Source organism: Streptomyces sp. WG5 (assembly GCF_049974565.1).
Classification (GTDB): domain Bacteria; phylum Actinomycetota; class Actinomycetes; order Streptomycetales; family Streptomycetaceae; genus Streptomyces.
Window position 1 is genome coordinate 281,978 of sequence record NZ_JBNGGC010000003.1, and the last position, 40,873, is coordinate 322,850.

At 73.2% G+C, this 40,873-nt stretch carries 37 protein-coding genes, 1 rRNA gene and 2 pseudogenes (1 of these 40 only partly in view); 8 read left to right on the forward strand and 32 right to left on the reverse strand.

From position 1 onward, the window contains the following. From ACP4IX_RS05090 to ACP4IX_RS05100, 3 genes and pseudogenes are all read right to left on the reverse strand, one after another. Positions 1-295, reverse strand: a pseudogene (locus tag ACP4IX_RS05090) (helix-turn-helix transcriptional regulator) (its annotated part extends 662 nt beyond the left edge of the window); the annotation flags it as partial. 46 nt (positions 296-341) lie between these two features. Continuing rightward, positions 342-1,154 (reverse strand): hypothetical protein, encoded by an 813-nt coding sequence (locus tag ACP4IX_RS05095; protein ID WP_426518418.1) that lies wholly within the window; start codon positions 1,152-1,154, stop codon positions 342-344. Between the two features lie 163 nt (positions 1,155-1,317). Beyond that, a complete protein-coding gene (locus tag ACP4IX_RS05100; protein ID WP_426518416.1) occupies positions 1,318-1,968 on the reverse strand; it encodes a transglycosylase family protein in 651 nt (216 codons plus the stop codon). 536 nt (positions 1,969-2,504) lie between these two features. Here ACP4IX_RS05100 and ACP4IX_RS05105 point away from each other — a divergent pair. After that, positions 2,505-3,287: a hypothetical protein gene (locus ACP4IX_RS05105; protein ID WP_426518414.1), complete on the forward strand. Its 783-nt coding sequence runs from the start codon at positions 2,505-2,507 to the stop codon at positions 3,285-3,287. Between the two features lie 74 nt (positions 3,288-3,361). Beyond that, positions 3,362-3,655, forward strand: coding sequence for a hypothetical protein (locus ACP4IX_RS05110; RefSeq protein WP_398135195.1), 294 nt, complete (start codon positions 3,362-3,364; stop codon positions 3,653-3,655). Positions 3,656-3,731: 76 nt separating this feature from the next. Here ACP4IX_RS05110 and der read toward each other — a convergent pair whose 3' ends face one another. From der to aroH, 5 genes are all read right to left on the reverse strand, one after another. Further along, positions 3,732-5,210, reverse strand: a complete 1,479-nt coding sequence (gene der / locus ACP4IX_RS05115; protein WP_426518411.1) for a ribosome biogenesis GTPase Der — start codon at positions 5,208-5,210, stop codon at positions 3,732-3,734. Between the two features lie 64 nt (positions 5,211-5,274). Further along, positions 5,275-5,934 (reverse strand): lysophospholipid acyltransferase family protein, encoded by a 660-nt coding sequence (locus ACP4IX_RS05120; protein ID WP_426518409.1) that lies wholly within the window; start codon positions 5,932-5,934, stop codon positions 5,275-5,277. Next, entirely contained in the window at positions 5,931-6,626 is a 696-nt protein-coding gene (cmk, locus tag ACP4IX_RS05125; RefSeq protein WP_426518407.1) for a (d)CMP kinase, read from the reverse strand. Before cmk ends, ACP4IX_RS05120 begins: the two co-directional genes overlap by 4 nt. A 133-nt stretch (positions 6,627-6,759) precedes the next feature. Further along, the gene (locus ACP4IX_RS05130) at positions 6,760-7,845 is read right to left on the reverse strand and encodes a prephenate dehydrogenase (RefSeq protein ID WP_426518405.1); all 1,086 of its coding nucleotides are present in this window, start codon (positions 7,843-7,845) and stop codon (positions 6,760-6,762) included. Beyond that, entirely contained in the window at positions 7,842-8,204 is a 363-nt protein-coding gene (gene aroH, locus ACP4IX_RS05135) for a chorismate mutase (protein WP_426554850.1), read from the reverse strand. The genes ACP4IX_RS05130 and aroH overlap by 4 nt, the downstream gene beginning before the upstream one ends. Positions 8,205-8,476: 272 nt before the next feature. Here aroH and ACP4IX_RS05140 point away from each other — a divergent pair, with 272 nt between their 5' ends. Continuing rightward, entirely contained in the window at positions 8,477-9,247 is a 771-nt protein-coding gene (locus ACP4IX_RS05140) for a nucleotidyltransferase domain-containing protein (RefSeq protein ID WP_426554851.1), read from the forward strand. On the opposite strand, the pseudogene ACP4IX_RS05145 reads toward ACP4IX_RS05140, so the two are convergent. From ACP4IX_RS05145 to ACP4IX_RS05200, 12 genes and pseudogenes are all read right to left on the reverse strand, one after another. Beyond that, a pseudogene (locus tag ACP4IX_RS05145) lies at positions 9,164-9,482 on the reverse strand (DNA polymerase beta superfamily protein). The gene ACP4IX_RS05140 and the pseudogene ACP4IX_RS05145 sit on opposite strands and share 84 nt — an antisense overlap. 24 nt (positions 9,483-9,506) lie before the next feature. Continuing rightward, positions 9,507-10,529 (reverse strand): ADP-ribosylglycohydrolase family protein, encoded by a 1,023-nt coding sequence (locus tag ACP4IX_RS05150; protein ID WP_426518399.1) that lies wholly within the window; start codon positions 10,527-10,529, stop codon positions 9,507-9,509. Then, entirely contained in the window at positions 10,526-11,245 is a 720-nt protein-coding gene (locus tag ACP4IX_RS05155) for an NUDIX hydrolase (RefSeq protein WP_426554863.1), read from the reverse strand. The genes ACP4IX_RS05150 and ACP4IX_RS05155 overlap by 4 nt, the downstream gene beginning before the upstream one ends. A 69-nt stretch (positions 11,246-11,314) precedes the next feature. Next, complete coding sequence (locus ACP4IX_RS05160; RefSeq protein ID WP_426518397.1) at positions 11,315-12,463, reverse strand: pseudouridine synthase; 1,149 nt, start codon at positions 12,461-12,463, stop codon at positions 11,315-11,317. Next, positions 12,463-13,032, reverse strand: a complete 570-nt coding sequence (gene scpB / locus ACP4IX_RS05165; RefSeq protein ID WP_426554864.1) for an SMC-Scp complex subunit ScpB — start codon at positions 13,030-13,032, stop codon at positions 12,463-12,465. Before scpB ends, ACP4IX_RS05160 begins: the two co-directional genes overlap by 1 nt. An 80-nt stretch (positions 13,033-13,112) precedes the next feature. Further along, a complete protein-coding gene (locus ACP4IX_RS05170; RefSeq protein ID WP_426554865.1) occupies positions 13,113-14,429 on the reverse strand; it encodes a segregation/condensation protein A in 1,317 nt (438 codons plus the stop codon). Positions 14,430-14,594: 165 nt separating this feature from the next. Next, positions 14,595-15,158, reverse strand: coding sequence for a hypothetical protein (locus tag ACP4IX_RS05175; RefSeq protein ID WP_426518395.1), 564 nt, complete (start codon positions 15,156-15,158; stop codon positions 14,595-14,597). Further along, complete coding sequence (locus ACP4IX_RS05180) at positions 15,143-16,270, reverse strand: ParA family protein (protein WP_426518393.1); 1,128 nt, start codon at positions 16,268-16,270, stop codon at positions 15,143-15,145. The genes ACP4IX_RS05175 and ACP4IX_RS05180 overlap by 16 nt, the downstream gene beginning before the upstream one ends. Before the next feature lie 435 nt (positions 16,271-16,705). Further along, a complete protein-coding gene (gene ald / locus ACP4IX_RS05185) occupies positions 16,706-17,830 on the reverse strand; it encodes an alanine dehydrogenase (RefSeq protein WP_426518391.1) in 1,125 nt (374 codons plus the stop codon). 132 nt (positions 17,831-17,962) lie between these two features. Further along, positions 17,963-19,990, reverse strand: coding sequence for a tetratricopeptide repeat protein (locus ACP4IX_RS05190; RefSeq protein ID WP_426554852.1), 2,028 nt, complete (start codon positions 19,988-19,990; stop codon positions 17,963-17,965). Positions 19,991-20,153: 163 nt separating this feature from the next. Then, complete coding sequence (locus ACP4IX_RS05195) at positions 20,154-20,789, reverse strand: NUDIX domain-containing protein (RefSeq protein WP_426518387.1); 636 nt, start codon at positions 20,787-20,789, stop codon at positions 20,154-20,156. Positions 20,790-20,875: 86 nt separating this feature from the next. Further along, complete coding sequence (locus tag ACP4IX_RS05200; protein WP_426518385.1) at positions 20,876-22,531, reverse strand: CTP synthase; 1,656 nt, start codon at positions 22,529-22,531, stop codon at positions 20,876-20,878. A 561-nt stretch (positions 22,532-23,092) separates the two neighbouring features. Between ACP4IX_RS05200 and ACP4IX_RS05205 the strand changes: the two genes are divergently transcribed. Further along, a complete protein-coding gene (locus ACP4IX_RS05205; protein ID WP_426518880.1) occupies positions 23,093-24,895 on the forward strand; it encodes a glycoside hydrolase family 15 protein in 1,803 nt (600 codons plus the stop codon). A 165-nt stretch (positions 24,896-25,060) separates the two neighbouring features. Further along, complete coding sequence (locus ACP4IX_RS05210; protein WP_426518383.1) at positions 25,061-26,695, forward strand: PucR family transcriptional regulator; 1,635 nt, start codon at positions 25,061-25,063, stop codon at positions 26,693-26,695. A gap of 10 nt (positions 26,696-26,705) precedes the next feature. Here ACP4IX_RS05210 and ACP4IX_RS05215 read toward each other — a convergent pair whose 3' ends face one another. From ACP4IX_RS05215 to ACP4IX_RS05240, 6 genes are all read right to left on the reverse strand, one after another. Continuing rightward, complete coding sequence (locus tag ACP4IX_RS05215; RefSeq protein ID WP_426554854.1) at positions 26,706-27,851, reverse strand: glycosyltransferase family 4 protein; 1,146 nt, start codon at positions 27,849-27,851, stop codon at positions 26,706-26,708. Between the two features lie 186 nt (positions 27,852-28,037). Then, positions 28,038-28,793: a hypothetical protein gene (locus ACP4IX_RS05220; protein ID WP_426554855.1), complete on the reverse strand. Its 756-nt coding sequence runs from the start codon at positions 28,791-28,793 to the stop codon at positions 28,038-28,040. A gap of 30 nt (positions 28,794-28,823) precedes the next feature. Next, positions 28,824-30,566, reverse strand: a complete 1,743-nt coding sequence (recN, locus tag ACP4IX_RS05225) for a DNA repair protein RecN (protein ID WP_426518377.1) — start codon at positions 30,564-30,566, stop codon at positions 28,824-28,826. 162 nt (positions 30,567-30,728) lie between these two features. Then, a complete protein-coding gene (locus tag ACP4IX_RS05230) occupies positions 30,729-31,634 on the reverse strand; it encodes an NAD kinase (RefSeq protein WP_426518375.1) in 906 nt (301 codons plus the stop codon). Further along, positions 31,631-32,446: a hemolysin gene (locus ACP4IX_RS05235; RefSeq protein ID WP_426518373.1), complete on the reverse strand. Its 816-nt coding sequence runs from the start codon at positions 32,444-32,446 to the stop codon at positions 31,631-31,633. The genes ACP4IX_RS05230 and ACP4IX_RS05235 overlap by 4 nt, the downstream gene beginning before the upstream one ends. A gap of 7 nt (positions 32,447-32,453) precedes the next feature. Beyond that, positions 32,454-32,780, reverse strand: a complete 327-nt coding sequence (locus tag ACP4IX_RS05240; RefSeq protein ID WP_426518372.1) for a hypothetical protein — start codon at positions 32,778-32,780, stop codon at positions 32,454-32,456. A 42-nt stretch (positions 32,781-32,822) separates the two neighbouring features. Between ACP4IX_RS05240 and ACP4IX_RS05245 the strand changes: the two genes are divergently transcribed. Further along, positions 32,823-33,170, forward strand: coding sequence for a sterol-binding protein (locus tag ACP4IX_RS05245; protein WP_426518371.1), 348 nt, complete (start codon positions 32,823-32,825; stop codon positions 33,168-33,170). Here ACP4IX_RS05245 and ACP4IX_RS05250 read toward each other — a convergent pair. The 4 genes from ACP4IX_RS05250 to ACP4IX_RS05265 all read right to left on the reverse strand — a co-directional run bounded on the left by ACP4IX_RS05250 (position 33,154) and on the right by ACP4IX_RS05265 (position 37,271). Further along, positions 33,154-34,041: an ABC transporter ATP-binding protein gene (locus ACP4IX_RS05250; RefSeq protein ID WP_426518369.1), complete on the reverse strand. Its 888-nt coding sequence runs from the start codon at positions 34,039-34,041 to the stop codon at positions 33,154-33,156. The two genes, ACP4IX_RS05245 and ACP4IX_RS05250, sit on opposite strands and share 17 nt — an antisense overlap. Next, a complete protein-coding gene (locus tag ACP4IX_RS05255; protein WP_426518367.1) occupies positions 34,038-35,093 on the reverse strand; it encodes a FecCD family ABC transporter permease in 1,056 nt (351 codons plus the stop codon). The genes ACP4IX_RS05250 and ACP4IX_RS05255 overlap by 4 nt, the downstream gene beginning before the upstream one ends. Beyond that, entirely contained in the window at positions 35,090-36,136 is a 1,047-nt protein-coding gene (locus tag ACP4IX_RS05260) for a FecCD family ABC transporter permease (protein WP_426518365.1), read from the reverse strand. Before ACP4IX_RS05260 ends, ACP4IX_RS05255 begins: the two co-directional genes overlap by 4 nt. A 97-nt stretch (positions 36,137-36,233) precedes the next feature. Then, the gene (locus tag ACP4IX_RS05265) at positions 36,234-37,271 is read right to left on the reverse strand and encodes an HAD hydrolase-like protein (RefSeq protein WP_426554856.1); all 1,038 of its coding nucleotides are present in this window, start codon (positions 37,269-37,271) and stop codon (positions 36,234-36,236) included. A gap of 72 nt (positions 37,272-37,343) precedes the next feature. Between ACP4IX_RS05265 and ACP4IX_RS05270 the strand changes: the two genes are divergently transcribed. Beyond that, positions 37,344-38,636, forward strand: a complete 1,293-nt coding sequence (locus tag ACP4IX_RS05270) for a DUF1015 domain-containing protein (RefSeq protein ID WP_426554857.1) — start codon at positions 37,344-37,346, stop codon at positions 38,634-38,636. A 66-nt stretch (positions 38,637-38,702) separates the two neighbouring features. Here the strand turns inward: ACP4IX_RS05270 and ACP4IX_RS05275 are convergent, their stop codons facing one another. Then, positions 38,703-39,446 (reverse strand): hypothetical protein, encoded by a 744-nt coding sequence (locus ACP4IX_RS05275; RefSeq protein WP_426554867.1) that lies wholly within the window; start codon positions 39,444-39,446, stop codon positions 38,703-38,705. 57 nt (positions 39,447-39,503) lie between these two features. Between ACP4IX_RS05275 and ACP4IX_RS05280 the strand changes: the two genes are divergently transcribed. Beyond that, positions 39,504-40,679, forward strand: a complete 1,176-nt coding sequence (locus tag ACP4IX_RS05280) for a hypothetical protein (RefSeq protein ID WP_426554868.1) — start codon at positions 39,504-39,506, stop codon at positions 40,677-40,679. Between the two features lie 121 nt (positions 40,680-40,800). On the opposite strand, the gene rrf is transcribed toward ACP4IX_RS05280, so the two are convergent. Continuing rightward, positions 40,801-40,873: ribosomal RNA gene (gene rrf / locus ACP4IX_RS05285) — 5S ribosomal RNA — on the reverse strand; the annotation flags it as partial.

Below are 40,873 nucleotides of genomic sequence, written 5' to 3' on the forward strand. Positions count from 1 at the left end.
CGCCGATCCCCTCGACGCCCTGCCCCGCGGCCGTGCGCAGCCCCACGGCCACGGCGACCGCCTCGTCGTCGTCCAGCAGCAGCGGCGGCAGCTCGGCGCCCGCGCCCAGCTGGTATCCGCCGCCGGTGCCGGGGCTGGCGTTGACCGGGTAGCCCAGCTCGCGCAGCCGGTCCACGTCCCGGCGCACGGTGCGCGGGGAGACGCCGAGACGGTCGGCGAGGTCGGTGCCGGTCCAGTCCCGGTGGGCCTGGAGGAGGGAGAGCAGGCGCAGGAGTCGTGCCGAGGTCTCGAGCATGGCGCCGAGTCTGCCAGCGGTCGCGGACAGGTACTGTCCGCGACCGTCAGGTCTCCAGCGGGGTGACCGACAGTGACAGGTCGTTGTCCCGCGTGTAGTACGGCCCGGCCTGCACGGGGCCCTGCGGCGTCCGCACGCGCGCGCGTGGATACGTGAGGACGGGGTGCTTGTCGGCGATGTCGTCCAGCAGCCGCGCGAGGCGCACGGCGGGGCCGGGTTCGCCGGCGGGCCGCAGCCACAGGTCCCACTCGCCCGGCGCCAGGGTGTCGTAGGGCACGGTGAAGCCGAACTCCGCCCGGTCGGCCGTGACGTCCAGCCGGCGCACACCGCCCTCGCCGGTGCCGGGCCGGGCCCGCAGCTCGGCGTGGGCTCCGGGGGCCAGCCGCGTGCCGTACACCCGTCCGCGCACCGTCAGCCCGCCCTCCGCGAGGCGCAGCTCCCCCGTCTCCGCGTGCGGGGCGCGCAGCCAGCTGCGGACGGTGAGGTTGCCCTGCCGGGTGGCGTACGGGATGCGGACGGCGACGTGGCCGAGCAGTCCCCCGGGGGTGCGGTCGGCGAGGGAGCGCAGGTCGGTGACGCCGGGCACCAGGCGCCGCGGCTCGCCGTCGCTCACGCGCGCGTAGGCGTCCCAGCGGCCCTCGGGGAGGGCCACGCTGCTGGGCAGCGCGGCGCGCAGCCGGCCCTCGGCCGCGGGGGCCAGCGGCAGGCTGACGGTGTCGTCGGCTCCGTCGCGGCGGCGCAGGACGAGGAGGGCCGCCCCGGTGCCCTCGTGCGCGGCGACGTCGAAGGTCAGACCGCCCGCCGAGTCGCCGATGCAGTCGGCGCGCAGCGGAGCGGCCGGTGGGGTCGGCGGCGTCATGCGGTGCGGATCCTCCCTGGGCTTCTCGTCGTCCGGTTAGACCCAGAACCCCGCCTTCTGGTTGTCCGTGTCCGATTGCGATGTGATCACGGCCGGAGGCGGGTCCGAGGCCCCGCCGCGGGTTCGCCCAGGGAGGCTGTGCCGCGCGGCGGGGCGGGCGGGCTCAGAGTTCGAGGCGCTGTCCGGGCACGATGACGTCGGGGTCGGCGCCGATGACGGCCTGGTTGGCGGCGTGCAGGCGCTGCCAGGTGGTGCCGTACCGGCCGGCGATGGCGCTCAGGGTGTCGCCCTGGCGGACGGTGTAGTCGCCGCGGGACGCGCTGCGGCCGGTGTGGCCGCTCTGCCGGGTCGGCGCCTTCGACGGCCCGGCGGCGGGCTTCACGGGTTCGGCGGGGGCGGCCGGAGCCGCCTCGGGCGGGGTGGCGGCGGCCGGTGCGCCGCCCCGGGCCCCGGCCCGGGAGGAGCAGGTCGGCCACGCGCCCCAGCCCTGGGCGCGCTGGACCTTGGTCGCCACGGCGATCTGCTGGGACTTGGTCGCCCTGTCGGCGGTCGGCGCGTAGGCGGTGCCGCCGTACGCGCGCCAGGTGGAGGCGGAGAACTGCAGTCCGCCGTAGTAGCCGTTGCCGGTGTTGATGTGCCAGTTGCCGCCGCTCTCGCACTGGGCGATGCGGTCCCACACTCCGCGGTCCGCCGCCGCGGCGCTGCCGGTCGCGGCCAGCAGTCCGAGGGGCGCGAGCAGTGCCGCCCCGGCGAGGGCCGCCGTCGTACGGTTCCTGCGAACGTTGCCGCGAGTGGTGTCGGCACTTCCGGACATGTATTTCCCTTTCCACGCAACCCGGGCTCCCCCAGGACGGGGCACGCTCGCCGCGCACGGCACGCGGCACGCGCGCTCCGCCCCGTCCGCCGATGGCCGTGGTGCGAGCCGGTGGTGCGGTCGGCGGACGTTCCCGGGCGGTGCTCGTTGCACACGGCGGAGCAATCTAGGGAGCCCGTCCGGCCGGGATCAACCCATGGCCCGTCATTCCAGGCCAGTCCGCCATTACCTCGGGTATCAGCCATTTCCGGACACCCACTTCATTCGCTGATTTCCTGATTTGTCGACCAACCGCCATGGTGATCTGTGACCCACCTCACCGCATCAACGCCCTTGCGGTTCAAACCAGTTGACGGTGAGTGAGCGGTTCCGCCCAACAGATGACCGTGTGCGCCGGATGGTTCGATTCCGTTGGGCATGGGGCGTGACTCCCGCCACAGATCCCCCGTTGTCTTCTGCATGAGCCGGGGACCGCCCGGACCACGGCCCGGGAGCCACCCGGTCCGGCCACGTACCGCATCCCGAGGGAGCCACCCGTGCCGCGCATGCTCGACGTCAGCGACGACGTACGCGCCGAGATCGGCGACGAAGAAGCCGACCGCCTGCTCGCCGGGGAATCCGCCCCGGGCAGCTACGACTGCACGTCCTGCCGCACCCCGGGTGACTGCGCGCAGGAGCGCACCAGCACCGTGCTCTTCATCGGGGACGAGACCGCCGTACTCGCCTTCGCCCACGCCGGGTGCCTGCCCTCGCAGGTGGTCAAGGTCACCGAGGAGCAGCTCCAGGGGGCCGTGAAGTCCATCAACTCCGACCAGGCCCGCCCCGGGCCGGAACAGGCCGCACCCGAGCAGGCCGTGCTCGGTGTCACCAGCGGACTGATCCTGATCGCCGACGAACTCCACCCGGCCCTCGTGGTGGAGCCGACCGCCCCCATCGCCCGGCCCGGCACGGCCGGTGCCGGCGACGACTTCCTTCCGCTGCTCATCGAACAGGGCTTCATGCCGGTCACCGAGCTGTCCACCGCGCCGGCGGTGCTGCACGGCTGGTCGGTACTGCTCGCGATGGGCCAGCTGCACGCGGTGCTCCAGCCGGGGACGAACGGCGGCCGGCCGGTGGCCTGGTGGCAGGCGCACCAGCCCCTCCAGGTCACCGAGGGCTGGCGCACGGCGGCCAACAAGCACCAGCAGGTGCTGATGTTCGCGGCGCCCGTGGGGTCGATCGGACGGCAGCCGCGCGAGGACCTGCTGCGGGAAGCGCTGGACAGGGCGGCGGCGAACGGGCAGCTGGTCGCGGCGGCCCTGCCGCTGGCCGGGACCTGAGCCCAGTCCGCGCGACCGGCGGACGGCCATCGCCTGGGCCGCATCTCTTCCAGCGCGGTGTCGTTTGGACATACGTGTACGCATACGACGCCTTTCACCGCCAGGGCGGCCCCTCGGCCACGCCGATCTACGACGCGCTCTACGCCGAGTACGTCAGGTCCTTCCGATCACTGCCGGGCGATCGCAGCGGTGAGGAGGAGCTGGGATTCACGGCCTTCCGGAGCATCCCGCGCAGCAGAGGCGCGTACAGCGCCTACAGCGCGGGGGCCCACAGTGCCCGCGTCGGCCACCAGCAGCCGATGTGGCAGCGCGTCGGCACCCATCACGTCCCGGCGGCGCTGCCACCGGGCCCGCGCAGAGGCGCCTGACAGCCACGTGAGTGACGAGAGAGGGCGACCCCTTGCCGGGGGTCGCCCTCTCCCGTCACTCACGTCGCCGTGGCCGCTACTTCTTCTTCGCCCCACGCTTCTCGCGCACCCGCACCGAGATGTGGATCGGCGTCCCGTCGAAGCTGAACTCCTCGCGCAGCCGGCGCTCGATGAAGCGCCGGTACCCCGCCTCGATGAAGCCGGAGGCGAAGAGCACGAACCGCGGGGGCTTGGTGCCCGCCTGCGTACCGAACAGGATGCGCGGCTGCTTGCCGCCGCGCACCGGGTGCGGGTGGGCGGCGACCAGCTCACCGAGGAACGCGTTCAGCCGGCCCGTCGGGACGCGGGTCTCCCAGCCGGCCAGGGCCGTCTCGATCGCGGGGACCAGCTTCTCCATGTGCCGGCCGGTCTGCGCCGAGACGTTGACCCGCGGCGCCCACGCCACCTGGCCGAGCTCCGTCTCGATCTCCCGCTCCAGGTAGTAGCGGCGCTCCTCGTCGAGGGTGTCCCACTTGTTGTAGGCGACGACGATCGCGCGTCCGGCCTCCACGGCCATGGTGACGATCCGCTGGTCCTGGACCGAGATCGACTCGGAGGCGTCGATGAGGATGACGGCGACCTCCGCCTTCTCGACGGCGGCGGCGGTGCGCAGGGAGGCGTAGTAGTCGGCGCCCTGCTGGAGGTGGACGCGCTTGCGGATGCCCGCCGTGTCCACGAACTTCCAGGTCACGCCGCCCAGTTCGATCAGCTCGTCGACCGGGTCGCGGGTGGTGCCGGCCAGCTCGTTGACGACGACGCGCTCCTCGCCCGCCACCTTGTTCAGCAGCGAGGACTTGCCGACGTTGGGCCGGCCGATCAGGGCGATGCGGCGCGGGCCGCCGACGGCGGTGCCGAAGGTCTGGGCCGGGGCCTCGGGCAGGGCCTCCAGGACCCGGTCCAGCATGTCGCCGGTGCCTCGGCCGTGCAGCGCGGAGACCGGGTGCGGCTCCCCCAGTCCCAGCGACCACAGGTAGGAGGCGTCGGCCTCGCCGCTCTGGCCGTCCACCTTGTTGGCGCACAGCACGACGGGCTTGCCGGCCTTGCGCAGCAGCCGTACGACGGCCTCGTCGGTGTCGGTCGCGCCGACCTTGGCGTCCACGACGAAGACGACCGCGTCGGCGGCCTCGATCGCGTACTCGGCCTGCGCGGCCACGGAGGCGTCGATGCCGAGGACGTCCTGCTCCCAGCCGCCGGTGTCGACGACCTTGAAGCGGCGGCCGGCCCATTCGGCCTCGTAGGTGACGCGGTCACGGGTGACGCCGGGCTTGTCCTCGACGACGGCCTCGCGGCGGCCGATGATCCGGTTCACCAGGGTCGACTTGCCGACGTTGGGGCGGCCGACGACGGCGAGGACGGGCAGCGGGCCGTGCCCGGCCTCCTCGATCGCGCCCTCGACCTCCTCGACGTCGAAGCCCTCTTCGGCGGCGAGCTCCATGAACTGCGCGTACTCGACGTCACCGAGCGCCCCGTGGTCGTGCTCCTCGCCCGAGCCCTCGGAGTGGATGTGGTCGTTCATGAAGTCCGTACCTCGTTCATCGTGGTGATCGGTGGTGCACCCCCTGTACCGGGTGATCCACTACTCAAAGTGTGGCCCGGCGGCCGGTGAGCCGCCTGGCGTTCTCCAGGTGCGCGGTGAGCTGCTTCTGGATGCGTTCGGTCGCCTCGTCCAGCGCCTTGCGGGTCCGCCGCCCGCTGCCGTCCCCCGCGTCGAAGGGGTCGCCGAAGACGACGTCGACGCGCGAGCGCAGCGGAGGCAGCGCCTTTATCAACCGTCCGGGCCGGTCGGAACTTCCCAGCACCGCGACCGGGACGATCGGTGCGCCGCTGCGGACCGCGAAGTAGGCAAGGCCGGCCCGCAGCGCGGCGAAGTCGCCCTCGCCCCGGGTGCCCTCCGGGAAGATGCCCAGCACGCCGCCGTTGTCCAGGACGCCCAGCGCCTGGGTGATGGCGGTGCGGTCGGCGGTCGAGCGGTCCACCTTCAGCTGGCCGATGCCGAGCAGGAAGGGGTCCAGCGGACCGATGAACGCTTCCTTCTTGATCAGGAAGTGCGTCGGCCGGGGCGCCACGCCCATGACCATCGGGCCGTCGACGTTGTGCGAGTGGTTGACGGCGAAGATCACCGGGCCGGTCGCGGGCACCCGCCAGGCGCCCAGCACACGCGGCCGGAACAGCCCGTACATCAGGCCGACGCCGATGCGCCGCCCGACCTCAGCGCTCCGCGCCGATGGGACCTCGGTCACTTCCCCGCCCGCTTCTCCTCGACGAGGGTGACGACGCACTCGATGACCTGCGGAAGGGTGAGGTCGGTGGTGTCCACCTCGACGGCGTCGTCGGCCTTGGCCAGCGGCGAGGTCTTGCGGCTGGAGTCCGCCGCGTCCCGCTTGATCAGGGCCTCGCGGGTGACGTTGACGTCGGCGCCCTTGAGCTCGCCGCTGCGGCGGGCGGCACGGGCCTCCGCCGAGGCGGTGAGGAAGATCTTCAGGTCCGCGTCCGGCAGCACCGTCGTACCGATGTCCCGGCCCTCGACGACGATGCCGAGCGGGGCGGCGGCGGCGATGGTGCGCTGCAGCTCGGTGATCCGGGTCCGCACCTCGGGGACGGCGCTGACCGCGCTGACCTTGGAGGTGACCTCCTGGGTGCGGATCGGGCCGGCCACGTCCACACCGTCGACCGTGATGGTCGGGCCCGCCGGGTCGGTGCCGGAAACGATCTCGGGCTTGCCGGCCGCGGCGGCGATCGCGTGCGGGTCGTCGGTGTCGATGCCGTTGGTGACCATCCACCACGTGATCGCCCGGTACTGGGCGCCGGTGTCCAGGTAGCTGAGGCCGAGCTGCTCGGCGACGGCCTTCGACGTGCTCGACTTGCCCGTGCCGGAGGGGCCGTCGATGGCGACAATCACGGCCGGGACGGTCGGGGCGGCGCCGTTTTCCACGAGGGGACACCTTCCTGGTGCGGTGCGGTGAGTGGTGTGCGGGACGCGAACGCGTCCCGCACAAGGTTACTGGCTCTCCGGGACCCCTCCGACAGTCGCCCGGCACCCGGGACCACCGCCGGGATCCGAAAGATCACTGCCGGATCGCCCAGCCCCGCTCCTTGAGGGCCGCCGTCAGTACGGACGCGGCCTTCGGCTCGACCATCAGCTGCACCAGCCCGGCCTGCTGCCCGGTCGCGTGCTCGATCCGTACGTCCTCGACGTTGACCCCGGCCCGTCCCGCGTCCGCGAAGATCCGGGCCAGCTGGCCGGGCTGGTCGTCGATGAGGACGGCCACGGTCTCGTAGACCCGCGGCGCGCTGCCGTGCTTGCCCGGGACCCGCACCTGTCCGGCGTTGCCGCGCCGCAGGACCTCCGCGATGCCGGTGCCGCCCTCGCGGCGCTTGTCCTCGTCGGAGGACTGCAGGGCGCGCAGGGCCCGTACCGTCTCCTCCAGGTCGCCGGCGACGTCGGTGAGCAGGTCGGCGACCGGCCCCGGGTTGGCGGAGAGGATGTCGATCCACATCCGGGGGTCGGAGGCGGCGATCCGGGTCACGTCGCGGATGCCCTGTCCGCACAGCCGTACGGCGGCCTCCTCGGCGTGTTCCAGGCGGGCGGCGACCATGCTGGAGACCAGGTGGGGCATGTGGGAGACGAGGGCCACGGCGCGGTCGTGGGCGTCCGCGTCCATCACCACGGGCACCGCCCGGCAGTGCGAGACCAGTTCCAGGGCGAGGTTCAGCACCTCGGTGTCGGTGTCCCGGGTCGGGGTCAGCACCCAGGGGCGGCCCTCGAAGAGGTCGCCGGTGGCGGCGAGCGGGCCGGACTTCTCGCGGCCGGACATGGGGTGCGTGCCGATGTAGGCGGAGAGGTCGAGCCCCCGTGCCTCCAGCTCGCGCCGGGGGCCGCCCTTGACGCTGGCCACGTCGATGTAGCCGCGGGCGGCGCCGCGCGCCATGGCGTCGGCGAGCACGTCGGCCACCAGGGCCGGCGGGGCGGCGACGATCGCGAGGTCGACCGGCCCGTCCGGGGCCCGGTCGGTGCCGGCGCCCAGCGCGGCGGCCGTACGGGCCTGCTCGGGGTGGTGGTCGACGAGGTGGACGGTGACGCCGCGCCGGGTCAGGGCGAGGGCGGCGGAGGTGCCGATGAGGCCGGTGCCGATGACGAGTGCGGTTCTCACTGGGCGATGTCCTTGCGCAGGGCCGCGGCGGCGCCGAGGTAGACGTGGGCGATCTCGGCGCGGGGCCGGTCGGACTCGATGTGGGCGAGGATCCGGACGACGCGGGGCATGGCGCCGTCGATGTCCAGTTCCTGGGCGCAGATCAGCGGGACGTCGGTGATGCCGAGCCCCCGGGCCGCCGCCGCGGGGAAGTCGCTGTGCAGGTCGGGCGTGGCCGTGAACCAGATGCTGATGAGGTCGTCGCCGCTCAGGCCGTTGCGCTCCAGGACGGCGGTCAGCAGTGCCGCGACCTGCTCGTTCATGTGCCCGGCCTCGTCCCGCTCCAGTTGGACGGCGCCCCGGACCGCTCGTACCGCCACGGCGATGCTCCTTGCTGACGTGCGTATCGGCTCTTGGTCCGTCCAGCGTAGTCAGCCCGCCGTGTACCGGTCCGGGGCGCCCGTCCCCTGAGACGCCGGCCCCGCCGGGGTCCTCCCTCCCCCGGAGGGCCGCGTGACCCGCGCCCCGACCCGCCGTACGGTCCTCAGCGCCACGGGTGCGGCGGCGCTCGTGGCAGCGGATCGCGGTGCGGGGAAAGGTGCGGGGAAATTCGGTCCGCCCGGCGTGAGGCGCCCGCGTACGCTCCCGGAACATGCACCCCGAGACCGCGACGCTGCCCGAGACCCTGGTACGCGACCACACGATCTACGCCTGTGTCATGGGTTCGCGCGCCTTCGGTCTGGCGACGGAGGACAGCGACACCGACCGCCGGGGCGTGTTCCTCGCCCCCGCCTCCCTGTTCTGGCGCTTCGAGAAGCCGCCGACGCACGTGGAGGGTCCGGCCGAGGAGCAGTTCAGCTGGGAACTGGAGCGCTTCTGCGAGCTGGCCCTGCGGGCCAATCCGAACATCCTGGAGTGCCTGCACTCCCCGCTCGTGGAGTACGCGGACGACACGGGCCGCGAGCTGCTCGCCCTGCGCGAGGCGTTCCTCTCCCGCCGGGCCCACGGGGCGTTCACCCGGTACGCGCACGGCCGGCGCCGCAAGCTGGACGCCGACGTGCGCACGCACGGCGCCCCGCGCTGGAAGCACGCGATGCACCTGCTGCGGCTGCTGACGTCCGCCCGCGACCTGCTGCGCACGGGCACGCTCACCATCGATGTCGGCGACCGGCGGGAGTCGCTGCTCGCCGTGAAGCGCGGCGAGGTGCCCTGGCCGGAGGTCGAGTCCCGGATGAGCCTCCTGGTGGAGGAGGGCGAGGAGGCGGCCCGCCGCAGCCCACTGCCCGCCGAACCGGACCGGCGCCGCGTCGAGGACTTCCTCGTCCGCACCCGCCGCGCCTCAGCCCTCCGTGCGGACCCGCCGGGTCCGTACGACGAGGTCGTGCAGGGCGTCGTGCGCGGTGGGGGCGTCGGGCGGGACTGACGTCGCCTGCGCCTCGTCGGGTACGCCGTGCGGCCGCTCCGCGTCGTGGCGCACGCGCGCGTGGTCGACGCCGGCGTCCCCGTGCTCGTGCTCCGCCTCGGCGGCGGCGGGCAGCAGGTGGACGCCGCGCAGGCCGACGTCCGAGTCGCGGGAGGGGAAGCCGAAGAGGCGGGCCCGGAGACGGTGGCGAACAGCACCGGGAAGGCTGCTCGGCCACCACCGGAGCCAGGCCGATGTCTCCAGGGCGCCGGTCATGCGGTCAGGCGTCCCAGAGCGCTCCGAGGGCCAGCAGGTCGGTCCGGTACTCGATGCGGTCGGCCCACTCGGCGGGCCAGGCGTCGGCGCCCAGGTGCGCGCCGGCGAAGGCGCCCGCGAGGCAGGCGATGGAGTCGGAGTCGCCGGCGGTGCAGGCACCGCGGCGCAGGGCGGTCAGCGGCTCGTCGACGAAGAGCAGGAAGCAGAGCAGCCCGGCCGCCATGGCCTCCTCCGCGATCCAGCCCTCACCCACCGCGAGGCAGGGGTCGGTCTCCGGCGAGACGGTGCGCACCGCGTGCTGGAGCCGGTCGAGTATCGCCAGGCACTCGTCCCAGCCGCGGGCGATGAAGTGCTCGGGCGTGGGGTCCTGGGCGCGGGTCCACAGGTCGCCGAGCCAGCGCTCGTGGTAGCGGGTGCGGTTGTCGTAGGCGTACGACCGCAGCAGCCCGACGAGTCCGGTCGGCTCGGCGCCCTCGGCGAGCAGCCGTACGGCGTGGGCGGTGAGGTCGGAGGCGGCGAGCGCGGTCGGGTGGCCGTGGGTGAGCGCCGACTGCAACTGGGCGGCGCCCGCCCGCTGTTCGTCACTGAGGCCGGGGACGAGGCCGATGGGCGCGACGCGCATGTTGGCGCCGCAGCCCTTGGAGTGGACCTGGCTGGCGTCCTGCCAGGGGCGGCCGGACTGCTCCAGGAGGCCGCAGGCCGTGAGGCAGGTGTTGCCCGGCGCCCGGTTGTTCTCCGGCGACCGGTTCCAGGCGATGAACTCCTGCCGCACGGGCTCCGCCATGCCCTCGGGCGTCAGGACCGCGAGGCCCATGGCCGTCCGCAGCCCCTTCCCGAGCGCCAGCGTCATCTGGGTGTCGTCGGTGACGATCGCGGGCCGGGGCAGCTCCCTCTCCCGCCACGGTCCGAACGTGGCGAGGATCGACGGGACGTCGTGGAACTCGGTGGGGAAGCCCAGCGCGTCGCCGAGGGCGAGTCCGGTGAGCGCCCCGGTGGCGGCGCGCTTGGTGACGGTGGTCGTGGTCATGCGGGGCGTCCTTCCCGAGGGGTGCGGAGCAGGGGCGGGTACAGGGTGGTGGCGGGGCCCGAGCGGTAGAGCGCGGCCGGTTTGCCGCGGCCGCCGGTGAGGCGGGCGGCGCCGGGGACCGCCTCGACGAATCCCGGTGTGGCGAGCACCTTGCGGCGGAAGTTCGGCCGGTCCAGAGCCGTCCCCCACACGGTCTCGTAGACCTGCTGCAGCTCGCCGAGCGTGAACTCGGCCGGGCAGAAGGCGGTGGCCAGGCAGGTGTACTCCAGCTTGGCGCCGACGCGTTCCCGGGCGTCGGCCAGGATCCGGTCGTGGTCGAAGGCGAGGTCCGGGGCCGCGTCGTACGGCACCCAGCGGGCCTCGGCCGCGTCGGTGTCCGCGTGCGGTTCGGGAGGGTCGGGCAGCAGTGCGGCGAACGCGACCGACACGACCCGCATCCGGGGGTCGCGGCCGGGCTCGCTGTAGGTGCGCAGCTGCTCCAGGTGCAGTCCGCTCACGTCGGACAGGCCGGTCTCCTCGGCCAGCTCGCGCCGGGCCGCCGTCTCCGCCGACTCGTCCGGCAGCAGAAAGCCGCCGGGCAGTGCCCAGCGGCCGGCGTACGGCTCCTGCCCCCGCTCGACGAGCAGCACGTGCAGCGCGCCCGCGCGGAGGGTGAGGACGGCGAGATCGACGGTGACGGCGAAGGGCTCGAAGGCGTACTTGTCGTAGCCGTGCACAGGCACCCACCCCTTAATAGTCACTGAGACTATAAAGGGGTGGGTGGTCCGTCACAACCTTCGCGGTGCCTAGAGTTCGACCTCCTGCATCAGCATCCCGACCTCCGTGTTGGACAGCCGGCGCAGCCAGCCCGACTTCTGGTCGCCCAGGGTGATCGGGCCGAAGGCGGTGCGCACCAGCTTGTCGACGGGGAAGCCCGCCTCGGCCAGCATCCGGCGGACGATGTGCTTGCGGCCCTCGTGGAGGGTGACCTCGACCAGGTAGTTCTTGCCGGTCTGCTCGACGACCCGGAAGTGGTCCGCGCGCGCGTACCCGTCCTCCAGCTGGATGCCGTCCTTGAGGCGCTTGCCGAGGTCGCGCGGGATCGGGCCCACGATGTGCGCGAGGTAGGTCTTCTTCACGCCGTACCGGGGGTGGGTCAGGCGGTGCGCCAGCTCACCGTGGTTGGTCAGCAGGATGACGCCCTCGGTCTCGGTGTCGAGCCGGCCGACGTGGAAGAGGCGGGTCTCGCGGTTGGTGACGTAGTCACCGAGGCACTGCCGGCCGTCCGGGTCCTCCATGGTGGAGACGACGCCGGCGGGCTTGTTGAGCGAGAAGAACTGGTACGACTGCGTGGCGACGGTCAGTCCGTCGACCTTGACCTCGTCCTTCTCCGGGTCGACCCGCCTGCCCTGCTCCAGCACGATCTCGCCGTTGACCTCGACGCGCGCCTGCTCGATCAGCTCCTCGCAGGCACGCCGGGAGCCGTAGCCCGCGCGCGCGAGGACCTTCTGCAGCCGCTCGCCCTCCTGCTCGGCGCCCGGGAACGTCTTGGGCAGCTTGACGTCCTTCTTGCCGGCGTACCGCTCCCGGTTGCGCTCCTCGGCCCGCGCCTCGTACTCGCGGGACGTGGCCGGGACCGAGCGGCCCCGCTGCAGGGGCTTCCTCGGCCCGCCCTTGGCGCCGCCGCGGGCCGCCGGGCCGCGGCCCGACTTCGGGCCCTCGTGGGTGGCGCCGGGGCCCACGTCGTAGCGCCGCTCCTCCGGGCGCGGGTTCTTGGGACGGCCGCCCTGCCTGTCGTCGCGGTTGCCACCGGCGCCGCGGGGGTTGCCGCGCCCACCACTGCTCCCGCCGCGGGGGTTACCGCGGCCACCACTGCTCCCGCCGCGGCCGCCGCTGTTGCCACCACGGCTCCCGCCGTTGTTTCCGCTGCTGTTCCTGCCGCTGCTGCTTCGCATCAAAGTTCCGTCTTGTCGTCTGCGTCCTCGGAATCCGGGGCGTCCGGATCGAACGACGGGACCCCTTCCAGTGTCTCGGCCTCGATCGCCGCCGCCTCGGGGAGGAAGGGCGCGAGCTCCGGGAGCTCGTCCAGGCCGCGCAGGCCCATCCGCTCCAGGAAGTAGTTCGTCGTCACGTACAGGATCGCACCTGTTTCGGGTTCCGTGCCCGCCTCCTCGACCAGACCCCGTTGCAGGAGGGTGCGCATCACTCCGTCGCAGTTCACACCGCGTACCGCGGAGACGCGGCCGCGGCTGACCGGCTGGCGGTAGGCGACCACGGCGAGCGTCTCCAGCGCGGCTTGGGTGAGGCGGGCGTGCTGGCCGTCCAGGACGAAGCCCTCGACGGCCGCCGCGTACGCGGGGCGGCTGTAGAAGCGCCAGCCGCCCGCGATCAGGCGCAGCTCGAAGCCGCGGCCCTGGACGGTGTACTCGTCGGCGAGCTCGCGCAACGCGTCCGCGATCTGCCGCCGCGGCCGCTGGAGAATCCGGGCGAGGTGCTCCTCGGTCGCGGGCTCGTCCACGACCATGAGGACGGCTTCGAGGGCGGGCTTGAGTTCCAGGCCGGCGACGGCCCCCGGCCCGCCCACGGCCTCCGCGGTCTCGTCACTCACGCCTTCCGCTCCTCCTCGGTCTTCTCGGGCGGCCGGTCGAACTCGTCCGTCACCACCGGCCCGGTGCCGCCGTCCCCTCCCGCCCAGCGCACCAGCAGGTCACCGAGCGCGGTCTCCTGGTCCAGCTCGACGGCCTTCTCCCGGTACAGCTCCAGCAGGGCGAGGAAGCGTGCGACGACGGTCAGTGTGTCCTCGGTGTCCTCGACCAAGGTCCGGAAGCTGGCCTCGCCCAGCTCCCTCAGCCGGGCGACGACGATCCCGGCCTGCTCCTGCACGCTGACCAGGGGTGCGTGGATGTGCTCGACGTAGACCTGCGGTTTGGGCCTGGGCTGCATCGCCTTCACGGCCAGCCTGGCGAAGCCCTCCGGGCCGATGCTGATCACGACCTCGGGCAGCAGCTCGGCGTGGTGGGGTTCCAGGCCGACGGTGCGGGGGTGGCGGCGGCCCTCGGCCTCCAGCCGTTCGTTGAAGATCTCCGCGATCTGTTTGTACGCGCGGTACTGCAGCAGCCGCGCGAAGAGCAGGTCGCGGGCCTCCAGCAGCGCCAGGTCGGCCTCGTCCTCCACCTCGGCGGCGGGCAGCAGCCGGGCCGCCTTCAGATCGAGCAGTGTGGCCGCGACCACCAGGAACTCGGTCGTCTCGTCGAGATCCCAGTCCGGCCCCCTCGCCCGGATGTGCGCCATGAACTCGTCGGTCACCCTGGAGAGCGCGACCTCGGTGACGTCCATCTTGTGCTTGGAGATCAACTGGAGGAGCAGATCGAACGGCCCCTCGAAGTTGGCGAGCCGCACCTTGAAGACCCCGTCGCCACCGTCGCCGGGCGCGCCCTCCGGATCGTCGGACCCGTCCCGCGGCGGGGCCTGCGACGGGGCGGCGTCCGCCGCCGCCCCGTCGGGCTGCGGAGCGCCCTGCGGCCCGCTCTCGCGGCCTCCGGGGCCGTGGGCCGCCCAGGAGCCCTCCGGAGCGCCGGCGGACGCCTGCGGCGCGGTTTCCGGCGCGAGGGACGGCTGCGGCGCGGACGCCGAAGCCGCGGCGGAAGCCCGCTCCCCGGTCCGCGGCCCCGCGGCGGAAGCCCGCGCCGCCGTGTCCGGCCCGGCGGCGGGCGGCTGCGGCGCGGAGTCCGGCCGAGGGGTCGCCGGGGCCTTTGACGCGCCCCGTGTCCCGGGCTCCCGGCGGGGGCGCTCCGCCTCCGGCTCGCTCACCGCGAGCGAAGCCTGCGGAGAGGTCGCGTCGCTCCGCGACGAGGCCTCCGAAGCCGTGCTCGCCGGTGGCGCCTCGGATGCCGGCCGCGCGACCGCGGGCTCGCGGGGCACGGTGCCGGACGGCGCCTCCACGGGCACCTCGGGCCTCTCGGTGACCGGTGGGGCCGACGGGGCCACCCGCGGCTCTCCCGGTCCTCTCCCCAGCGCGCGCCGACGGCCGGCGCGGGCGCCGGGGAGGGGGGCGTCGTTCGAGGTCATGGCCCCCGCAGGCTACCGCTACCGCCCGCGCAGCCGTCGTACGAGGATGCTGGCGTCCCCGCGGGTCTCCAGGTCGGCGAGGACCACGGCGACCGCCTCGCGGACGATGCGGCCGCGGTCGACGGCCAGCCCGTGCTCGCCGCGGAGCACCAGCCGGGCGTGCTCCAGGTCCATGAGCTCCTCGGCGGAGACGTACACGGTGATCTTCTCGTCGTGGCGCTCACGACCGCTGGGACGGCGCGAGGGTGACCGCCCGCGCTTGCGCGGCTGGGCGGTGGCAGAACCTTCCTGCGCGCCCGGGCCCGAGCCCCTCGCCGAGCGCTCCGCGCCGCGGCTGCGGGGCTCGCCCGCCGAGCCGGGTTCCGCGTCCGCCGCGGCGTGCTCCGCGCCCTCGCCGTCACCGGCCTGCGCGGGCACCGACTGGGGCGCGTCCTCGGCGGCGGCCTGGTCGCTCTCCCCCGCCGGCGCCGGCACCCGGGCGTCGCCACCGGCCGGCCGCCGCGGGGAGGACGCCTGCAGCGCCGTTCCCCCTGTCGTACGGAAGAGTTCGTCGGCCCCCGGCAGACTCACTCGGCGTGACACCGGGCGAGCACCTCCCTGGCGAGCTGGCGGTAGGCGGCGGCACCGACGGAGTTGGAGGCGTACGTGGTGATCGGCTCACCGGCGACCGTGGTCTCCGGGAAGCGGACCGTGCGCCCGATGACCGTGTGGTAGACGTGGTCGTCGAACGCCTCGACCACCCGCGCGAGCACCTCACGGCTGTGCACCGTGCGCGAGTCGTACATGGTGGCGAGGATGCCGTCGAGCTCCAGGTCGGGGTTGAGGCGCTCCTGGACCTTCTCGATCGTCTCGGTCAGCAGCGCCACACCGCGCAGTGCGAAGAACTCGCACTCCAGCGGCACGATCACCTTGTGCGCGGCGGTCAGCGCGTTGACCGTGAGCAGGCCGAGCGAGGGCTGGCAGTCGATGACGATGTAGTCGTAGTCGTCCATCAGCGGCTTCAGCGCCCGCTGCAGCGTGGACTCGCGCGCGACCTCGCTCACCAGCTGCACCTCGGCCGCAGACAGGTCGATGTTGCTGGGCAGCAGGTCCATGTTGGGGACCGCGGTCTTCAGCAGCACCTCGTCGGCCGCCATGCCCCGCTCCATGAGCAGGTTGTAGACGGTGAGGTCGAGCTCCATCGGGTTGACGCCGAGACCGACCGACAGCGCGCCCTGCGGGTCGAAGTCGACGAGCAGCACCCTGCGCCCGTACTCGGCGAGCGCGGCGCCCAGGTTGATGGTCGACGTGGTCTTGCCCACGCCGCCCTTCTGGTTGCACATCGCGATGATCTTCGCGGGGCCGTGATCGGCCAGCGGCCCCGGGATCGGGAAGTAGGGCAGCGGGCGTCCGGTCGGACCGATGCGCTCACGGCGCTGGCGGGCCGCGTCGGGCGCGAGCGTGGCGGCGTACTCGGGATCGGGCTCGTACTCCGCGTCCGGGTCGTAGAAGTGCCCCTCGGGCAGTTCGTCGTAGTCGGCGAAGTGGTTGCGGGACGCGCCACTTCCGTTGCCGGCCATGGCGTTCACGTGTTGGCCATCCATACTCATGTGTGCTGTCTGAGTTGCCTGCGGACTCTGGTGGGCTGCGAAGGTGTGTACAGCGACGGAGCCGACAGCCTCGAGACGCCTGGGGCTGTGGGCCCGTGCAGGCATTCCTGGTTGACCACCCCCGGGAGTAAATGTCGACTCATTCACAAGTCGTCTTACCTCCTTGGTGACCAGGAAACTTCTAGACAGGTCAGCGTGGCACCATGCCGACGTTCGGCGACTCTATGGCGTGTCGGCCGTCCGCAGCAACACAATCCGCCGGACCCGGCCGGATGTGTCGGCAATGAAACAACCCTCTGTCAAGGGCGTACGGCCGTCGCACAGCAGGTTTCACCGGTGCGCGAATCGGTTGAAGCGTTACGTTCGAGGCGAGTTGGCCGAGAATCGCAAAGTGACCATACACACACCCGGCCGGACCTTGTCGGGCAAGGTCCGGCCGGGTGTGCGGGGTTGACGGCGACTGTTGACGTATCGCCTTTCCCGGATGATGACTTAGCCGATTTACCGGCTGACGACAGCCGCCGACGGCTCGTGCGGGCGTCAGGCGAGCAGGGCGGCCGGCTCCACGTGCTCCAGGCCGTGTGCCTCGGCGACCTCCTTGTAAACGACCTTGCCGTCATGCGTGTTGAGGCCCTTGGCCAGCGCGGGGTCACGGCGCAGCGCCTCGGCCCAGCCGCGGTTCGCCAGCTCCACGATGTACGGCAGCGTGGCGTTGGTCAGCGCGTAGGTGGAGGTGTTCGGCACCGCGCCGGGCATGTTGGCGACACAGTAGAAGACCGAGTTGTGGACCGGGAAGGTCGGCTCGGCGTGCGTGGTCGGGCGGGAGTCCTCGAAGCAGCCGCCCTGGTCGATCGCGATGTCGACAAGGACACTTCCGGGCTTCATCCGGGAGACCAGCTCGTTGCTGACCAGCTTCGGGGCCTTGGCGCCCGGGATCAGGACGGCGCCGATCACGAGGTCGGCCTCCAGGCAGGCCTTCTCCAGCTCGAAGGCGTTGGAGACGACGGTCTGGATCTTCGTACCGAAGATCTTGTCGGCTTCCTTGAGCTTGGTGATGTCCTTGTCGAGCAGGGTCACGTGGAAGCCCATGCCGATGGCGATCTGCGCCGCGTTCCAGCCGGAGACACCGCCGCCGATGACGACGGCCCGGCCGGCCAGCACGCCGGGGACGCCGCCCGGCAGCACACCGCGGCCGCCGTTCGCGGCCATCAGGTGGTACGCGCCGACCTGGGGGGCCAGCCGGCCCGCGACCTCGGACATGGGGGCCAGCAGCGGCAGCGCCCGGTTCGGCAGCTCGACCGTCTCGTAGGCGATGGCGGTGGTGCCGGCCTCGACGAGCGCGTCCGTGCACTCCTTGGAGGCGGCCAGGTGCAGGTAGGTGAAGAGCGTCTGGTCCTTGCGGAGGCGGTGGTACTCCTCCGCGACGGGCTCCTTGACCTTCAGCACCAGGTCGGCGGCGGCCCAGACCTCGTCGGCGGTGTCGAGTATCCGCGCGCCGGCCGCGACGTACTCGGCGTCCGGGATCGAGGATCCGACGCCGGCCTCGCGCTCGACGACGACCTGGTGACCGTGGCGCACCAGCTCGTGCACGCCGGCGGGGGTGATGGCCACCCGGAACTCGTTGTTCTTGACCTCGCGGGGGATACCGACCTTCACGTCGATCACGGTCCTTGGCTCAGAGGGTTGGGCTATTGCTACACATACCCGCGCACACGTACGCACAACGGGAAATACCGCAAGAACGTGCGGCAGAGCCAGTCTAATGAAGGTGTTCCGTCTGTCCAGCCTTTCAAAGCATCAATCTTCAGAGCCTGAGCTGCGGATTTCGCAGGCTTCGATGCTGTCTTCCCTCAGCATGCGCTCGGCCGCACTCCGCTGCAGGCCGGCCGCCGTGGGATCGCCGAGACGGTCGAGCGTGTCGGCCAGCCGCAAGTGCAGCGCCGCCTGGAGCCGGACGTCCTCGGCCCTGCGCGCCCAGTCGACGGCCTCCTGGCAGGTGCGCAGCGACTCCTCGGGGCGTCCGGCGTACTCCTGGACCCTGGCCAGTTCGCTCAACGCGCGCGCGTGCGCGGCCACGTCGCCCGCCTTGCGGTACCCGGCGACCGCGGCGCGCCAGCACCGCAGCGCCTCGCCGTACCGGCCCGCGTAGGTGTGGGCGGTGGCGGTGCGCCCGTAGAGCCGGGCGGCGTCGGCGCGCTCGTGCCGGGCGAGCCGCTGGGCGAGGGCCCGGCCGAACCAGTCGGCGGCCCGGTCGTAGTCGCCGAGCTCCAGGTGGGCGCCGCCTACGGATTCCATCGCGCGGCCGGTCGCGTACGGGTCGTTCGCCTCGCGTCCGGCGTCCAGCGCGGCGCGGTAGCGCACCAGGGCCTCGGCGGTGCGGCCGGTGCGGGCGTCCAGGTCGGCCAGGTTCAGCAGGGCCGCGGCCTTCTCCCGGGGCAGCTCGCGGCGCTCGGCCACGTCGAGGACGAGGCGGTGGACGCCGTACAGGTCGGGCGCCGCCGCCCGGGTGCCGAAGTGGGCGACCATGGCCCGCACCAGCTGGGACAGCAGTCTCCGGGCGAGGGTGTCCAGTTCCCCGTCGGCGACCGCGAGCCGGGCCGCGGCGAGCAGGGCGGGCCGGCGGACGCGCAGCCAGTCGGCGGCGGCCCTCGGGGTGGGGAAACGAAGGTCGCGTGGTGTGGCGAGGAGCTTCTCACGGGCCTGCGGGCTGTCGGTCTCGGTGACCGCCCGGCAGGACTGGAGCAGCCGTACCGTCCGCTCCAGCATGCGGGCGCGGGCGAGCTGGATCTCGGCGGGGCGGTCGTGGGTCTCGGTGAGGGCCCTCAGCCGGCCGTGCAGGCACCCGGGAACCTCGTACTCGGGCAGCGGGGAGTCGACCGCGCGCAGCACGCCGAGGGCGACGAAGTCGTCCAGGGTGGTGCGGGCGCCGTTCACCGAGCAGCCGGCGAGCGCGGAGGCGGTGTGCGGGTCGACCAGACCGGCCGGAGCGAGGGAGAGCAACCGCAGTATCCGGGCGGCGGGACCGGGCAGCGACGCGTAGGCGAGGCGGAAGACGCGGCTGAGCGGGGTGCCTTCGTCACCCTCCGTGTGCATGTGTCTGGCGAGGTCGGCGACGGCCGCCTGGGGACGGGCGGCGAGCCAGCCGCCGGCCAGGGTCAGCGCGGCGGGCTGGGCCTGGCAGACCTCGGCCAGCTGCTCGGCGGCACGGGGGTCGACGGTGATGCGGACCGAGCCGGTGTGCCGGGAGAGCAGTTCCACGGCCGACTTGGTGTCGAGGCCCCCCAGCGTGCACGGGCGGACGTCCGCGATGCCGGTCAGCGGGCCCTCGGAGACGGCGACGGCCAGGCAGTCGGGGGTGTCCGGCAGCAGGGCGTCGACCTGCTCGGCGTCGGCCGCGTCGTCGAGCAGGAGCAGGACCCTGCGGCCGGCGAGGGCGGTGCGGAGGGCCTCGGTGAGGTCGTCCTCGCCGGCGCCGGGCGGGGCGGGGCGGTCCAGCTCGGCGAGGAGTTCCCGGGCGAGCCGCCCGACGGGTACGCGCGTGCCGTCCGGTTCGCTCAGCCGGGCGCGCAGCACGCCGTCGGGGTAGGCGTCGGCGACCTGGGCGGCCAGTTCCTCGGCGAGCGCGGTGCGGCCGGAGCCGGGCCGGCCCGCGATGAGCAGCACGCGCGCGCGGGGGGCCTTGCGGCCGGAGAGGGTGTCCAGTCCCGCGCGCTCGATGTCGGCGCGCAGCTCCTTCAACTCCCGGGTGCGGCCCAGGAACCGATTCTCCTCAGCAGGGTCCTCCGACAGCCGTACGCCGTCCGTGTCCACCGCCTGATCCGTCACGGGCCACACTCCCGATCCCACCGCACGCCGGCACCCGCCGGAACCCCGGTTCGGGCGTTTCCAGAGCCTAGTTCACGCTCTGCTACGTTCCCGGCGGAGCGCGGCGGGCACATCCCTCGATCGGATCAACCGATGGTCATACCGTGACCGGCCGGGGTGTTCCTCAGGCCTCGAACGGACGCGCCGGCCACGGCGCCTGCGCCGGGCGGAGGGTGTCGAGCCCCTCGCCCCGCTCCGCCGCGACCAGCGACAGCACGCCCACGACCAGGCAGTTGTTGTGCAGCTCACCCGCGAGCACGCCCCGCACCAGCTCCGCGACGGGCACCCGCGTCAGCTCCATGTCGGCCTCTTCGTCCTCGACCTCGAAGCGCTCGCCGTCGGCCTCGGACAGGTTGCGGGCGAGGAAGATCCGTACGGCCTCGTCGCAGCCGCCGGGGGTGGTGTAGACGTCGGTCAGCACCCGCCAGTCCTCGGCCTTGACGTGCGCCTCCTCGTACAGCTCGCGCTGCGCGGCGTGCAGCGGGTTCTCGCCCGGGACGTCGAGCAGGCCGGCCGGGATCTCCCACAGCTTCTGGCGCACGGGGTGCCGGTACTGCCGGATGACCAGCACCCGCCCCTCGTCGTCCAGGGCGAGGACGGCCACCGAACCGGGGTGGACCTGGTAGTCGCGGGTCACCACCGAGCCGTCGGGCATGACCACGTCGTCCGTGCGGACGGAGGTCTTCTTGCCCCGGAAGGGCGTCGCGGTGCCCCGGACCTCCCACTCCTCGGGGATGTCCCTGATCGTGCTGCCCGTCATACCTGACCTGCCCTTCCAGACGTACGCGAAAAGCCGGGGCACGCGCTGTCGAATGCGCGCGCCCCGGCCACCGTACAACCGGTGTGTTACTTCGACTTCGCCGTCTTCCGCTCGACCGCGGCCTTGACCAGCCCGGCGAAGAGCGGGTGCGGGCGGGTCGGGCGCGAGCGCAGCTCCGGGTGGGCCTGCGTGGCGACCAGGTAGGGGTGGACGTCGCGCGGGTACTCGACGTACTCGACGAGCTTGCCGTCCGGGGAGGTGCCCGAGAAGACGATGCCCGTCTTCTTCTCCAGCTCCGCGCGGTAGGTGTTGTTCACCTCGTAGCGGTGGCGGTGCCGCTCCTCGACGTACTCCTTGCCGTCGTACACCTCGCGCACGATGGAGCCCTCGGCCAGCTTGGCCGGGTACATGCCGAGCCGCATCGTGCCGCCCATGTCGCCCTCACCGGCCACGATGTCCAGCTGCTCGGCCATCGTGGAGATGACCGGGTGGCCGGTGGCCGGGTCGAACTCGGTGGAGTTGGCGTCCGTGATGCCGGCCAGGTTGCGCGCGGCCTCGACCACGATGCACTGCAGGCCCAGGCAGAGGCCGAGGAGCGGGATCCTGTTCTCGCGGGCGTACTTGATCGCGCCGACCTTGCCCAGCACACCGCGGTCGCCGAAGCCGCCCGGGATGCAGATGGCGTCGACGTCGCCGAGCTGCGCCTTGGCGCCGGCCGGGGTCTTGCAGTCGTCGGACGTGACCCACTTGATCTTCACGCGGGCCTTGTTGGCGAAGCCGCCCGCGCGCAGCGCCTCGGTGACCGACAGGTAGGCGTCGGGCAGGTCGATGTACTTACCGACCAGGGCCATGGTGATCTCGTGGTCGGGGTTGTGGACGCGGTCGAGCAGGTCGTCCCAGGTCGTCCAGTCCACGTCGCGGAACGGCAGGTCCAGCTTGCGGACCACGTAGGCGTCCAGGCCCTCGGTGTGGACGACCTTGGGGATGTCGTAGATCGAACGGGCGTCGGGGCAGGCCACCACGGCGGCCTCGTCGACGTCGCACATCAGGGAGATCTTGCGCTTGATCGCGGTCGGAACCTCGCGGTCGCAGCGCAGCACGATCGCGTCCGGCTGGATACCGATGTTGCGCAGCGCCGCGACCGAGTGCTGGGTCGGCTTCGTCTTCAGCTCGCCCGACGGGCCGATGTACGGCAGGAGCGAGATGTGGACCACGAAGACGTTGTCGCGGCCGACCTCGTGCCGCACCTGGCGGACGGTCTCCAGGAACGGCAGCGACTCGATGTCGCCGACCGTGCCGCCGACCTCGGTGATCACGACGTCCACCTCGTCCGTCGCCATGCGGCGGATGCGGTGCTTGATCTCGTTGGTGATGTGCGGGATGACCTGGACCGTGTCGCCCAGGTACTCGCCGCGCCGCTCCTTGGCGATCACCGTGGAGTACACCTGGCCGGTGGTGACGTTGGCGGAGCCGTCGAGGTCGCGGTCGAGGAAACGCTCGTAGTGGCCGATGTCCAGGTCGGTCTCGGCGCCGTCGTTGGTGACGAACACCTCACCGTGCTGGAAGGGGTTCATCGTGCCAGGGTCGACATTGAGGTACGGGTCGAGCTTCTGCATCACGACGCGCAGACCCCGTGCCTTGAGCAGCATGCCGAGGCTGGAGGCGGTCAGCCCCTTGCCGAGCGAGGAGGCGACACCCCCGGTGACGAAGATGTGCTTGGTCGTCGAGGATTTGGGCGGCATGGCCAAAGGGGGGCTCCCGTGGTCGCGGTCTGGGGTGCTGTGCGCTCGTCGTCCGACCCGGTCGTACCGGGGTGCCGTCGGCGGCGCCGTCGCTGCGGTTCCGGGGTTTTTCTCCCACCGGTCCACGGGCTACCAGCGTATCAGCGCCTCGGGGCGGCGGCTTCCGGCCACCCTCCGCGCACGCTCCGGCACTCGGACGCGCGGCTCACCGTTTCCTCACCCGTTGGTCACCCTTTCGGCGGACCCGGGTTCTCCGGAGCGGCACACAGATCATCTACGTGCGTCGTATCCTGCTCGGACGTTCGCTGCCGAGCCCGCCCGGCGACATGGCACCACCCCTCGCCCGTCAGCACCGGAACAACGAGAGCTCGTCAGTTCGTTGAGCGACAATGGTCGCTCGCGGCACAGCGTTGGCGACAATTGTCGTGTGCGGCGCAGCGTTTGGCCTCGCGGCCGGACGGCTGCTTTGCTTCATGACTCAACGACGCAAGACACACCCCCTTGACCGCACCAGCGACCGCCCCCATGCGGGGTGACGTGGCCGTTCGACTGGAGTTGCACGTGGCCGGGCGCATCGAAGACTACGCACTCATCGGAGACATGCAGACCGCTGCCCTGGTCTGCCGGGACGGCACAGTCGACTGGCTGTGCCTGCCCCGCTTCGACTCGCATGCCATCTTCGCCGGTCTGCTGGGCACCGGGGAACACGGCTTCTGGCGGATGGGCCCCGCGTACGCCCCCGGCGCCGAGCCGCCCACCGCGTCCCGGCGGACCTACCGCGGCGACTCGCTGATCCTGGAGTCCGAGTGGGACACCCCGCGCGGCACCGTCCGGGTGACCGATTTCATGCCGCCGCGCGACGGCGCGCCGCAGCTGATCCGGATCGTGGAGGGCGTCTCCGGCCGGGTGCCGATGCGCTCGGAGCTGCGGATGCGGTTCAGCTACGGCCGCGTCGTCCCCTGGGTGCACAAGCACGAGGGCCGCACGGTGGCCGTCGCGGGCCCCGACTCCGTGTGGTTCGACACGGAGGCCGAGACCTACGGCAAGGCGCTCACCACGTACGCGGACTTCACGGTCGCTCCGGGTGACCGGATCGCGTTCACCATCTCGTGGGAGCCCTCGCACAAGGAGCCGCCGCCGCTGCCGGAGCCGGAGCAGTCGCTGGAGGCGACGGAGGACTTCTGGCGCGACTGGGTCGAGCACTGCACGTACCACGGGCCCTACCGGGAGGCCGTGGTCCGCTCCCTGATCACGCTGAAGGCCCTGACGTACGCCCCCACCGGCGGCATCGTCGCCGCGCCCACCACCTCCCTGCCGGAGGACATCGGCGGCGTCCGCAACTGGGACTACCGCTACACCTGGCTGCGCGACGCGGCGATCACCCTCTCCTCGCTGCTGCGCACCGGCTACCGCGAGGAGGCCCGCGCCTGGCGCGAGTGGCTGCTGCGCGCGGTCGCCGGCGACCCGGAGAACCTGCAGATCATGTACGGCATCGCCGGCGAGCGCGAACTCGGCGAGGCGGAACTGGACTGGCTGCCCGGCTACGAGGGCTCCACGCCGGTCCGGGTCGGCAACGGCGCGGCGCACCAGCTCCAGCTGGACGTCTACGGCGAGGTCACCGAGGCCCTGCACCTGGGCCACATGACGGGCCTGGCCCGCAACGACTACGCCTCGGTGCTCCAGCTCAAGCTGATCCGCTACCTGGAGGACCACTGGCAGGAGCCGGACGAGGGCATCTGGGAGGTGCGCGGCCCGCGCCGCCACTTCGTGCACTCCAAGGTGATGGCCTGGGTCGCCGTCGACCGCACCATCAAGCTCATCGAGTCCGGCGACGCGGACGGCCCGCTGGAGCGCTGGAAGCAGCTGCGCGACGACATCCACCGCGACGTGTGCGAGAAGGGCTACGACAAGGAACGCAACACCTTCACGCAGTCCTACGGCTCCCAGGAACTGGACGCCTCGCTGCTGCTGATCCCCCAGATGGGCTTCCTGCCGCCGGACGACAAGCGGGTCATCGGCACCATCGAGGCCATCCAGCGTGAGCTGTCCACGTCGGACGGCTTCATCCTGCGCTACCCGACGGAGGGCGGCGACGAGGGCGTCGACGGCCTGCCCGGCGACGAGGGCGCCTTCCTCGCCTGCTCGTTCTGGATGGCCGACGACCTGGCGATGATCGGCCGGGTGGACGAGGCCAGGAAGCTCTTCGAGAAGCTCCTGTCGCTGCGCAACGACCTGGGCCTGCTCGCCGAGGAGTGGGACCCGCGCCTGCAGCGCCAGGTCGGCAACTTCCCGCAGGCCTTCAGCCACGTGCCCCTGATCGACACGGCACTTCGGCTCACGGCGAGCGGGGCGTACGGGGGCTGAGACGGCCGCCGCCGCGGGCACCGTGCCGACCCGGGGGCACGGTGCCCGCAGCGGCGACCCCCGGCGCCGGGCCGTGCGACCCACCCGGCTCACGCCCACGCCGGGCAGCCGGCACGCACCGGGCGACTCGACCCACCGCCCCCACCCCCGGGTACCGTCCGCTGCATGAACACCCCCAGCGCACCCCCGCCCTCGGGGATCACCGTGCAGCGCGCCCTGGAGCTCCCCGGCCTCCGCAGCGGCCTGCCGGAGATCCTCGCCGGCGCCGACCGCCTGCACCGCACCGTGCGCTGGGTCCACGCCGGCGAGGTACCCCACATCGCCTCCCTCCTCAAGGGCGGCGAACTCCTCCTGACCACGGGCTACGGCCTCGGCACCCGCCCCGCCGAGCAGCGCGCCTTCGTCCGCACCCTCGCCGAGCGCGGCATCGCCGCCCTGGTCGTGGAACTCGGCCCGCGCTTCGCGAAACTCCCCGCGGCCCTCGTGGACACCGCCCGCACGGCCGGCCTCCCGCTCGTCCAGCTGCACCGCGAGGTGCCGTTCGTGACGGTCACCGAGGAGATCCACACCGAGATCGTCAACGGCCACTACGCGCTGCTCCAGCGTGCCGAGGAGGTGCACCGCCGCTGCACGGAGGCTCTGCTCGGCGGCGGCGGAGTGCCTCAGGTGCTCGGCATCCTGGCCGGCTTCGGCGGCAATCCCGTCTTCCTGGAGACCACCGACGGCCGTCTGCTGTACGCCGCCGGCCCCGGTCCCGAGGGCGCCGACCCGCTCCAGGTCTGGGAGGGACTGCGCGGCCCCCACAAGGACGCCCCGCCCCCGGCGGGCTCGGTCCTGGTGGACGTGCCCGGCGGCGGCCCCGGCGCCGGGCCGGTACGCGCCCGGCTCGTCCTGCTGCCCGTGCGGTCCCCGCTCGCGCCGGTGCACCGGATGGCGGCGGAGCGGGCGGCCGGCATCCTCGCCGTGGTGCTGATGCAGGCGCGGCAGGAGGAGGAACTGGCGGCGCGCGGGCGCGGCGACTTCCTCACCGACCTCGCCGAGGGCCGGATCACCGCGGAGGACGCCCCTGCGCAGGCCCGCGTCCTGGGCTTCAGACCGGGCGCCGGCCCGCTGCTCCCCGTGGTGATGCGGCTCGGCGACACCCTGTCCCCGGCCGGCGGCGGCTGGGCGGTGCTGGCGCGCGCGGTCGCCGAGGAACTGGCCTCGGTCGGGGTGCCGGCCCTGCTGGGCGTACGGCCGGTCGAGGGGCGGGTGCCGCTCCTGCTGGGCCTGCGCTCGGAGCCGGAGCGGGCGGCGGTCGCGGACCGGGTCGCGGCGGCGCTGCGGGCGGGCGTGGAACGGGCCGGGATGCGGCAGCCGGGGGCGCGGCCGCCCGTCGTGGTCGTCGGCGTGGCCGGCGGCTGGGCGGCGGCGTCGGCGGGCCTGAGGCACGCGGCGGAGACGGCGACCGCGGCCCAGGGCCTCACCGACCGGCCCTGGTACGACGCCCGGCGCCTCGACATCGACCTGCTGCTGTGGCGGCTGCGTGACCATCCGGACCTCGCGGCCTTCGTGGACCGGGCGATCGGTCCCCTCCGCGACCACGACAGCCGTTCCAAGCCGCCCCTGCTGCCCACCCTCCAGACGTACCTGGCACACGCGGGCCGCAAGGCGGAGACGGCGCGGGAACTCCACCTCAACCGGCAGACGCTGTACAACCGGCTGGCGAGGATCGGGGAGTTGCTCGGCACGGACCTCGACGACCCGCAGACCGTCCTGGCGTTGAGCCTCGCCCTGCGGGCGCGCCACCACCTGCCCTGACGGAGCGCGCCTAGAGCAGTGGCGTGGGCTGCGTCAGCTCGTCGTAGACACTGAGGACCTGGGCGACGGTCTCGTCCTCGGTCGGCCAAGTGGCCGCCTGCCGTACGCCCCTGTCCTGCAGCTCCTCGCACCGCCCGGGTTCGGCGAGCAGCCGGACGACGGCGGCCGCGAGGGCCTCCGCGTCCCCGGCCGGGACGAGTTCGGCGGCGTCGCCGACGAGCTCGGGGATGCCGCCCACGTCGCTCGCGACGAGCGGCACGCGCGCGTGGAGGGCCTCCTGGGCGAGGACGGAGCGCGCCTCGCGACGGCTCGGCAGCAGGGCGAGATCGGCCGCCCCCAGCAGGTCGGTGATGTCGTCGCGGCTGCCGATGAGCACCACCGGGAGCTCCTCGTTCTCGATCCGCCGCTGCAACTCCCCGCGCAGCGGGCCCTCCCCGGCCACGACGACGAGCGGTACCGGATCGAGGTGGCGCCACGCGCGCGCGGCGTCGAGCAGGACGTCGTACCCCCGGTGCCGCTCCAGGGAACCGACCGCGATCAGCAAGGGGCGGCCGACGGCGCCGAGTTCGGCCCGGACCTTCGGGGGCCGTCGGTCGGGGTCGTCGGGCTCGCCCGTCCGGCAGGGCCGCGCGGGGAGCGCGACGGGGCCGAGCCGGGCGTCCCGCGCGCCCGTCCGCCGCGCCCGGTCGACCAGCTCCGAGGTGGCGCCGAGCACCACGGCGGCGGCCTTCAACACCCGTCGTTCCAGCACGCGCAGCAGTTGGGCGCGCGCCCCCTCGGCAGGAGCCCGGTCGTGCCAGGTGACGACGAGCGGGGTACGGACCCGCCGTCCGCCGAGGGCCAGCGCGGCACGGAACGAGGCGTGCAGCCCGTGCGCGTGCACCAGGTCGGCGTCCGAGCACACCGCCCGCAGGGCGGCCACGGAGACGGGATCGCTGCTGCGCGGCACATGCACGTGGCCGGCCCCGGCGCCCGTGAAGTCGTAGGTGCGTTCCGCCTCGGAGGGGGCGCACACCGTCACTTTCACGCCCCGTGCGACGAGCCCCGCGGCCAGGGAGCGCACGTGTGCGCTGCTGCCGGCGTTGCCACCGCCCAGCACCTGCACGGTGCGCAGCGGCGACTGGCCGTGCGGTGAGTGGCTGCTCACAGGGGTCACGTGGCCGGGAACTCCTGGTTCGGCGGGGAACGGTCACGAAGAACGTACAGAAGGACGGTGCGGAGGGGACGCGCCGCGCGGTTCCTGCGCGTCACTCCGTCAAGGATGCCAGGCCGTACGGGTGTTCCGGGAACGACGGCCCTCGCGAACGGGGACCGTCGGGGCAACGGGACAAGGCCAGTTCACTCACACGAGTGAGCGTGCTGCCTCGCTCACCTTCTCCCCGCACGACGCCGCGGCGACGAGTGCCACGGCGTGCGCGGCGAGCCCCGCCCGTCCGTTCCCGGCCGCCACCGCGACACCCAGGGCCGCGCCCAGTGCGTGCGCTCCCGTGTCACCGAGCATCGTGCGCTCGGCGAGGTCGTCGAGCGGTACGGCCGCGGCGGCCCCCATGGCGGCGGAGGCGGCCGCCTCCGCCCCGGGGCCCTTGCGCGGCAGCCCCGGCGCCCCGAGCGCGAGGACCGACGCGCCGGCCGGCCCCGGGCGTACGTCCAAGAGGTCGACGACGTGCGCGGCCCCGGCGACGACGACACCCGCGAGCACCTTGTCCAGGGGCCGTTCCTTCAGCACCGCGCCCGCGGCGAGCCCGGCCGCGGAGATCCCGGACAGCTTCACCGCCCCGCCGGTGACCTCGCCGTCCCGCAACGCCGACAGATGCGCCCGGAACCCGCGCCGCGGATCCCCGGCGCCCACCGCGTCGTCGTAGGCCCCGCAGGCCCCGGCGGCGAGCACGGCGAACCCTGCGGCGGGCCGCACCCGCGCCGCCGCCGCCACGGCGCACGCGGGTCCGGCGTACAGATCCACGGTCCGTCCGGCGTGGTTCTTCCGCTCCCAGCGTTCCCGGCCGCCCGGGGCCGTGGCGCGCAGCGCGGTCAGGCCGGTCCGCACGAGGGCGGCGGCGAGGACGAAGGAGGAGCCGGTCCGGCGACTGAGGGCGACCATCCGGCCACCCTACGGGCGCGGGCAGCGCCCCTACGCGTCCGCCCTGGCCGTCGCGAGCAGTTCCTCCGCGTGTGCCCGGGCCGTCTCCGAGTCCTCCTGGCCGGCCAGCATCCGGGACAGCTCCCGGATCCGCTCCTCGCCCTCCAGCACCTTCACACCGGACCGGGTCACCGACCCGTCGTTCGTCTTCTCCACGAGCAGCTGCCGGTCCGCGAACGCCGCCACCTGCGGCAGATGCGTGACGACCACGACCTGCGCGCTCTTCGCCAGCCGCGCCAGGCGCCGCCCGATCTCCACCGCCGCCTTGCCGCCGACACCGGCGTCGACCTCGTCGAAGAGGTACGTCGGCACCGGGTCCGTACCCGCGAACACGACCTCCACGGCCAGCATCACGCGCGACAGCTCACCGCCGGACGCACCCTTGGCGATCGGCCGCGGCGGCGCCCCCGGATGCGGGGCGAGCAGCAGCTCGACCTCGTCGGCGCCCGACGGCCCGTACGCGACCGTGCGTCCGCCGACCTCCACGCCGTCCGGGTCCTCGGTCTGCCTGATCTCGAACGACACGCGCGCGTGCGGCATGGCGAGCGAGGCCAGCTCGGCCGTCACCGCGGCGGCGAACCGCTCGGCCGCCTCCGTCCGCGCGTCGGTCAGGGCCTGCGCCAGCCCGCCCAGCTCCGCCCGGAGCGCGTCCCGCTCGGCGGTCAGCTCGCCGATCCGCTCGTCGTCGCCGTCCAGCTCGGTCAGCCGCGCGGCGCTCTGCTCGGCCCAGGACAGCACGGCCGCGACGTCCTCGCCGTACTTCCGCGTCAGCGCGGTCAGCGCGGCCCGCCGCTCCTCGACCGCCGCCAGCCGCAGCGGGTCGGCGTCCAGGTCGTCGGCGTACCCGGCGAGGTCCCCGGCCACGTCGCGCAGCAGGATCCCGACCTCGCCGATCCGCTCGGCGAGCGAGGCCAGCGCCGGGTCGTACGACCGTACGGCGTCCAGGGCCCGCTGGGCGCCCGCGACGAGCGTCGCCGCGTCCACACCCTCGGGGTCCTCGGGATTGCCCGCCAGGGCGGCGTGGGCGGCCGTGGCGGCCGACGCGAGCGCCTCGGCGTGGCCCAGCCGCTCCGCCTCCTGCGCCAGCTCCACGTCCTCACCGGCGCGCGGCTCGACCGCCGACACCTCGTCGAGGCCGTAGCGCAGCAGATCGGCCTCCTGGGCGCGCTCACGCGCGCGCGTGGTGATCTCCTCCAGCTCGGTGGCGACGGCCCGCAGCCGCCGGTAGGCCCCGGCGTACTTGGCGAGCGGTCCGGCGACCGCGTCTCCCGCGTACCGGTCCAGTGCCTGCCGCTGCCGGGACAGTTTGAGCAGCCCCTGCTGGTCGGTCTGCCCGTGCACGGCCACCAGTTCGTCGGCCAGCTCGGCGAGCACCCCCACGGGCACGGACCGCCCGCCGAGATGCGCGCGCGACCGCCCCTCGGCGGACACGGTACGGCTGATCAGCAGCGCCCCGTCGTCCAGCTCGGCCCCGGCCTCCTCGGCCCGGACGGCGACCGCGGCGTCCCCGGGCACAGCGATACGCCCTTCGACGACCGCGTTCTTCGCCCCGATCCGCACGAGCGCCGCGTCCGCGCGTCCGCCCAGCAGCAGCCCAAGGCTGGTGACCACCATGGTCTTGCCGGCACCCGTCTCACCGGTGACAGCGGTGAACCCGGACGACAGCTCGACAACGGCGTCGTCGATGACTCCGAGCGACCGTATCCGCATCTCCTCAAGCACGGACACGACCATACGAGGTCGAGGGCAGGGCGCGCACACAGGCCGTCCATGTCGCCCCGGGGACCGGGTGCCGCTCAGGGGCCCGGAACGTGCTGCTGACGGCCGAGCCGCGGGGCGCGGCCGGCCACGGACGGCCCGCGGCCGGGACTCGGCGAAACCACCCCATCGTGTCCGCTAGTGCGGCGCCCCGCGCCACCCGGACACCGGCAACGCGAACTTCGCCACCAGCCGGTCCGTGAACGAAGCGTGGTGCAACCGGGCCAGCCGGACCGGCACCGCACCCCGCCGCACCTCCACCCGCGCCCCCGGCGGCAACTCCACCGTCCGCCGCCCGTCGCACCACAGGACCCCCGGCGGGATGTGCGGCAGCACCTCCACCACGAGCACCGAGTCCGGCGAGGTCACCAGCGGCTTCGCGAACAGCGCGTGCGCGCTGATCGGCACCATCAGCAGCGCCTCGACCTCGGGCCACACCACCGGCCCCCCGGCCGAGAAGGCGTACGCCGTCGACCCGGTCGGCGTCGACAGCACGATTCCGTCGCAGCCGAACCCGGTCACCGGCCGGCCGTCGATCTCCAGCACGACTTCCAGCAGCTTCTCGGCGCCGGCCTTCTGCACGGCCGCCTCGTTCAGCGCCCAGTCGGTGTGCACGATGTCGCCGTTGCGGTGCACGACGACGTCGACGGTCATCCGCTCCTCGACCTCGTACGCCCGGTTCACCACCCGGTCGACGACCTTGTCGAGGTCGTCGCGCTCGGCCTCCGCGAGGAACCCGACCCGGCCGAGGTTGACGCCGAGCATCGGCACTCCGGACGCGCGGGCGAACTCGGCGCCGCGCAGCAGCGTCCCGTCACCGCCCAGCACGATGAGCAGCTCGCACCCGTCGAGGCACTGCGGGGTGGCCTCCCCGACCAGGTCCACCTCGTCGGGCAGCGGCAGGTCGCGCGCCTCGGCCTCCAGGACGCGCACGCCGAGCCCGGCGTGCAGCAGCCCCTTGACCACGAGCTCCGCGCTGCGGATGGCGGCGGGACGCCCGGTGTGGGCGAGCAGGAAAACAGTACGCGCTCGGTTCTGTGTCAACTCGGCCCCTCCGCCACTGCACGGTCAACGTCGGCCGGGTCCAGTTCGTCGGCCCCGGCCCGCAGCCACAGAAAATACTCGACGTTTCCGGAGGGACCGGGCAGCGGACTGGCGGTGACCCCCTTCACTCCGAGTCCCAGCCCCCAGGCCGTCCGGGCGACTCCCCGTACGGCCTCGGCCCGCAGCTGCGCGCTGCGTACCACTCCGCCGCTGCCCAGCCGCTCCTTGCCCACCTCGAACTGCGGCTTCACCATCATCACCAGGTCGGCGCCCGGCCGTGTGCAGCGCACCAGCGCGGGCAGCACCAGCCCGAGCGGGATGAAGGACAGGTCCCCCACGACAAGGTCCACGGGCTCCCCGTCGATCGCGTCCAACGTCAACTCGCGTACGTTCGTACGGTCCTTGACGGTGACGCGTTCATCCTGCTGGAGAGTCCAGGCGAGTTGTCCGTATCCGACGTCGACGGCGACGACGTGCGCGACGCCCGCCCGCAGCAGTACGTCGGTGAAGCCTCCGGTGGACGCGCCGGCGTCCAGCGCCCGCCGCCCCTCGACGACGAGCCCCTCGGGGACGAACACCGACAGGGCACCGGCCAGCTTGTGGCCGCCGCGCGAGACGTAGTCCGGGTCGCTGTCGTCGGCGCTCACCACGATCGCGGCAGCGGTCTCCACCTGGGTGGCGGGCTTGGTCGCGGCGATCTTGCCGACGGTGACCCGCCCGGCGGCGATCAGCTGGCTCGCGTGCTCGCGCGAGCGCGCCAGCTTGCGGCGGACCAGCTCCGCGTCGAGACGGCGGCGTGCGACTCCTGCCACGTTCGGTTCAGCTCCTGTGCTCGTACGGCGAATCGGTCTCGTGGCCGGAGGGGCCACGTCGGGGGTGGGCGGTCGGGTGACGGTCGGGAGCCGGCGGCCCCGGACTGGCGTCGAGCGCGGTCAGCGCGTCGCGCAGCCCCCGGTGCACATCCTCGTACACCTCGACGTGTCCGTCCGTGGCCAGGTGGTCGGCGTCCGCCAGCCGCGCCAGCCGGGCGTCCACCTCGGCGTTCCCGGTGGGGGCGCGGGGGACGTCCAGGGGGGCGGGCGCGGCGGGCTCGTACGCGGGGCGTGCCTCCTCCGTCTCCCGGGGCTCCGGTACTGCGTCGCTCATGCCCCGACGCTACCGCGTACCGCTGAGGTACGGTCGGTCCCGATGGCGACGACTGAGGAGTGCCGCGCCGCACTCGAAAAGCTCTCGGACACCATGCGGGGCGCCGAAGGGGACGTGCGGTCGGCCACCGAGCTGGACCGCTCGGTGAGCTGTCACATCACCGACCTGGACGTCACCTTCGCCGGACGCATGGCGGACGGCCGGATCGACGTACGCGAGACCCTGGACGGGCCGCCGCGCGAGAGGGCCGAGATCAGGCTGGCGATGACCGGCGACGACCTGGTGGCGCTGGTCGACGGCGAGCTGAACTTCGCCAAGGCCTGGGGATCGGGCCGGGTGAAGCTGGAGGCGGGCCTGCGGGACCTGTTCCGCCTCAGGAAGCTTCTGTAGCCGCCACCTTCTCGCGCTGGGCGCCGCCCCCGCCCCGCGCCTTGCGCGCGGCCGGCACCACCAGCGGCGTACCCGTCTCCGGGTCGTCGATGACCTGGCAGCCGAGCCCGAAGACGCGCTCGACGAGTTCGGCCGTGACGATGTCCTTCGGCGCGCCCTGCGCGATGACCTCCCCGCCGCGCAGGGCGATGAGGTGGGTGGCGTAGCGGGCGGCGTGGTTGAGGTCGTGCAGGACGGCCACGAGCGTGCGGCCCTGCTCCTCGTGGAGTTCCGCGCACAGGTCGAGGACGTCGATCTGGTGCTGGATGTCCAGGTACGTCGTCGGCTCGTCGAGCAGCAGCAGCGGGGTCTGCTGGGCGAGCGCCATGGCGATCCACACGCGCTGGCGCTGACCGCCGGAGAGCTCGTCGACGTAGCGGTCGGCGAGTTCGGAGATGCCGGTCTGGGCCATCGACTCCTGGACGACCCGTTCGTCCTCCGTCGACCACTGGCGCAGGAGGCCCTGGTGCGGGTAGCGGCCGCGGCCGACGAGGTCGCCGACGGTGATGCCGTCGGGCGCGATGGACGACTGCGGCAGCAGGCCGAGGGTCCGCGCGACCTGCTTGGCGGGCATCGACTGGATCACCGACCCGTCGAGCAGCACGCGGCCCCGGGTGGGCTTGAGCATCCGTGACAGGGCGCGCAGCAGGGTGGACTTGCCGCAGGCGTTCGGGCCGACGATCACGGTGAAGGAGTTGTCGGGTATCTCCACCGACAGTTTCTCCGCGATGACCCGCTGGTCGTAGGCGAGGGTGACGTTTTCGGCGGTCAGGCGGTTCACGTTGCTCCTTTGGTTGTCCAGCCCGCTGCGGATACCGGCGCCGGCGCTCATATCCGGCCGGCCTTGCGCTCGGTGACCAGCAGCCACAGCAGGTAGACGCCGCCGAGCACGCCGGTGACCACGCCGACGGGCAGCTGGTCGGCGCCGAAGGCGCGCTGCGAGACGAAGTCGGCGCTGACCAGCAGGGCGGCGCCCATGCACAGGGACGGCAGCAGGTTGGGGCCCGGCGAACGGGTCAGGCGGCGGGCGAGCTGCGGCGCGGTGAGCGCGACGAAGCTGACCGGGCCCGCGGCGGCGGTGGCCGCGGCCGTGAGCAGCACGGCGGCCACCATCAGCAGCGCCCGCACACGCTCGACGCGCACTCCGAGGGCGTACGAGACGTCGTCGCCCATCTCCATCATCCGCAGCGCCCGCCCGTTGGTGAGAACGAGCGGGACGAGTACGGCACACAGTCCGAGCAGGGGCCAGACCTGGCCCCAGTCGCGGCCGTCGAGGGACCCGGTCATCCAGACGACGGCGCGGGAGGCGTCGACGATGTCGGCCCGGGTGAGCAGGTAGCCGTTGACCGCCGTGACGATCGCGGACATGCCGATACCGACCAGGACGAGCCGGTAACCGTGCACGCCCCGCTTCCAGGCGAGCAGGTAGATGGCGAGGCCGGTCACCAGGCCGCCCACGAGCGCGCCGACGGTGACCTGGGTCGAGCCGCCGGAGAACAGGACGATCATGGTGAGGGCGCCGGCCGTCGCCCCCTGGCCGAGGCCGAGCACGTCCGGGCTGCCGAGCGGGTTGCGCGAGATGGCCTGGAACAGCGCGCCGCCCAGCCCGAGCGCGGCGCCGACCAGCAGTCCGACCAGAACCCGCGGCAGCCGCAGTTCGTTGACGATGAACTCCTGGCCGGCGTTGCCCTCGCCGACCAGGGTCTTCAGCACGTCGCCGACCGGTATCGGAAAGTCGCCGGTGCCGATCAGCACGACGCTCGCGGCGAGCGCGACGACCAGCAGCAGGACGACGACGAGCACGGTCCGGATGTCGAGGCGGAACGAGAGCCCGCCCGGGCTTCGCACGGCCCGGGTGGTCTTCGCGGTCTTCGCGGTCTTCACAGCTGGGCCGTCCTCCGCCGTCGTACGAGATAGATGAAGACCGGCCCGCCCAGGACGGCGGTGACGATGCCGACCTGGAGCTCCGAGGGCCGGGCGACGATCCGGCCGAGGACGTCCGCGCCCAGCAGCAGCACGGGCGACAGGATCGCGGCGTACGGCAGGATCCAGCGCATGTCGGGCCCGGTGAAGGAGCGGACGATGTGCGGGACCATCAGTCCGACGAACACGATCGGTCCGCAGGCGGCGGTCGCGGCCCCGCACAGCACGGTCGCCGCGAGCATGGACAGCGCCCGGGTGCGGTTGAGGTTGGCGCCGAGGGCCCTGGCCGTGTCGTCGCCCATCTCCATGGCGTTGAGCGGCCGGGAGAGCGCGAGGGCGAGGACCGTGCCCGCCACGAAGAACGGCAGCACCTCCTTGATGGTGCCGTTCGTCGCCGAGGAGAGCGAACCGACCGTCCAGAAGCGCATCCTGCCCAGCGCCGCGTCGTCCATGATCATCACGGCTTGGAGGTAGCCGAAGAGCGCGGCGCTGATCGCGGTGCCGGCCAGCACCAGCCGCACCGGCGTGGCCCCCCGGCTGCCGCCCAGGAACCAGACCAGCGCGCCGACCCCCGCCGCACCGGCGAAGGCGAACCACACATACCCGGTCAGGGAGGTGACGCCGAAGAAGGTGATGGCCGTGACGACCGCCGCGGAGGCACCCGCGTTGATACCGAGCAGGCCGGGATCGGCCAGCGGGTTGCGGGTGAGCGCCTGCAGTACGGCTCCCGCGAGGCCGAGCGCGGCGCCGGCGAGCAGACCGAGCACGGTCCGCGACAGCCGCTCGCCGACCACGACGTCGCCGTACGTGCCCGAGTCGTGGAACAGGCCGTGCCAGACCTGTGCCAGCGACAGGTCCTTCGCGCCGATCGCGATGCTCGCCAACGCGACGAGCACCAGGACCGCTGCGGAGACGGGCAGCCCGACGGCACGCAGGACACGGCGCTTCGGGGGCGGCGCGGGGGCGGTCTCCGCGCGCTGTTCGGGGGGACTGTCGACCAACACGCAGTTAGGTTAGCCTACCCTGCCAACCGATCTCGATCCCGTGGATCATCCCCCGCACCCCCGAGGCCCGGCCCCGGCTCCTTCCCCGTACGACGGCTCACAACCCCAGTCGCGCCAACGCCTTTCCCGGATCGAGCTCGCACCCTGCTTCCCCGCCCGCGGTCCAGGCCGCCGCGCACAGCGCACGCAAGCCGTCCAGTACCGCGCCCTCGCCCTCCAGCCGCAGCCGCTCCTCGCCGGCCGTGGCGGTCCAGCCGCCGCAGCGGAACCCGGCGCCCCCGTCCCCGTCGCCCGTGACCTCCGGCTGCCCGGTGAGCAGCCCGCGCAGATCGGCGTCGACATACGTCGGCCGGTGCTGGGGCGGCGCCGCCAGCAGGTGGGCGCCGTCGGTCACTCCGGTGAGAACGAGCAGCGAGTCGACCTCCCCGTTGAACGCGCCCTCGATGTCCGTGTCCAGCCGGTCGCCCACCACCAAGGGCCGCTGCGCGCCGGTCCGCAGGATGGTCTCGCGGTGCATGGGGGGCAACGGCTTCCCCGCGACCTGCGGATCGGCTCCGGTGGCGATCCGTACGACCTCCACCGCCGCGCCGTTGCCCGGTGCGATGCCCCGGGCGCCGGGGATCGTCAGGTCGGTGTTGGAGGCGTACCAGGGCACGCCGCGCGCGATCGCGTAGCAGGCCTCGGCGAACCGCCCCCACGGCAGCTCCGGCCCGCCGAATCCCTGCACGACCGCCGCCGGATCGTCCTCCGCCGACTCCACCGGCTCCAGGCCGCGCTCACGCAGCGCCACCCGCAGCCCCTCGCCGCCGATCACCAGCACCCGGGCGCCCGACGGCACCTGCTCGGCGATCAGCCGGGCCACCGCCTGCGCCGACGTGATGACGTCGTCGGCGCCCGTCGGTATGCCCAGCTCGGTCAGGTGCGCGGCCACCGCGTCGGGGGTCCGGAGGGCGTTGTTCGTGACGTACGCCAGACGCATGCCGCCCGCGCGGGCCGTGGCGAGCGAGTCGACCGCGTGGTCGATCGCGTTCCCCCCGGCGTACACCACACCGTCCAGGTCGAGCAGCGCCGTGTCGTACGCCTCGCTCAGGCCCCGCCCACTGCCCTCGGGCCTCGTCCTGACGCTCCGGCTCATCTGGCATCGCTCCTCGTTCGACGGTTTTCCCCCGATCATCCCCCATACCACTGACACACGTACGATGCCGGGATGAACTCTGCAGGTCTCCCGGAAGCAACGGCGCGCCGGGGCCTGGAACTCACTCCGTTCCGAGGCCTCCGCTACGACCCCGACCGGGTCGGCAGCCTGGCCGCCGTGACGTCCCCGCCCTACGACGTCGTGGTCCGCCCCGACGGCCTGCTCCACCTCGAGTCGGCCGACCCGCACAACATCGTCCGCCTGATCCTCCCCCAGGCCGCCACGCCCGAGGCGCGCAACGACCAGGCCGCCCACACCCTGCGGCGTTGGCTGGCGGAGGGCGTACTGACCGCCGACTCCGATCCTGGCCTGTACGTCTACGAACAACGCGACGGCGACGGCATGCTGCAACGCGGCATCATCGGCGCCCTCCGCGTGTCGGACCCCTCGGAACAGGTCGTCCTGCCGCACGAGGACGTCATGCCGCACGTCGTCGCCGACCGCGCGGCCCTCATGCGGGCCACCTGGGCCAACCTCGAACCCCTGCTCCTCACCTACCGCGGCAACGGCGCCACGGCGGCCACGACCACCGTGGTGGAACGTGCCGCCGAACAGCCCCCGCTTCTCGCGACGACCACGGAGGACGGCTTCCGCCACCGCCTGTGGTCGGTCACCGACCCCGGCGACCTGTCCCGCGTCCAATCCGAACTGGCCCGGCACCAGGCCCTCATCGCCGACGGCCACCACCGCTGGGCGACCTACCGCACGCTCCGCGCGGAACACCCCTCCCCCAGCCCGTGGGACCACGGCCTCGTCCTCCTGGTCGACACGGCCCGCTACCCGCTCCGGGTCCGCGCCATCCACCGCCTGCTGCACGACCTCCCGGTGCGCGACGCCGTCGCCGCCCTGGAGGGCCACTTCCGCGTCCGCCGCCTCGACGTACCGCTGGCGGAGTCCCTGGACGCCCTCGCCGAGGCGGCAGCGTCGGGAAACGCCTTCGTGCTCGCCGGCGACGGCGCCTTCCACCTCGTCGACCGACCGGACCCCGGCCTGCTGGCCCGTACGGTCCCCACCGACCGCCCCGAGGCCTGGCGCACCCTGGACGCCACCGTCCTGCACGCCACGCTCCTCGCCCACGTCTGGCACGTCCCCGACGACACCGCGGCCCACATCTCCTACATCCACGACACCGCGGCCACCGTCGAGAAGGCGGAACGCGACGGCGGTACAGCGGTACTGATGCACCCGGTCCGCGAGGAGGTCGTCCGCGACCTGGCCCGGCAGGGCGTCACCATGCCCCGCAAGTCGACGTCCTTCGGCCCGAAGCCGGCCTCGGGCCTGGTGCTGCGCGCGCTGGACCTGTGACACGGCACGACGAAGGGGCGGGACCGTGCGCCGGTCCCGCCCCTTCGTCGTCCTGCCCTGGACGCGTCAGTCCTGCTCGCCGCGCTCGTCCTCGACGGCGGGAGTCACCGCGCCGCCCTCGTCCTCGCGCTCGTCGAGGGCGTCCGTGAACTCCACGCCGTCCAGCTCGGCGAGCCGGTCGGAGGCGTCCGTGCTGCCGTCCCGGTCGGACTCCACGGCCTTCGCGAACCACTCCCGTGCTTCCGCTTCCCGGCCGGCGGCCAGCAGGGCGTCCGCGTAGGCGTACCGCAGACGTGCGGTCCACGGCTGTACGGAACTGGAGGCCAGCTCGGGGCTCTGCAGCGTCACGATGGCCGCGTCCAGCTGCCCCATGTCACGCCGGGCACCGGCCGCCACGAGCCGCATCTCGACCTGGCCGGCCTTGTCCAGCTTGTGCACCTCGGGGGCGCCGGCCATGTCCAGCGCCTTCTCCGGCCTGCCGAGCCCGCGCTCGCAGTCGGCCATGACCGGCCACAGCTCGACGGACCCGGTCATCCGCCGCGCGGCCCGGAACTCGGCCAGCGCCTCGCTGTACTTCTGGTTGGCGTACGCGGCGAACCCGCCCGCCTCCCGTACGGCGGCGACACGGGACGCCAGACGCAGAGCGATCTTGGAGTAGGCGTACGCCGCCTCCGGGTCCTCGTCGAGGAGCCGGGCGACCATCACCAGGTTCCTGGCGACATCCTCCGCGAGCGTCTTGGGCAGGCTCTGCAGCTCCTGCCGTACGTCCTTGTCGATCTCGTCGCCCGTGACCTCCTCCGGGATCGGCAGGCGCTTGATCGGCTCACGGTCACGGTCCCGCTCCTCGCGGAAACGGCCTCCGCCGCCGTGCCGGTCATCACGTCCGCGGAACCCACCGGGACGCCCGCCTCGGTCGTCGCGCCGGGGCCCACCACGTCCACCGCGGTCGTCCCGACCGCGGAAACCACCACGGTCGCCCCCGCGACTGTCCTCACGCCGACCGAAGCCGCCACGCTCACCACGGTTGTCGTCACGCCGGAAGGACGGACGGTCGCCACCACGGTCGTCGCGCCGGTCGTCACGGCGGTCATCGCGACGGAAGGGGGGACGGTCACCGCCACGGTCACCGCGGTCGTCACGACGGAAGGGGGGACGGTCGCCACCACGGTCACCGCGGTCGTCACGACGGAAGGGTGGACGGTCACCGCCACGGTCACCACGGTCGTCACGACGGAAGGAGGGGCGGTCGCCACCACGGTCATCACGGCGGAAGGGCGGACGGTCGCCACCACGGTCATCACGGCGGAACCCGCGGTCTCCGCCGCGGTCGTCACGACGGAAGGAGGGGCGGTCGCCACCACGGTCGTCACGCCGATCGTCACGACGGAAGGGGGGACGGTCGCCACCACGGTCATCGCGACGGAAGGAGGGGCGGTCGCCACCACGGTCATCACGGCGGAACCCGCGGTCTCCGCCGCGGTCGTCACGACGGTCATCCCGTCGGTCGTCACGCCGGAAGCCACCGCGCTGCCCACCACGGTCATCGCCACGGTTGTCATCACGCCGGCCGAAGCCGCCACGGTCACCACGGTCATCACGACGGAAGGGGGGACGGTCACCGCCACGGTCACCACGGTCATCACGACGGAAGGGGGGACGGTCACCGCCACGGTCACCACGGTCGTCACGACGGAAGGACGGACGGTCGCCACCACGGTCGTCACGCCGATCGTCACGACGGAAGGAGGGGCGGTCGCCACCACGGTCATCACGGCGGAACCCGCGGTCTCCGCCGCGGTCCCCGCCACGGTCGTCACGACGGTCATCCCGTCGGTCGTCACGCCGGAAGCCACCGCGCTGCCCACCACGGTCGTCACCTCGGCGGTCGTCACGACGGAACCCACCGCGCTCACCACGGTCGTTGTCGCGACGGACCCCGCCACGGTCCCCGCGCTGACCGTTCCGGTCGCCGCGGTCACCACTGTCCCGTCGCCGCTGGTCGCGCTCCGGTCGGTCGTCGGGAGAGTTGGGGGACATCGGTGACTCCTGTCTTCGGTACTGCAAGTCATTCTCGCGCAACCGGGTACCCGGTGCGCTCTGGAAAAACGAAAGGACCCTTGGTCCCCAGCTGAACGCTGGGGACCAAGGGTCCTTTCCAAAGATTGTTCGGCGGCGTCCTACTCTCCCACAGGGTCCCCCCTGCAGTACCATCGGCGCTGTAAGGCTTAGCTTCCGGG

What these genes read in the sequence shown, in the direction of transcription:
- ACP4IX_RS05095 (WP_426518418.1), bottom strand. Translation starts at nt 1,154, where the DNA reads ATGACGCCGCCGACCCCACCGGCCGCTCCGCTGCGCGCCGACTGCATC.
- ACP4IX_RS05100 (WP_426518416.1), bottom strand. Translation starts at nt 1,968, where the DNA reads ATGTCCGGAAGTGCCGACACCACTCGCGGCAACGTTCGCAGGAACCGT.
- der (WP_426518411.1), bottom strand. Translation starts at nt 5,210, where the DNA reads ATGAACGACCACATCCACTCCGAGGGCTCGGGCGAGGAGCACGACCAC.
- ACP4IX_RS05140 (WP_426554851.1), top strand. Translation starts at nt 8,477, where the DNA reads ATGCACCCCGAGACCGCGACGCTGCCCGAGACCCTGGTACGCGACCAC.
- ACP4IX_RS05150 (WP_426518399.1), bottom strand. Translation starts at nt 10,529, where the DNA reads ATGACCACGACCACCGTCACCAAGCGCGCCGCCACCGGGGCGCTCACC.
- ACP4IX_RS05160 (WP_426518397.1), bottom strand. Translation starts at nt 12,463, where the DNA reads ATGCGAAGCAGCAGCGGCAGGAACAGCAGCGGAAACAACGGCGGGAGC.
- scpB (WP_426554864.1), bottom strand. Translation starts at nt 13,032, where the DNA reads ATGGTCGTGGACGAGCCCGCGACCGAGGAGCACCTCGCCCGGATTCTC.
- ACP4IX_RS05180 (WP_426518393.1), bottom strand. Translation starts at nt 16,270, where the DNA reads ATGCCTGCACGGGCCCACAGCCCCAGGCGTCTCGAGGCTGTCGGCTCC.
- ACP4IX_RS05195 (WP_426518387.1), bottom strand. Translation starts at nt 20,789, where the DNA reads ATGACGGGCAGCACGATCAGGGACATCCCCGAGGAGTGGGAGGTCCGG.
- ACP4IX_RS05200 (WP_426518385.1), bottom strand. Translation starts at nt 22,531, where the DNA reads ATGCCGCCCAAATCCTCGACGACCAAGCACATCTTCGTCACCGGGGGT.
- ACP4IX_RS05210 (WP_426518383.1), top strand. Translation starts at nt 25,061, where the DNA reads ATGAACACCCCCAGCGCACCCCCGCCCTCGGGGATCACCGTGCAGCGC.
- ACP4IX_RS05220 (WP_426554855.1), bottom strand. Translation starts at nt 28,793, where the DNA reads ATGGTCGCCCTCAGTCGCCGGACCGGCTCCTCCTTCGTCCTCGCCGCC.
- recN (WP_426518377.1), bottom strand. Translation starts at nt 30,566, where the DNA reads ATGGTCGTGTCCGTGCTTGAGGAGATGCGGATACGGTCGCTCGGAGTC.
- ACP4IX_RS05240 (WP_426518372.1), bottom strand. Translation starts at nt 32,780, where the DNA reads ATGAGCGACGCAGTACCGGAGCCCCGGGAGACGGAGGAGGCACGCCCC.
- ACP4IX_RS05245 (WP_426518371.1), top strand. Translation starts at nt 32,823, where the DNA reads ATGGCGACGACTGAGGAGTGCCGCGCCGCACTCGAAAAGCTCTCGGAC.
- ACP4IX_RS05250 (WP_426518369.1), bottom strand. Translation starts at nt 34,041, where the DNA reads ATGAGCGCCGGCGCCGGTATCCGCAGCGGGCTGGACAACCAAAGGAGC.
- ACP4IX_RS05265 (WP_426554856.1), bottom strand. Translation starts at nt 37,271, where the DNA reads ATGAGCCGGAGCGTCAGGACGAGGCCCGAGGGCAGTGGGCGGGGCCTG.
- ACP4IX_RS05270 (WP_426554857.1), top strand. Translation starts at nt 37,344, where the DNA reads ATGAACTCTGCAGGTCTCCCGGAAGCAACGGCGCGCCGGGGCCTGGAA.